Source organism: Paraplanobispora siamensis, assembly GCF_016863175.1.
Classification (GTDB): Bacteria; Actinomycetota; Actinomycetes; order Streptosporangiales; family Streptosporangiaceae; genus Planobispora; species Planobispora siamensis.
Window position 1 is genome coordinate 226,876 of the sequence record NZ_BOOJ01000022.1, and the last position, 42,129, is coordinate 269,004.

37 protein-coding genes (1 of these 37 only partly in view) are annotated in these 42,129 nt (G+C 72.3%); 21 read left to right on the forward strand and 16 right to left on the reverse strand.

The features are described from left to right. Both Psi01_RS11915 and Psi01_RS11920 read right to left on the reverse strand, forming a co-directional pair. Nucleotides 1-891: the 5' portion of a hypothetical protein gene (locus Psi01_RS11915; RefSeq protein ID WP_204064015.1), read on the reverse strand. It extends 276 nt beyond the left edge of the window; 891 of the gene's 1,167 nt are visible here — the first part of the coding sequence; its start codon is at nucleotides 889-891; the stop codon falls past the left edge of the window. Beyond that, entirely contained in the window at nucleotides 892-1,167 is a 276-nt protein-coding gene (locus Psi01_RS11920) for a hypothetical protein (protein ID WP_204064016.1), read from the reverse strand. Nucleotides 1,168-1,195: 28 nt separating this feature from the next. Between Psi01_RS11920 and Psi01_RS11925 the strand changes: the two genes are divergently transcribed. From Psi01_RS11925 to Psi01_RS11935, 3 genes are all read left to right on the forward strand, one after another. Beyond that, complete coding sequence (locus Psi01_RS11925) at nucleotides 1,196-1,639, forward strand: serine hydrolase (protein WP_204064017.1); 444 nt, start codon at nucleotides 1,196-1,198, stop codon at nucleotides 1,637-1,639. Next, complete coding sequence (locus Psi01_RS11930) at nucleotides 1,608-2,315, forward strand: class I SAM-dependent methyltransferase (protein ID WP_204064018.1); 708 nt, start codon at nucleotides 1,608-1,610, stop codon at nucleotides 2,313-2,315. The genes Psi01_RS11925 and Psi01_RS11930 overlap by 32 nt, the downstream gene beginning before the upstream one ends. A 145-nt stretch (nucleotides 2,316-2,460) precedes the next feature. Next, a complete protein-coding gene (locus Psi01_RS11935) occupies nucleotides 2,461-3,429 on the forward strand; it encodes an aldo/keto reductase (RefSeq protein ID WP_204064019.1) in 969 nt (322 codons plus the stop codon). 161 nt (nucleotides 3,430-3,590) lie between these two features. Here Psi01_RS11935 and thpR read toward each other — a convergent pair whose 3' ends face one another. The 5 genes from thpR to Psi01_RS11960 form a co-directional block, all read right to left on the reverse strand. Further along, entirely contained in the window at nucleotides 3,591-4,259 is a 669-nt protein-coding gene (gene thpR, locus Psi01_RS11940; RefSeq protein ID WP_204064020.1) for an RNA 2',3'-cyclic phosphodiesterase, read from the reverse strand. Further along, the gene (locus Psi01_RS11945; protein WP_239127524.1) at nucleotides 4,213-5,592 is read right to left on the reverse strand and encodes an MFS transporter; all 1,380 of its coding nucleotides are present in this window, start codon (nucleotides 5,590-5,592) and stop codon (nucleotides 4,213-4,215) included. Before Psi01_RS11945 ends, thpR begins: the two co-directional genes overlap by 47 nt. 194 nt (nucleotides 5,593-5,786) lie before the next feature. Beyond that, nucleotides 5,787-6,245 (reverse strand): MarR family winged helix-turn-helix transcriptional regulator, encoded by a 459-nt coding sequence (locus tag Psi01_RS11950; RefSeq protein WP_204064021.1) that lies wholly within the window; start codon nucleotides 6,243-6,245, stop codon nucleotides 5,787-5,789. 161 nt (nucleotides 6,246-6,406) lie between these two features. Continuing rightward, complete coding sequence (locus Psi01_RS11955; RefSeq protein WP_204064022.1) at nucleotides 6,407-6,850, reverse strand: hypothetical protein; 444 nt, start codon at nucleotides 6,848-6,850, stop codon at nucleotides 6,407-6,409. Nucleotides 6,851-7,083: 233 nt separating this feature from the next. After that, nucleotides 7,084-10,776: a CHAT domain-containing protein gene (locus tag Psi01_RS11960; RefSeq protein WP_204064023.1), complete on the reverse strand. Its 3,693-nt coding sequence runs from the start codon at nucleotides 10,774-10,776 to the stop codon at nucleotides 7,084-7,086. Nucleotides 10,777-10,964: 188 nt separating this feature from the next. Between Psi01_RS11960 and Psi01_RS11965 the strand changes: the two genes are divergently transcribed. Beyond that, nucleotides 10,965-11,318 (forward strand): YciI family protein, encoded by a 354-nt coding sequence (locus tag Psi01_RS11965; protein ID WP_239127539.1) that lies wholly within the window; start codon nucleotides 10,965-10,967, stop codon nucleotides 11,316-11,318. 86 nt (nucleotides 11,319-11,404) lie between these two features. On the opposite strand, the gene Psi01_RS11970 is transcribed toward Psi01_RS11965, so the two are convergent. Then, complete coding sequence (locus Psi01_RS11970) at nucleotides 11,405-12,844, reverse strand: MFS transporter (RefSeq protein ID WP_204064025.1); 1,440 nt, start codon at nucleotides 12,842-12,844, stop codon at nucleotides 11,405-11,407. Between the two features lie 116 nt (nucleotides 12,845-12,960). On the opposite strand from Psi01_RS11970, the gene Psi01_RS11975 reads away from it, so the two are divergent. From Psi01_RS11975 to Psi01_RS11995, 5 genes are all read left to right on the forward strand, one after another. Then, nucleotides 12,961-14,001, forward strand: a complete 1,041-nt coding sequence (locus tag Psi01_RS11975; RefSeq protein ID WP_204064026.1) for a sigma-70 family RNA polymerase sigma factor — start codon at nucleotides 12,961-12,963, stop codon at nucleotides 13,999-14,001. 163 nt (nucleotides 14,002-14,164) lie between these two features. Further along, nucleotides 14,165-15,292: a serine hydrolase domain-containing protein gene (locus tag Psi01_RS11980; RefSeq protein ID WP_204064027.1), complete on the forward strand. Its 1,128-nt coding sequence runs from the start codon at nucleotides 14,165-14,167 to the stop codon at nucleotides 15,290-15,292. Nucleotides 15,293-15,413: 121 nt separating this feature from the next. Continuing rightward, nucleotides 15,414-16,565: a MalY/PatB family protein gene (locus Psi01_RS11985; RefSeq protein WP_239127526.1), complete on the forward strand. Its 1,152-nt coding sequence runs from the start codon at nucleotides 15,414-15,416 to the stop codon at nucleotides 16,563-16,565. A gap of 322 nt (nucleotides 16,566-16,887) precedes the next feature. After that, nucleotides 16,888-17,532, forward strand: coding sequence for a hypothetical protein (locus Psi01_RS11990; RefSeq protein ID WP_204064028.1), 645 nt, complete (start codon nucleotides 16,888-16,890; stop codon nucleotides 17,530-17,532). Nucleotides 17,533-17,553: 21 nt separating this feature from the next. Beyond that, complete coding sequence (locus tag Psi01_RS11995; protein ID WP_204064029.1) at nucleotides 17,554-18,273, forward strand: hypothetical protein; 720 nt, start codon at nucleotides 17,554-17,556, stop codon at nucleotides 18,271-18,273. 73 nt (nucleotides 18,274-18,346) lie between these two features. On the opposite strand, the gene Psi01_RS12000 is transcribed toward Psi01_RS11995, so the two are convergent. Beyond that, the gene (locus Psi01_RS12000) at nucleotides 18,347-18,592 is read right to left on the reverse strand and encodes a hypothetical protein (protein WP_204064030.1); all 246 of its coding nucleotides are present in this window, start codon (nucleotides 18,590-18,592) and stop codon (nucleotides 18,347-18,349) included. A 263-nt stretch (nucleotides 18,593-18,855) separates the two neighbouring features. Between Psi01_RS12000 and Psi01_RS12005 the strand changes: the two genes are divergently transcribed. Together Psi01_RS12005 and Psi01_RS12010 are read left to right on the forward strand one after the other, a co-directional pair. Next, complete coding sequence (locus tag Psi01_RS12005) at nucleotides 18,856-19,539, forward strand: PH domain-containing protein (RefSeq protein WP_204064031.1); 684 nt, start codon at nucleotides 18,856-18,858, stop codon at nucleotides 19,537-19,539. A 64-nt stretch (nucleotides 19,540-19,603) separates the two neighbouring features. Then, on the forward strand, nucleotides 19,604-19,897 hold the full coding sequence (locus Psi01_RS12010; protein ID WP_204064032.1) for a hypothetical protein: 294 nt from the start codon (nucleotides 19,604-19,606) through the stop codon (nucleotides 19,895-19,897). 46 nt (nucleotides 19,898-19,943) lie between these two features. On the opposite strand, the gene Psi01_RS12015 is transcribed toward Psi01_RS12010, so the two are convergent. Further along, entirely contained in the window at nucleotides 19,944-21,398 is a 1,455-nt protein-coding gene (locus tag Psi01_RS12015; protein WP_204064070.1) for an NCS2 family permease, read from the reverse strand. A 140-nt stretch (nucleotides 21,399-21,538) separates the two neighbouring features. On the opposite strand from Psi01_RS12015, the gene Psi01_RS12020 reads away from it, so the two are divergent. Then, nucleotides 21,539-21,880 carry a DUF2530 domain-containing protein gene (locus tag Psi01_RS12020; protein WP_239127527.1) on the forward strand — a complete coding sequence of 114 codons (342 nt, stop codon included), beginning with the start codon at nucleotides 21,539-21,541 and terminating at the stop codon, nucleotides 21,878-21,880. A 72-nt stretch (nucleotides 21,881-21,952) separates the two neighbouring features. Here Psi01_RS12020 and Psi01_RS12025 read toward each other — a convergent pair whose 3' ends face one another. Continuing rightward, nucleotides 21,953-25,150, reverse strand: coding sequence for a sacsin N-terminal ATP-binding-like domain-containing protein (locus Psi01_RS12025; protein WP_204064033.1), 3,198 nt, complete (start codon nucleotides 25,148-25,150; stop codon nucleotides 21,953-21,955). A gap of 148 nt (nucleotides 25,151-25,298) precedes the next feature. Continuing rightward, nucleotides 25,299-26,114 (reverse strand): DUF3027 domain-containing protein, encoded by an 816-nt coding sequence (locus tag Psi01_RS12030; RefSeq protein ID WP_239127528.1) that lies wholly within the window; start codon nucleotides 26,112-26,114, stop codon nucleotides 25,299-25,301. Between the two features lie 247 nt (nucleotides 26,115-26,361). On the opposite strand from Psi01_RS12030, the gene Psi01_RS12035 reads away from it, so the two are divergent. Beyond that, nucleotides 26,362-27,948 (forward strand): MFS transporter, encoded by a 1,587-nt coding sequence (locus tag Psi01_RS12035; RefSeq protein WP_239127529.1) that lies wholly within the window; start codon nucleotides 26,362-26,364, stop codon nucleotides 27,946-27,948. A 34-nt stretch (nucleotides 27,949-27,982) separates the two neighbouring features. Here Psi01_RS12035 and Psi01_RS12040 read toward each other — a convergent pair whose 3' ends face one another. Beyond that, nucleotides 27,983-28,381 (reverse strand): cold-shock protein, encoded by a 399-nt coding sequence (locus tag Psi01_RS12040; RefSeq protein ID WP_203877209.1) that lies wholly within the window; start codon nucleotides 28,379-28,381, stop codon nucleotides 27,983-27,985. A 111-nt stretch (nucleotides 28,382-28,492) separates the two neighbouring features. Beyond that, nucleotides 28,493-29,110, reverse strand: coding sequence for an HAD family hydrolase (locus Psi01_RS12045; RefSeq protein ID WP_203877210.1), 618 nt, complete (start codon nucleotides 29,108-29,110; stop codon nucleotides 28,493-28,495). A gap of 238 nt (nucleotides 29,111-29,348) precedes the next feature. Between Psi01_RS12045 and Psi01_RS12050 the strand changes: the two genes are divergently transcribed. Beyond that, complete coding sequence (locus Psi01_RS12050) at nucleotides 29,349-29,972, forward strand: TetR/AcrR family transcriptional regulator (RefSeq protein WP_204064035.1); 624 nt, start codon at nucleotides 29,349-29,351, stop codon at nucleotides 29,970-29,972. 39 nt (nucleotides 29,973-30,011) lie between these two features. Here the strand turns inward: Psi01_RS12050 and Psi01_RS12055 are convergent, their stop codons facing one another. Next, complete coding sequence (locus Psi01_RS12055) at nucleotides 30,012-31,388, reverse strand: hypothetical protein (RefSeq protein ID WP_204064036.1); 1,377 nt, start codon at nucleotides 31,386-31,388, stop codon at nucleotides 30,012-30,014. Between the two features lie 114 nt (nucleotides 31,389-31,502). Between Psi01_RS12055 and Psi01_RS12060 the strand changes: the two genes are divergently transcribed. From Psi01_RS12060 to Psi01_RS12075, 4 genes are all read left to right on the forward strand, one after another. Next, nucleotides 31,503-33,923, forward strand: a complete 2,421-nt coding sequence (locus Psi01_RS12060) for a helicase-associated domain-containing protein (RefSeq protein ID WP_204064037.1) — start codon at nucleotides 31,503-31,505, stop codon at nucleotides 33,921-33,923. Between the two features lie 70 nt (nucleotides 33,924-33,993). Beyond that, entirely contained in the window at nucleotides 33,994-35,577 is a 1,584-nt protein-coding gene (locus tag Psi01_RS12065) for a class I adenylate-forming enzyme family protein (RefSeq protein ID WP_204064038.1), read from the forward strand. Between the two features lie 48 nt (nucleotides 35,578-35,625). Beyond that, on the forward strand, nucleotides 35,626-36,228 hold the full coding sequence (locus tag Psi01_RS12070; RefSeq protein WP_204064039.1) for an MgtC/SapB family protein: 603 nt from the start codon (nucleotides 35,626-35,628) through the stop codon (nucleotides 36,226-36,228). A 70-nt stretch (nucleotides 36,229-36,298) separates the two neighbouring features. After that, complete coding sequence (locus Psi01_RS12075; RefSeq protein ID WP_204064040.1) at nucleotides 36,299-37,945, forward strand: DNA repair helicase XPB; 1,647 nt, start codon at nucleotides 36,299-36,301, stop codon at nucleotides 37,943-37,945. A gap of 186 nt (nucleotides 37,946-38,131) precedes the next feature. On the opposite strand, the gene Psi01_RS12080 is transcribed toward Psi01_RS12075, so the two are convergent. Further along, nucleotides 38,132-38,413 carry a hypothetical protein gene (locus Psi01_RS12080; RefSeq protein WP_204064041.1) on the reverse strand — a complete coding sequence of 94 codons (282 nt, stop codon included), beginning with the start codon at nucleotides 38,411-38,413 and terminating at the stop codon, nucleotides 38,132-38,134. A 160-nt stretch (nucleotides 38,414-38,573) separates the two neighbouring features. Between Psi01_RS12080 and Psi01_RS12085 the strand changes: the two genes are divergently transcribed. The 3 genes from Psi01_RS12085 (at nucleotide 38,574) to Psi01_RS12095 (ending at nucleotide 41,971) form a co-directional block, all read left to right on the forward strand. Then, a complete protein-coding gene (locus Psi01_RS12085) occupies nucleotides 38,574-40,640 on the forward strand; it encodes a HelD family protein (RefSeq protein ID WP_373872485.1) in 2,067 nt (688 codons plus the stop codon). A gap of 191 nt (nucleotides 40,641-40,831) precedes the next feature. Beyond that, nucleotides 40,832-41,527, forward strand: coding sequence for a hypothetical protein (locus Psi01_RS12090; protein WP_204064042.1), 696 nt, complete (start codon nucleotides 40,832-40,834; stop codon nucleotides 41,525-41,527). A 24-nt stretch (nucleotides 41,528-41,551) separates the two neighbouring features. Beyond that, entirely contained in the window at nucleotides 41,552-41,971 is a 420-nt protein-coding gene (locus Psi01_RS12095) for a GNAT family N-acetyltransferase (protein ID WP_204064043.1), read from the forward strand. Nucleotides 41,972-42,129 lie beyond the last annotated feature (158 nt).

Genomic DNA, 42,129 nt, shown 5'->3' on the forward strand with positions numbered 1-42,129 from the left:
CGTGCCGTCGGCCGTGTACGCGATCGACTCGGCCTGTTCCAGCTGGGGCATGTCCACCTTGGCGAGCTGCTCGCCGGGCGCGCTGTAGACCGTGGCGGAGAAGTAGGTCCTGACCACGAAGCTCGACCCGTCGGGGGCGTAGGCGGCGTCGGTCGCCATGACCGGCGCGGGGCCGATCCTGCGCAGGATGTTGACCCTGTCGGCGCGCAGCCGCCGCGGCGCCTGGTAGATCGAGCCGGAGAACTCCTTGCTCACGATATGGAGCCGTCCGGTGCGCGGGTGGACCATCAGGCCCTCCGCGTTGTGCCCGCCGTCCTCGTAGCGGAACCGATAGCGTACGGCGGGCAGGGTCGCATCCCGCAGCGAGGCCGGTTCCTGCACCTTGTAGACCGAGATGTCGGGCCAGGCCCCCTCGAAGTTGTCGCCGATGTCGGCGAACCAGAGCACCCCCCGGCCCGTCTTCGGATCCTTGGAGGCGGCCATGGCCTCCCAGTCGCGGGCGTCGGCGCCCCGCAGGGTGAACGTCGCCCGGGTCCGCCCGTCGCCCCCGACGGCGAAGAAGACCGGCCCGGCCGAGCTGTCGTTGTGGGTGTAGTAGACGTCGTCGTGCGAGGGAGAGAGCGCCAGCCCGCTCGACTCGGTGATCCGCTCGTCCGCGAACCGGAAGAGGACACGCTCGCCCTGGTCGGACTCACCGCCCACCGGATTCCCGGACTCACCGCCCACCGGATTCCCGGACTCACCGCCGCCCTGGTCGGACTCGCCGCCCACCGGGTTCCGCGCCCCGGCCTCCCCCCACGCCCCGGTCCCGGCTCCGGGCAGGAGGGTCACCGCGACCACTCCGGCCGCGATGAGCCCACGAATCAGGACATCCCCCGCTCTGCTCCGCATTCAGCCATCATGCCCTGACACCAGCGAATGCAGGCGTCGCAACAGGCGCTCGTCGGCGTCCAGGATCTCGGCGGCGTTGGCGGGCAGCAGGTGGATCCAGGCCGCGGCCAGGGCCGGAGCCGACCGGACGCCGTGCGGCGGCCTGCCCAGCGCGTCGGGCAGCAGGACGTTCAGCTCCGCCCGCCCCTCCTCGGTGATCGCGTAGATCTTCCTGAGCCGGTCGCCGGTCCGCTCCTCGGCCTCGGCGGCGAGCTGGGTGATCTCGTAGCCGTGCACGGGCCAAGTCCTCAAGCAAGGAGAGAAGGTGAACCGGCGTACCGGAGCCCGGATGGACGTGCTGGTGAAGGCGTACGAGCGGCTCGGCCGCTTCAGCGGATCTCGCTTCAGCGAATCCGTGCTCGTCGCCCGGGGCGGGCGGGTGCTGCTGTCGAAGGGGTACGGCCCGGCCGACCACGGGCACGGTGTGCCCGGCGCCCCGCGGACGGCCTTCCGCATCGGGTCCCAGGCCAAGGCCTTCACCGCGATCGCGATCCTGCAGCTCCAGGAGCGCGGACTGCGCGACTGCTCGGCCGGGGCGCTGCACTCCACCGCCGAGGGGGAGAGCCCGATGGTCGAGGCGCACGGCCCGAAGAAGACCGAGCTGCGCCCGATGATCACTGGCACCCGATCACCGATTCCCCTTCGGGAGGCCCGGGTCTGGGATAGCGTGACCCGCCGTGACCGACTTCATCTCCTTTCCCTTCTATGACCTGTTCCACGAGAACGGGCACGTACCGGAGATCCGCAAGAAGCTGCCCGCCCTGCTGACCGGTGTGTCGCGGAGCATCCTGGAGATCGGCGCGGGGACCGGCCTGATCACCACGTCGCTGGCCGACTGGACGCCCGCCGAGGTCTTCGCCCTGGAGCCCTCGGCCGGCATGCGCGCGATACTGCTGTCCCGCCTGACGGGGCGTCCCGAGCTGCTCGACCGGGTGACCGTACTGCCCTGCGACGCCCTGAGCGTGAACCTGGCCGAGCCGGTCGAGGCCATGGTGATGATCAACGTGATGTACGCGCTGGAGCCGGACTACCGCAGGCGGCTCTGGCCGGTGCTGGCCGGGCAGCTGGAGCCCGGCGGCCTGCTGGTGTTCACCTGGCGCCCCGGAGGCGCCCCGGCGCCGCGTCCGCTCCAGGAGGTGGAGTCCCGCCAGGTGGGCCGGCACACCTACTCCGTCTCGGTGGAGATCCTCGAATCGAACGAGGAGGCGTCCAGGGCCCGCTACGTCTACCGGATCACCGAGGGCGGCACGGTGATCTCCGAGGAGGAGATCGACGGCTATGCCCACCGCCCCACGTGGGAGACGATCGAGGCGGAGCTGACCGGGGCGGGTTTCGTCCAGCAGGCCGACGCGCCCGACGGGTTGCTGGCCTGGCGCCTGGGCTGAGGCCCGGGGGCGGGGAGGCCCCCGCCCCGGTGCCCATCTTCTCGCGGGACGACCTGTGGCTGCGAGAAGACGGGCACCGAGATCCCCGGACGCTTCCGGAGCGGGACTCGCCTGGAGTGCGCTCCAGGTCCCTAGGGTGGATCACATGGAATACACGCAGCTTGGCCGTACCGGCCTGAAGGTCAGCCGCCTCTGCCTGGGCACCATGAACTTCGGCCCCGCGACCACGGAGGAAGACTCCTTCGCGATCATGGACCGGGCCCACGAGCTGGGGATCAACTTCTTCGACACGGCCAACGTCTACGGCTGGAAGAAGGGCGAGGGCATCACCGAGAACATCATCGGACGCTGGTTCGCCCAGGGCGGCGGCCGTCGTGAGAAGACGGTCATCGCCACGAAGCTCTACGGCGGGATGGGCGACTGGCCCAACGAGGACCGTCTCTCCGCGCTGAACATCCGCCGCGCCTGCGACGCCTCGCTCAAGCGCATGCAGACCGACTACATCGATCTCTACCAGGCTCACCACATCGACCGGAACACCCCGTTCGAGGAGTTCTGGGAGGCCATGGACATCCTGAAGCAGCAGGGCAAGATCCTGTACGTCGGGTCGTCCAACTTCGCGGGCTGGCACATCGCCAAGGCCCAGGAGGAGGCCCGCCGCCGGAGCACCGTCGGCCTGGTCTCCGAGCAGTCCCACTACAACCTGATCGTCCGGGCCCCCGAGCTGGAGGTCATCCCGGCGTGCGAGGACTACGGGCTCGGCCTGATCCCGTGGAGCCCGCTGGCCGGCGGCCTGCTCGGCGGCATCCTCCGGAAGATCGACAAGGGTCGCTCGGCCTCGGAGAACATGGTCAAGGAGCTGGAGAAGCACCGGAGCAAGATCGAGCAGTACGAGGCGTTCTGCGACGAGCTCGGTGAGGACCCGGCCAACGTCGGCCTGTCCTGGCTGCTGCACCAGCGGGCCGTCACGGCGCCGATCATCGGCCCGCGTACGATCGAGCAGCTCGACGGCACCGTCAGGGCTCTGGAGATCGAGCTCGACGACAAGGCGCTGGCCCGTCTCGACGAGATCTTCCCCGGCTTCAAGACGGCCCCCGAGGAGTACGCCTGGTAGAGGCGTTCAAGACGTCTCAGGACGGCTCAAGACGTCTCAGGACGGCTCAGGACGTCTGCGGGACGGCTCAGGACACGAAAGCGCCGATCACCACGAGGAGCACGAGCAGCGCGAGCACCGTGGGCAGCAGCCAGCGACGGGGACGATCCACGTTCTGGAGCCTAGCCCCGCCCACCGGGTGCCCGCGCCGTCAGGGGCCACTCCGCGACGGTCTCGTAGCGGACCGCTGCTCCCAGATGGCTCCTCACCAGGTGCGCGGTCCCGGCCTCCCACGGAGCCCCGGCGAACGACTCGAAGGCCTCGACCAGGGGACGCACGTCGGCGTCCTCGCGTGACCTGGCCAGGGTGAGGTGCGGCCGGTATCTGCGGCTCTCGTCCACCTGTACGGCTCCCGCCCGCCGCGCCCCGGCGGCCACGGAGCCGGCCAGGCGGACGAGCGGGGACCGGCCGCCCTTGCGCAGGCCGTCCCCATGCAGGCCGTCCCCATGCAGGCCGACCTCATGTGGACCGTCCTCACGCAGGCCGGCCTCATGTGGACCGTCCTCACGCAGGCCGGCCCAGAACACACGCGCCCTGCGGGCCGAGGGGAACGCGCCCGCGCCGGTGAACGCCAGCGTCATCGGCGCGTGGCGCGACACGGCGCGGGCGAGACGCTCGTGCAGCTCGGGCAGGACCTGCTCCGGTACCTCGCCCAGGAACGCCAGCGTCAGATGCCAGTTCGCCTGGTCGATCCAGCGGAGCCGGGGCCAGGCCGCGCGGTGCGGGCCGAGCGCGCGGGCGAGCTCATCGCGCACCGGCTGCGGCGGCAGCAACCCCACGAACAGCCGCATGCGACCTCCTGCCGATCACCTTGGTCAGCATTATCGCCGCGCCGACGCCGAGCAGGGTGACCGCCCCGCCGACCATCACGCCCACGCGCGGGCCGCCGAGATCGGCGATCCAGCCGAGCAGCGGCGCGCCGATCGGGGCGCCGCCGGTGAACACCAGCACGTAGATGCCCATCACCCGGCCGCGCATCTCCGGCGAGGTGGCGAGCTGGACGCTGGAGTTGGCCGAGGTGTTGACGGAGATCAGCGCGACGCCGGTGGGGATGAGCAGGAGCAGATAGACCGGATACCACGGCGCCAGGCCGGTGGCGATCTGGAACAGGCCGAACGAGACCGAGCCGCCGATCAGCAGCCGCCGGCTGGGCTTGGCCCGCCGGGCCGCCATCAGCGCGCCGCCCAGCGCGCCCACCGCGAACATGCTGGAGGCCAGGCCGAAGGAGGCCGCGCCCGAGCCGAAGACCTCGCTGGACATCAGCGCGATCGACATCGAGAACGACTGCGTGCACAGCGAGACGAAGGCCACCAGCAGGATCGGCATGAGCAGTTCCTGCCGCGCCAGCACGTAACGCAGCCCCTCGCGCAGCTGGCCCTTCTCCCGGGGCACCGGCTCGGGGGTGGTCAGCTCCGAGGCCCGCATCATCACCAGGCCGCCGAGCACGGCCAGGAACGAGACCGCGTTGATCAGGAAGATCGGCCCGGTCCCGCCCAGCAGGGCGATCAGCACACCCGCGACGGCGGGGCCGACCACACGGGCCAGGTTGAAGCTGGATGCGTTCAGCGCGATGGCGTTGGGCAGGTCCTTGCGGCCGACCATCTCCACCACGAACGACTGCCGGGTCGGCACCTCGACACAGGCGATGAGGCCGAGAGCGAAGGCCATCACCCATACGTGCCAGACCTGCACGACCCCGGTGACGGTGAGCACGCCCATGGTCAGCGCGAGCAGCCCCAGGAGCGACTGGGCGACGAAGAGCAGCTTCCGCTTGGGATAACGGTCGGCGAGCATGCCGCCCCAGAGCCCGAACAGCAGCATGGGCAGGAACTGCAGCGCCGTGGTCACGCCCAGCGCGGTGGCGCTGCCGCCCGTCAGGCCGCCGCCCGCGGCGCCCGCGGTCAGGTTGAGGACCAGCAGGTCCTGTGCGGTGCGCTGCATCCATCCGCCGACGTTGGAGACGACGCCGCCGATGGCGAAGAGCCGGTAGTTGCGGTTGCCCAGCGAGCGGAACATGCTGCCGCGCGCCTCCGGCACGGCCTGGGCCGTACCGGTCTCCGCGGCCTGCACCTCACGCGCGGCCGCCTCCCGGGCGACCTTCCTGCGCCGCAGCCGCGCCCGCATCCCCAGCTTCCTGCCGGGTACGGCGGGCGTCGGCGTGCCTGCGGAGGCCGCGCTCTCAGGCGCGGAGTCCTCGGATGCGGCGTTCTCGGGCGTGACGCTTCCGGGTGCGGCGTTCTCGGGTACGGCGGGCGCATCGGAGAACCACGCCTCGGCCTCTGCGGGGGCGGCCGAGGCGCCGCGTTCCTCGGGCTCGGCTAGATCCGGCTGAGCTTCTCCAGAATGGGAGCCGCCTGCCGGAGCACCGCCCTCTCCTCCGGGGACAGTTCCTTCAACCGCTGCGTCAGCCACGCCTCCCTGAGGCGGCGTTCCTCCTTCAGCAGCGCCGAGCCCTCGGCGGTCACGCTCACGGTCACCTGCCGGCGGTCGGTCGGGTGCGGCGTGCGCGAGACCAGCCCCCGCTCTTCCAACGCGGCGATCACGCGCGTCATCGAGGGCGGCTGCACCTTCTCGTGCTCGGCCAATTCGCCGGGGGTTATCCCGGAATGCCGTTCCACGGCGACGAGCGTCGCGACCTGGGTGGGGGTCAGCGAGTGGCCCGTGCCCTGCCTGCGCAGCCGCCTGTTCAGGCGCGCCAGGGACACGCGCAGCGCCGATGCCAGACCGGCGTCGCTGCGCAGATTCGCGACGGGGTCCTTCCTGGTTGGGGCGTTCATTAGCGTAAGTCATTACCTTTGCTAACGAAGTCTGACCGCATCTCATTCCCTCCGGTCCGGTTTTATTCCCGCGAGCCGTACAGCGTGCCAGACACAATCCCCATACCCAAGCCGCGGACGGCCGATCCGGGAGTGAAGTCGATCTCAGCCCGCAACCGTCCTCAGGGCGGCGGGTAGAGCCCGATCAGCTTGCTGATGAGCCTGCCGAGCGTGGAGTCGCGCATCGGCCTGTGATGGAGCTTGAAGCTCCACCCCTTCTCGGAGTCGTGCTCCAGCTTGAACTCGGTCCTGATCGCGATCATCACCAGCGCCCCGATCCCGATCAGCGCGGGATCGAACCGCTCACCCCTGTCGGTCGCGGCGATCTCCGCAGCGCGCGAGACCGTGTCCGGGTCGCTCTCGGCCAGATACAGCAACGCGGCCCTGGCCGCCTCCCCCGGCGTGGCCTTCTCATCCGCCCCCGCCTCCGCCCGGATGTCACCCTTGCCCGCCGCCTCCGCCACCCGCGCCTCGTCAGCCCGGAGCTGCGCCGCGTCGAGCGGCGCCCCCTGCTGCTCCAGAACCAGCCAGAGAGCCGCAACGGCCTCCCCGTCCGACAGTGCCATGACCCGATTCCCGACCATGCGTCCCTCCCGCAGATTGGCGTGCTACTGGAAGAACGGCCCGAAGACCCCCGGCGTTTCCCCCGGACGGGCGGAAGACGGTGAACTCGTGGGTGAGGGGTCCGAGCAGTCCGATCTGGCGGACGAGGCCCCGGCCGCTATGTGCTGCGTCCGACGTCGGCGGACTTCGGCATCCCGATAGATCCGCATCAGCGCCGACGTATCCGCGAGAGAGGTCAGGCCGGGGAGGCGGCGGCGGTGGTGATCTGCTGGAGAAGCCGGTCGTAGGTACGGCGGAGGGTGTCGGGGTCGGCGAGGGCCGCCAGCAGGTCGGCCAGGCGGACTCCGGGGACCTCCTCGGCGATCCGGCACAGGGCCGCCACATCGGCGGGGACCTGAGCGGGGCCGGCCGACCGGCGGAGATCGTCTGCGGCCGCCGCCACCGACCCCTCCAGCCCTTCGCCGCCGGTCACCGCACGTACCAGCGCCGCGGCCAGGTGATGCGCCAGTGCCGCCTCCGGCCGCCCGGCGCCCTCGATCAGGCAGTTGCCCAGGTTGTGGTGGCTCACCGCCATCCCGGCCACGTCCCGCGCGGCGTACCTGTAGCGCAGCGCGTCGCTCTCCAGGACCAATGCCCGCTGTCCGTGTCCCCGCTGGTGTTCCAGGTCGGCCAGCGACGACAGCGCCTTGCCCAGCATCTCCACGTTGTGGTGGCGTTCGAACACCTCCCGGCAGTCCACCAGCACCCGCCACGCCTCCTCGACACGGCCCAGCCGCAGCAACGCGGCGGAATCGTTGAACCACGCCCGTGCCATCGCCATCTCGGTCGCCCCGCGCGCCCTCATCGAGGCGACGACCTCGGCGTTGAACTCCAGGAGCTGTTCCCACGCCTCCAGCTGCGCCGCCGCCAGCCCGCCGACGTTCAGCAACACCTCCCGTACGTTCCACACCGCCACCACCTCGTCCTCGCCGGCGCGCGGCGGCAGTGCCGCCATCCGCTCCCGCAGCCCTCCGATCTCCGCCAGGACCTGCCCGGCCCGCCCCATGAACACCAGCACCTGCAACCGCGCCACCTCGTCCGACAGCAGGGTCCAGGGGCCCATCCCCGCCCGCCGCGACAGCTCGACCCGCTGCTCGGCCAGTGCCAGCGCCTCTCCGAGCCGCCCCGACTCCTGGCACAGCCGTACCAGCTCGCTCGCCGCCACCGACATGATCCTGTAGTCCGCACCGGCCTCCGCCCGCGCGACCAGCTCCCGCAGCAGGGTCTCCGCGGCCCCGGCGTCCACCACCGCCAGCGCCCGCGCCAGTACGAACATCGCCGCCGGCTCGTCCTCCCCGCCGCGCACCGCCTCGGCGATCCGCCGCAGCGGCGGCACCATCAGTCCCGCCACCCTGCGCGAACCGTCCCGGTACAGTGCCTGCTCCAGCAGCCCGCACGCCCGCATCCACTCCTCCAGCCGCAGCAGGTACGGCGTCGCCGCCAGCCCCGCCCGCACCACCAGCGCCCCGCGCTCCTGCCCGTCCTCTCCCTTCACCGCGTGCATGAACATCGCATCCCAGAACACGGCCAGCGTCGTGTCCACCGCCGCCCGGAACGCCTCCCCGGCCGCCTCCCGGCCCGCCGCGGCCACCCCCGGATGCACCCCCATCAGTCCGTCCGCGCCCGGCTCGGCCACCAGCCCCCGCGCGGCCGGCGCAGCCAGCGCGGCCGCCGTCTCGGGCGCCTCCCCTTCGCGCCCCAGCTGCCGCCACAGCATCGGCAGAACCGCCTCCAGCACCGGCCCGAGCCGATCCCCCTCCTCCAGGCAGCACACGGCGTGGAACAGGTCCCGCTCCACCCCGGTCAGCCCTTCGGCCGCGACGTCCGTCCACCGCCTCAGGACTCGCAGGTAGTCCTCCCCCCGCACCCCCGACGGCTCCCCGACGGCGAAGAAGTCCTCCGGCAACCCGCCCGCCGTCTCCTTCCAGACCGTACGGCCCGCCTCCAGCAGTCCCCGCAACCGCCCCGCATCCGCCGCCTGCCCGTCGGCCAGCTCCAGCAGCTTCGGATGTCCCTGGGCCAGTCCCACCGCTCGTACGGCCAGCTCGCGGGCGTCTGCCGGCTCCACCCCGGCCGCCTGTCCGTCCATCAGCGCCCGCAGCCCCGGCAGTTCCCGGGCCAGCAGCAGCGCCTCGGCCGCCGGGAGGGTGTCGACCGCGGTCTGCCGGACCCGGGCGTCCAGTACGGCCGGCCGGACCCGGCTCGTCATGACCAGCCGGGAGTACCCGGAGTGCCCGGTCAGAGCACCGAGCAGCAGTCCCCATCTCCCGTCCCGCCACCCGCCGCCCGAGGTCAGCAGGGACTCGGCGTTGTCCAGCACCACCAGCACCCGCTGCGTCCGTGCAAACTCGGTCAGCAGCGGGACCATCGCCCGCAGCCGGTCGGTGTCCTCGATCGCGTCCGTCAGCCGCAGCCCGGGGATCTTCCGCTCCAGGTCCAGCGCGAAGGCGCTCAGCGCGCCGGTGATGTCCGTGCCCTCATCAGGGGCCTTGTGCCAGACCACTACCGGGAAGGACTCGGCGTGGGTGTAGGCCAGCTCCAGCCCACACGCCGTCTTGCCCGCCCCCGGCATGCCGTACAGCAGCACCCCCGAGCACCCGCTGCGGGGCGCCAGGGCCGCGCTCGCCTCCGTCATCACCTTGGTCCGGCCGACGAACCGCGGCGGCTGTGGCGGCAGGCCCGCCAGCTTCAGCGACTCCGGCCTGAACGTCACCGGCTCACCCTCCGGAGCCGTCAGCGACAGGTCCACCGCGCGGGCGCCGAACAGCGCGGGAGTGACCACCGACAGGGCCGGGCAGTCCAGGGTCGGCGGGTCGGTGACCGCCGTGCGCAGGGCCATGCCCAGCGCACGGGGCAGCGGGCGGCCCTTGTCGATGAGCAGGTCGTACAGAGCGGTGCTGAGGTCGATGGCGAAGGAGTCGACGACCGGGTAGCGCATGGCCACGACGGCGCAGCCGAGCCGGTCGGCGAGGTCGGTGGCGAGGGTGTCCATCGCGGGCCCGCGGTTCGGGGGTGCGGGACTCCCGGGCGCGGACCAGCCGACCGGAGGGCTGACGCCCAGGGCTCGGAGCTGGTCGGCGGCCTTCAGCGCGGCGGACCAGCAGGCGGAGACGGTGACGAGCTTGAGCCGGTCGGCGGTCAGCTCCAGCAACTCGACGAAGTCGGCGGCCGGGACCGGGTCCGGCGAGCCGTCCGGGTGCTCCAGCAGGAGCTCCCCCGGGGTGCCGTGGCCGCAGACGTGGACGACGTCCCAGCCCTCGCCGTCCTCCAGGATTCCGGTCAGCCGTTCGCGGGTCACACCGTACTGCAGCACCCGCAGCTCGACCGCCCGGCCGCGCACCGCGCCGATCTCGGAGAACATCGTGGCCAGCGCGTGCCGCTCGCGCCTCAGGTTGAGCACGCCCGCGCCCACCGGCAGGCTGAACAGGCCGAGCACGCGCAGTCTCCCGCCGACCGGCTCCTTGGCCTCGGGCCCGCCTCCGTCTCCGCACATCACCAGCGGGACGTTGTGCAGCGCCAGCGGCGCGCCGTCCACCCTCGCCAGCTCCAGCGGGCGGAAGGCGAGCATCCCGGCCTCGGGCGGCAGGACCACCCGGACCGCCGACGGACGGGCCCCGACGAGCGCCGGGCCGACCGCGCCCAGGACCTCGGCGCCGATCCAGTCGCCCACCTGGGCCAGGAGCTCGGCCTCGGCCTCGATCCGCCGGTCGGGAGCCGCGTTCCAGCGCAGATACCGGTGCAGGTCGGAGAAGGCCGTGAAACGCCAGTCGCCGGTGTCGAGCCGTACCTCGTGATCGGCCAGGAACCTCCCCCGCGCCTCGTGCAGCGTCCACCGCCACCGGTGCGGCCCCTGGAAGTCGTGGACCTGGAGACGCAGCTCTGTGGGCATGGCACCACCTCGGGGAGAAGGTTCACCCGTGATGCTAGGTCCGGGACGATCGGCCGGTTTCCCCGCGTGCGGAACCTCCGCCAAGATTTTTTCCGATCCGACGTCGAGAGACCGCCGCCCGCTCCGACCCCTGCGCGTGAGGCGCCCGCAGGGGGTGCCGGGCCGCGAGGAGCGACACGGTGAAGTACATGCTGATGATCTACATGAACCCCTCGATCTGGGAGACGCTGTCCGAGGATGAGCGCAACGAGGTCTTCCAGGGACACGACGCGCTCATCAAGGAGATCACCGAGTCCGGGGAGCTGGTCGGGTTCGAGGCCCTGGCCGACCCGGCGAACGCCGCCGTCGTCCGGGTCCGCGGCGGGGTCCCGGCCACCACGGACGGGCCGTACGCCGAGGCCAAGGAGTTCTTCTGCGGTTACTACGTGGTCGACTGCGAGAGCAGGGAGCGCGCGGTGGAGCTGGCCGGACGGATCCCGGACGCCCGTTACACCGGCATCGAGGTACGGCCGCTGATGGACCAGGGCGGGGCGGAGGTCTGACGGTCCCCCGGAAGCGCCCGGACGGCTCCGCGGGATCCCGGCCGTGACGCGCCCGGGGTGGAGGCCCGCGAACACCCGCCGCGGGGTCATCCGACGCGGGCCTTCTCCTCCTCCTGCTCGAACCGCTCCGCGACCCGCTCGGCGCTCCTGCGGGCCCCGGCACCGGTGGAGACGATCGCGAAGACGAGCACCAGCGCGCCGTACCCGGCCAGGATCCACCACGCGGCGTGGCTGGCCCGGACGAACCCCGCGCCCAGCGGGCCGCTGAGGGTGGAGGCGACCACCGAGCCGGAGATCGCCACGCCCAGCGCCTGCCCGACCTGGCGGCTGGTGGAGGCGACCGCCGCGGCGACCCCCGCCTGGGCCAGGGGCATGCCGGAGACCGCCGTGTTGGTGACGGGCGCGTTCACCATGCCGAAGCCGAGCCCGAAGACGGCGTAGACCGCCAGGAGTGCCGGGAGCGGCGTGGCGGACGTCACGAAGGTGAGCAGCACGCCGGAGGCCGCCAGCCCGGCGCCGGCGACCACCAGGGAGGGACGGGGCCCGCGCCGCGCGACGAGCCGCCCCGACAACGGGGCGGCCACCAGCGCGGTCAGCGCCATCGGCAGCGTGCACAGGCCCGCCTGCAGGGCGCTCAGGCCCCGTACGTTCTGCAGGTAGAGGGTGTTGAGGAACAGGAACCCGCCCAGACCGGCGAAGGCGCTCAGCGCGATCACCGCGGCGCCCGAGAAGGGCAGGCTGCGGAAGAACCTCAGGTCGATCAGGGGATCCCGCCGGCGCGGTTCGTAGATCAGCAGGCCCGCGAGCGCGACGGCCGCGGCGGCGAAACAGATCAGCGTGGGCGCCGACCCCCAGCCCGCGACAGGCCCCTCGATGATCCCGTAGGTCAGCGTCGCCAGCAGGACGGCGACGAGCAGCTGCCCGACCGGATCGATGCGCCGGGGACGCTCGGCCCTGGACTCGGGCACGAAGCGCGCGGTCAGCAGGATCGCCGCCACGCCGACGGGGACGTTGATCCAGAAGATCGCCCGCCAGCCCACCGGCTCCACCAGCAGCCCTCCGATGAGAGGGCCGAGGGCCATGCTCAGCCCGGCGACCCCCGCCCACACGCCGATGGCCCGGGCGCGTTCCCCGGGCTCGGTGAAGGTGTTGGTGATGATGGACATCGCCACGGGGTTGAGCATCGACCCCCCGACCGCCTGGACCATCCGGAAGATCACCAGCCATTCGAGGCTGGGCGCCACGCTGCACAGCAGCGACCCGGCCGAGAAGATCACCAGGCCGATCCGGAAGGTACGGCGGCGGCCGATCCGGTCGCCGGTCGACCCGGACAGCAGCAGCAGGCTGGCGAGCACGAGCGTGTAGGAGTCGACCGTCCACTGCAGGCCCGACAGCGGGGCGCCCAGGTCGCGCCCGATCGCGGGCAGGGCGACGTTCACGATGGTGTTGTCGACCGCGACGATCAGCAGGCTCATGCAGCAGATCGCCAGGACGAGCAGGCGCCGACGACGACTGATTTCGGACATCCGGCTCCCGTGATCGTGCTTCTCCCCACTCCTATCACGTGGGCACGGTGGCACCTTCCGGGGCCTTCCTCCCGCTTCGTCGCGCGGAACGCCCGGCGGTTGGTTGACTGGACCCCATGAACGAGATCCAGGCGGAGGACAGCACACTGGTGGACGCCGCCCGCGCGGGGGACGAGTCGGCGTTCGGCACGCTGGTCGAGCGCCACCGGCGGGAGCTGCGGGTGCACTGCTACCGGATGCTCGGCTCCTTCGAGGAGGCCGAGGACATGGTGCAGGAGACGTTCCTGCGCGCGTGGCGCGGGCGTGCGGGCTTCGAGGGCCGCTCGACCTTCCGGGCCTGGCTGTACCGCATCGCGACGAACGCCTGCCTGGACTTCCTCGACCGTCACCCGCGCCGGCCGCTCCCCCGGCAGGCGCCCGTCGTGGAGGGCGGTGCCGTACCGCCGCCGCCCGCACCGCCGTCCGGGCACATCTCCTGGCTGCAGCCCTATCCCGACCGGCTGCTGGAGCCGGCCGCGCCGAGCGAGGCCGAGCCGGACGCGGCGGTGGTCGCCAAGGAGACGATCGAGCTGGCCTTCCTGGCCGCCATCCAGCACCTGCCGCCCCGGCAGCGGGCGGTGCTGATCCTGCGGGACGTGGTCGGCCTGCCGGCGCAGGAGACCGCCGCGCTGCTGGAGATGAGCGTGCCCGCGATCAAGAGCGCGCTGCAGCGGGCCCGGCCGGCGCTGCGCGAGCACCTGCCCGAGCGGCGGTCGGAGTGGGCGCCGTCGTCGGACCCGACCCGGGAGGAGCGCGCGGTCCTCCAGCGCTACATCGACGCCGTCGAACAGGCCGATCCCGCCGTCCTGGCCGGGATCCTGCGCGACGACGCGTGGCAGTCGATGCCGCCCCAGCCCATGTGGATCCTGGGCGGGAAGGCGATCGTCGAGGCGTGGCGCCCGGCCATGGTCGGTCCCGAGGCCTGGGGCGACTGGCGCGTCCTGCCGGTTCACGCCAACCGGCAGCCGGCCGCGGCGGCCTATCTGCGGCGCGCGGGCGAGTCCGTCTACCGGCCCTCGTGGCTCGGCGTCCTGCGGGTCGAGGACGGCCTGATCACCCAGATCACGACCTTCGGCGACGAGGTGTTCCCGGCCTTCGGTCTCCCCGCGGAACTGTGACGCACGGCGGCCGCCGGCGGGCCCGTACCCGGGACGACGACCCGCCGGGCGGCCCCGCGGCGGGCCGGTCGGCGGCGCCGTGAAAAATCTTTCCCGGGAGCGATTCCTTTTCCGGCGGGTCGCCGTCTCAACGGTCACATGTCGCATCGCGAAGGGACCGATCATGAACACCGATCTGCAGAAGCAGCTTCAGGAGGCCGCCGACCGGCTGGTGGAGTCCGGTGCGGAGACGGGCCTGCAGGTGGCCGTCTACCGGCACGGCGAGCAGGTGGCCGACGTGGTCGCGGGCGTGGCCGACACCGCCACCGGCCGTCCGATGACCTCCGACACCCCCGTCTACAGCACCTCGACCGGCAAGGGCGTCACCGCCACCGTGGTGCACGTGCTCGTCGAGCGGGGCGCGCTGTCCTACGACACCCCGATCGCCGAGCTGTGGCCGGAGTTCGCCGCCCACGGCAAGGGCTCCGCGACCCTGCGCCACGCCCTGACCCACACCCTCGGGGTGCCGGGGGTGCCTGTCGCGACCACGCCGGAGGACCTGTGCGACTGGGACAAGATGTGCGCCGCGATCGCCGACGCCACGCCGTGGTGGGAGCCGGGGAGCAAGACCGGCTACCACCCCCAGTCGTTTGGTTACATCGTCGGCGAGGTCGTACGGCGGGCCACCGGCAAGCCGATCTCGCAGGTGCTCGAGGAGGAGGTGGCCGGGCCGCTGGGCGTGGCCGACGAGCTGTTCTTCGGCGTCCCCGAGTCCGAGCTGGGCCGCCTGGCCCGGCTGGAGGAGGCGCCGCTTCCGCCGGGGATGCCCGAGGTGTCCCCCGAGATGTTCGCGGACATCCCGTTCTTCAGGGTCGTGGACGGCTACACGGCGGCGCCGATGGCCGCGATGCCCGACGCCGCCTTCGGCAACCGCCCGGACGTCCTGACCTCCGACATCCCGGCGGGCGGCACCATGACGGCCCGCGCGGTGGCCCGGATGTACGCCGCGCTCATGGACGAGGTGGACGGCGTACGGCTGGTCTCCCCCGAACGGCTCCGTGAGGTCACCGCGGTGGCGTTCACCGGCATGGACGAGGTCGCCGGCTTCCCCGCCACCCGGGCCCTGGGGTACGCCCTCGGCGCCAGCGAGCAGCTCAGCAGCCCCACCCTGTTCGGCATGTCCGGCAGCGGCGGGACCGCCGCCTACGCCGACGCCGCCACCCGGACCGCGTTCGCTTTGATCAAGAACCGGGTCTCCTCCGGGGACTACGGCACCTTCGACCACATCGGCCGGATCGTCATGAACGGCTGACCGCTCCGGCCGCCCTCTTCCCCGGGGCCGTGCCCGCCCCGGGCGATGACCTAGGGTCGGTCCTTCGGGTGATGTCGGTGATGTCGGTGACGTCACCGCGCAGACAACGGAGGACCCTCGCATGTTCGACAACCTCGACGTCGAAGAGCTGCGGCGCCGGCCCATGGCGAAGTGGGCCGGCGCCGGACCCGGAGTGCTCCCCGCCTGGGTCGCCGACATGGACTACCCCGTCGCGGCGCCGGTGCGTGCGGCGCTCCTGCGGGAGATCGACACCGGCCTGGGCTACCCGCTCTGGGACGACCGGCCCGAGGCGAACCCGCTCAGGGAGGCCTTCACCGAGCGGATGACGCGCCTGTACGGCTTCCGCCCCGACCCCTCGCACGTCCGGGTGTTCACGGAACTGATCCAGGCGCTGCAGGTGGTGCTGCACGTCGCGACCAGGCCGGGGGACGCCGTGGCGATTCACACGCCCGCCTACCCGCCGTTCCTGAAGACCCTGACGGACATGGACCGCCGGCTGGTCCCCGTCCCGATGACCGACGACGGCGACGGCTGGTCCTTCGACCCGGACCGGCTGGCCGACGACGTGGCCCGCCACGGCTGCCGGGCGCTGGTGCTGGTCAACCCGCACAACCCCACCGGCCGGGTGCTGACCCGCGACGAGCTCGGCGGGATCGCGGAGATCGCCGCCCGCCACGACCTCCTCGTCATCTCCGACGAGATCCACTCCGAACTGGTCCACGAGCCGAACCGGCACATCCCGTTCGCCTCGCTGAACGAGGAGGCCGCCGGCCGTACCGTCACGCTGACCTCCGCCAGCAAGGCCTTCAACCTGGCGGGGCTGCGCTGCTCCGTCGCCCACATCGGGGACGGGCGCGTACGCGAGGCGCTGCGGGCCCAGCCGCCCCTGCTGTTCGGCGAGGTGAGCAACCTCAGCGTGCTGGCCACGCTGGCCGCGTGGCGGGAGGGCGACGCCTGGCTGGCCGAGGCCCGGGAGACCCTCGCCCGCAACCGCGGTCTGGTCGCCGGATCGCTGCCCGCCGGGATCCGCCACCACAGCCCCGAGGGGGGCTACCTGGCCTGGCTGGACTGCCGCGGACTCGGCCTCGGCCCCGACCCGGCGGCGTTCTTCCTCGACGAGGCCGGGGTCATGCTCAGCCACGGCCCCGCCTTCGGCCCGGGAGGAGAGGGATTCGCCCGGCTGAACTTCGCCACCTCGGGACCGATCCTCGAAGAGATCCTGCGCCGCATGCGCAAGGCCGTGGACGGCTGAGGCCGCGTCTCCTCCGGGGGGTCATGGCCGCACCGGACCGCGCCACGCCGTACCGGACCGCACCGGGCCGCGTCGTACCGGGCCGCGTCGTACCGGGCCGCGTCGTACCGGGCCGCGACCGTGCTCCCGGCAACGGTCGCGCGGTCCTCCCGGCGGCGTACGCACTGCCCCTGACGGCGCATCCGCGGCCGCTCCGCCTGCGACCGCGGTAGCGCCTCCCGTCGACCAAAGTCACCGGTCACCGGACTGTTCGGCCGAGGTGCCCGCGGAGGGATGTCACGAAGATCCTCCTATCGACATCCGTCCCCGTCAGGAGCAGCGCGTGACCACCCGTTCCCCGGCCGATTCCATCGTCCGGCAGGAGACCCCCCCGAGGCTGGCCGTCCCCCGCCTCGCCGCCCTGACGCTCGTCCCCGTGGTGCTCGCCGTGGCGGGCCTGTTCCATCCCCACCACCTGACCCAGGACACCGCCGGGCGATGGATCGCCCTGCACCTGCTGCTCCTGCCGCTGTTCCCCCTGCTGGCGGGGTCTCCGCTGCTGCTCCTGCGCGGGCTGACGGGCCGATGGGCGACGACCGCGCGCGTGGGCTGCCTCGTGTACGCGGTCTTCTACACGAGCCTCGACGCGATCGCCGGGGTCGCCTACGGCACGATGGTGGCCACCGCCGACGACCCGGTGGCCCTGAGCCGTACGGGCCCGGCCCTCGACGTCGTCGGCGGAACACTGGGATTCATCGGCGCGGCGGGCTTCCTGCTGGCATCCGTGGCGACGACCAAGGCCCTGGCCGCCCGGTACGGCGGCCGGCGGGTGGCGACCGGCGGCACGATCCTGATCGCCGCCTCCGTCGTGTGGCTGGGCAGTCACATCTACTGGCCCGAAGGCGTGATCACCGTACTCGCCATCGGATCGGGATTCGCACTGCTCTGCATCGCCACCGGCGGCCCCGTGATGGCACGATCGAGATGATCGACGACGGGAGGCGGGGGCGTGGGGCGCTGGAGACCGAAGCCGATACATCTGCTCACGCTCCTGGCGTGCCTCGTCTGCGACCTGGTGGCGCCGCTGTACCTCGTCAGGAATGACGAGGGGTTCCTCGCCCTCCTCATGTTCCTGGCCTGGATGGCCGGCTTGCTGGCGGCGCCGGTCCTGCTGTTCCTGCTGCTCTACGCGGGCGGCCGCAAGAGATGGGCCGTCCCTGTGGCGGCGGCGCAGTTCGTCCTCGGCCTCGTCACTTTCGCCGGCGGGGCCCAGCCTCTGCACGCCGTCTACCTGACCGTCCTGGGCCGGCCGGTCGAGGCCGTCGTCGCGGACTCGGCCCGCGAATGCGGCCACCACGTGACCGGCCAGGCCGCCGAGATCGGTCCCTACGTCTGCACGGCCACCCTGGAGCTCGTACGGCCTGACGGCGAGGCGGTGGCCGGCGGCGGGATGCACGGCAACGAGTTCGCGGACGCCCGGCTGGAGGCCGCCATGACCGACGGGAACCCGGCGGACTCGATCACCGTCCTGGAGGACCCGCTCGGCCTGGTGAGCCCTCGCACCGCCGATCCCGCCACCGGACGGCCCGACATCGGCGACTTCGGGCGCATCCACGCCGTGGTCCTCGTGATCTGCTGGATCGTGTTCGCCGGAAGCCTCGCCGCAGCCCTCGTCACCGGCCGCCGCCGGCCCCGGACGGAGTCCCCCGTCGGCGACGAAACCGCCTGAACCAGCGCCGCGACGCCGGACGGATCACTCACGGGCAACTGGAGCCCTGTTTCTCCGAGGGCCGGGAGGACGCCTACGGCACCGCCGGCACCGTCACGACCTCGATCCACCCGTCGTCGATGCCCGTCACGTAACCGGCGGCCTTCCCCTCCGGCCCCAGGCCGACCTCCGGCTCCGCCTCCGCGTCTACGGCCAGGAGGAACACCGTCGTCTGCTCGCAAGCGGCAGATCGCCAACGGCCGTAGGTCCGGAAGTCGTCCACCTTCGAGTCCTCGATGAACCCGACCAGCCGCCGCCGGTGGTACACGGAAACGTCCATGCCGCCCTTTCCACCCCGGCGGCCTATCCAGATCGATCAAGGCCACCTCGGGTTCCCCGCCCCCTGGATCGAGGGCCGGACAAAACGAAAGGCCGTCGTGGCGACCGGCTTCGGTCGCCACGACGGCCTTCACCGCTCAGGCCAGGCCCAGCAGGACCTTGATGGGGCCGAGGGCGAAGTACAGGACGAACAGCGCCGCGACCACCCACATCAGCGGGTGGACCTCGCGGGCCTTGCCCTTGACCAGCTTGATCAGGACGTAGGTGACGAAGCCCGCGCCGATTCCGTTGGCGATGGAGGCCGCCTACGGCACCCGCCCCGTTGACAGCATTGACTTCGACGGTTCCAGCTCATCCCGCCATCGTGGATCGACTCCCATGATCCGCAGGACAGGTCTCGGCGGCCGGAACTCCCCACCCGTCATGCCCGTTGATCACCTATGTAGATCATCCCGCGACGGGAGGCCCTACGTGGAGGAGACATGGCGGGTGAGCCTTGTGGGAAGGATCGCCGGCGTCTGCGGATTCCTGGTACTGCTCAGCCTGCTCATCCTCGTCACAGTGCTTCTGATCTCCGGTTTCGAGGTGGCCCCGGTCGTCACCGTGCTCGGCCTGGTGGGGATCATCCCGCTGATGGGCGCCCTCGGTGTGCGGTGCCTGTTGCAGAGCGTCCGTCCCTGGATACGGCTGACCGATGGAGCGGTAATCGTCCGCAACCCTCTGTCGACGCACCGGATCCTCCTCACCCAGATCGCGTCGATCTCAGCACGCGACGACGGCATCGCGATCGAGACGGACTCCGGGAGAACCGTCTCAGCCTGGGCCGTACAGAAATCGAACCTGGCGATGTGGCTGGGATGGCACACGCGGGCAGACCGTGTCGTCGACCGGCTCCGGGAGGCGGTGGTCACCACCCGCGGCACGGCAGACATGACGCCGGAGACATGAGAGACCTCGCAATGGGGTCCGCCGCTGGGCACTCATCTGCGGACGACGGCATCGAAGGAGGGGCGTGGTGCGTCGTGTGGGGAAGTTCATCGCGGAGCTCGTCGGAGAGGTCGCTTTCGAGGGCTTCGTCTTCGTCGTGGGGTTGGCCGTGCTCTGGGGAGGCCTGAAGCTTCTCGGAGTACCGTGGCCAATCGACCGGATTATGGCAGCTGACGAATCCATCCCGCTGTTCGGCAGCGTCATCTGGGTCATCGGCTTCGCTGTCGTCGCCGCTCTGGCGATATCCGTCGGATGGCTGCTGCATCTGGCTCGCACGAAGAGGCGGACGCAGGACAGCGAAGCGTCACATGAGTCCTAAGGCCGTCATGGTGACCGGCTGCAGTCACCATGACGGCCTTCAGTGATCAGGCCAGACCCAGCAGGAGCTTGATCGGACCGAGGGCGAAGTACAGGACGAACAGCGCCGCGACCACCCACATCAGCGGGTGGACCTCGCGGGCCTTGCCCTTGACCAGCTTGATCAGGACGTAGGTGACGAAGCCCGCGCCGATTCCGTTGGCGATGGAGTAGCTGAAGGGCATCAGCACGATGGTGAGGAACGCCGGGATGGCGATCTCGTAGTCGGTGAAGTCGATGTCGCGGACCGAGGTCATCATCAGGAAGCCCACGATGACCAGCGCCGGGGCGGCGGCCTCGTAGGGGACGACCGCGACCAGCGGCGAGACGAAGATGGCCAGCAGGAACAGCACGCCGGTGACCACGCTGGCCAGGCCGGTGCGCGCACCCTCGCCGACGCCCGCCGCCGACTCGATGTAGGTCGTGTTGGAGGAGACCGAGCCCGCGCCGCCGGCCGCCGCGCCGATCGAGTCGACGAGCAGGATCTCGCGGGTGCGGGGAAGGGTGCCGTCCTCCTGGACCAGGCCGGCCTGGCGGCCGACGCCGACGACCGTGCCCATGGTGTCGAAGAAGTCGGTGATCAGCAGGGTGAAGACGAGCAGCAGGGCGACGACGGCGGAGACGGAGCCGAACGCGCCGATCGGGTCGAACTCCCGGAACAGCACCAGCGGGTTGGTGAACCCGAAGATGGTGTCGGGCATCTCGGGGGTGACGAGCCGCCAGCCGGCCGGGTTGGGCTTGTCGGGCGTCCCGGAGCCGCCGACCTGGGCCACCGCCTCGACGACGATCGCGAGGATCGTGGTGACGACGATGCCGATCAGGATGGCGCCCTTGGTCCTCCTGGCCACCAGTACGGCGGTCAGCAGCAGGCCGACCACGAACACGAAGATCGGCCAGCTGGTCAGGTTGCCGCCGATGCCGAGCTCCAGCGGCGTGGCCGGGGCCTTGCGGACGAAACCGGCGTCCACGAAGCCGATCAGGGCGATGAACAGGCCGATGCCGACGCTGATCGCGGTCTTGAGCTGGGCCGGGATGGCGTTGAACACCGCCGTGCGGAAGCCGGTCAGCACCAGCAGGGCGATGATGACGCCTTCGAGGAAGACCAGGCCCATGGCCGACTCCCACGACATCTGCGAGGCGATGCCGAAGGTGACGAAGGCGTTCAGGCCCAGCCCCGCCGCCATCGCGAACGGGACCTTGCCGATGACGCCCATCAGGATGCTGAGCACGCCCGCCACGAAGGCGGTCCCGGCGGCCACCAGGGGGACGTTGGGGGCGCTCCCGTCCCCGATGAACTGCCCCTCGACGTCCGGGACGGTCGCGATGATCAGGGGGTTGAGCACCACGATGTAGGCCATCGTGAAGAAGGTCGCGAACCCTCCGCGGACCTCGCGGCCCACCGACGAGTCCCGTTCGGAGATGTGAAAGAAACGGTCAAGAGTGCTTATTTGGTGGGTTTTCATGTCACTCACGCACGCAGAGTGACAGCGAGCCTCCCAACCCGGAAGACCCGGGTCGCGATGGTGATGGGATCGCAACCGATTCGCGCCTTCACACCATCCGTTTTGCGAGCGGTGAGTTTTCGTCGCCTACGCTGGAGCACGTGAACGAGCCACCCCGCCGGGATCTGCAACCGCTGAAGACGAACGACACGGCGACGATCCTCGCCGGCATGGGCCTGTGGGTGGTCGCTCTGGTCGTCCTCCTGGTCCTGCAGCCCGGCCCGGATCACCGCTGGTGGATCTGGACGTGCGTGTCGGGCCTGTGCGGCGGCCTGTTCGGCCTGTGGTACGTCAGGCGGCGCGACCGCAGGAGCCCGTTGCCCGCCGCCGAGGAGCCGGTCGAGCCCGCTACGGCGGTCCCGCCCGCCTCCCACATGCCCACGCCCCCCACGATGGACCACTCCGAGGCGGTCGAGGGTCAGGAGCGGCCTCGCACGGGGTGAGCGGCATGCCAGGACCGCCGCGTGGCGCCAGGCGCGGCGGCCCCGGTAGATCTCCCCCGGCAGGGCCGGACGTCAGGAGGTCGACGCGGTCCAGCTGTCGAGGTCGGCCTCGGCGAGCAGCAGGGGCACCGCGGCCGGGTCGCGCAGCAGCGCGGCCACCGCCAGCCGGTCGCCCCACTGACCGGACGCCCACGCCAGCCCCCTGGCCAGCCCCTCCACCCCCGAGGCGTGCACCGTGCCCTCGGCGAAGCGCCAGGTGACCGGGACGCCGTCCACGAGCAGCTTCTCGTGCTCCACGTAGGTGGCGGGCGCGGTCGGCAGCAGGGACCGTACGGCGGGCGGCACCTCGCGCACCTCCCCGGCCGAGGTCACCTCGGCGGGCGCCTCCTCCCCGGCCAGCGGCAGGTCGAGCAGCTCCGACAGCGCCTCGGCGAGGTCGAAGGGGGCCAGGATCAGCGGCCGGTCGGCCACCAGCGGCAGCAGGTCGGGCGCCTCCACCACGACGGGCTCGCCCGCCGCGGCGGTCTCGGAGTCCGGCGTCCCGGAGGCGGACAGCAGACGTCCCTCCTCGACGTCGGCGACCACGATCTCGCCGTCGAGGATCGCCCTGACCGCGCGCGGGGGCGCGACGCGGGCCGGCTCGACGGCCGCCAGGGCCACCCACAGCGCGCGCAGCTGGGCCCGGTCCACCTCGATCGAGGGATCGGCCAGCAGGTCGAGCAGCTCGTCGGGCCCGCTGTGCGAGGCGAGCAGCTCGGGAAGCGTGGTCCGGACGCCGATCATCGCGAGGGCGGCCTCGTCGGCGGCGGCCGGGGCGTCGCCGTACAGGCCGAACAGCAGCGGGTCACCGGCCGGCAGGCGCAGCTCCGTGGGGAGCTTCCCGCCGAGGACCGGGTGGGTGGACAGCCACCACGCGGTGTAGGACGGCACCTCCACGACCTCGCCCGCGACCAGGACGCGCAGCGGGTGCAGGACCGAGCGCAGCGGCGGGCGGGAGAGCAGGGCCAGGGCGGCGGGCCAGTCGGCGATGTACTCCAGGTCGCGGACGGCGGAGAACTCCCTGGCCACCGGGGGCACATCCAGCTCGGGCAGCAGGTCGAGCACGTGCTCCAGCCACTCGTCCTCGCGGTCCAGGTCGTGGTCGCACTCGTCCGGGTCGATCATGACGTCGGCGTCGTTGACCACGGCGAAGCCGTCCAGCACCCCGGTCGCCGCCAGCACCCGCGAGCCGTACCGCTCCACCAGCTCGGGCGCGGCCGTGCCGAAGTGGGTCTCCTCGTCCAGCAGCCCGGCCAGCACGCCTTCGGCCAGGAGCAGCTCACCCGCCGGATAGAGCTCGCCGTCCGCGCCGCGCAGCGCCAGGTCGGCCAGCCAGGGGGCCTCTCCCGCGGTCAGCCCGGCGGCGTCGACCAGGGCCAGTACGGCCTGGGCCACCGGCTCGGGATCGGAGCTCTCCAGCGACTCGGAGACGGCCGCGCGGGTGAGCGGGTCCTCCAGCACGGTCCGCGGGGTCGCCTCGGCGGCGCCGAGACGCAGCAGCAACGGGTGGGCGGCGTCGGGGTGGACCACGCGGAGCCCGAGCGGGGCGAGCACGGTGAGGTCGAGGGAGCCGCGCTCGGTCAGTACGAGCGTGCCGCGCGGCCCGCGGACCAGCCGGCCGTCGGCCAGCGGGACGGGCAGCGCGCCGAGCGCCTCGGGGTCGTCGGCGGGCAGCACCTCGTACAGCGAGCGCCACCAGGCCGGGTCCCGGTCCCCGCCCCCGCCGCCGGAAAGGTCGCCGGCGAGCATGTCCACGACGTCGGCCAGCTCCACCCGCTTCACGCCGAGCGCGGCGATCGCGGGGTGCCGGGACGGCCATCCGGCGGGCAGCAGGCCGGGGACCATGGGGGCGATCTTCTCCAGCAGCTCGCCCGGGGCCGCCACCACGGACGCCTGCCGTCCCGCGACGACCAGGTCGGCGTCCTCATCGGCGGCGGACTCGGCGGGCTCGGCGTCGGCGGGCGGGGAGAGCACGGGCAGGAGCGGGGCGTCGGGGAGCAGCCGCAGGATCGCCCGGCGGATCGCGGCGTCGAGCTCGCCCCTGCCCATCAGACCGGGGACGAGGTCGAGCAGCTTCGGAGTGCGGGCCAGCCCGGACAGCAGCTCGACGTACAGCTCGGCCGCGCGCTCGACCAGGAAGTCGGTCAGCGGCCCCGTCGCCACGTGCCGCCGGTCGGTGGCCAGCGGGAAGGAGGCGATCAGCAGGGCGGGCAGGTCGAGCGGCTCGTCACTGGGCGTCGGCGCGTGCACGACGGCCGGCACGTTCCCCGGCAACGGCCCGGGCTCGTCGCCCCGCATCCCGCCCTCGGCCCCGGCCTCGGATCCCTCCCGGGCTCCGCCCGGGGGAACGGGCTGAGCGCCGCCGAGAAGACCGGTCTCGCCCGGGGAGACAGGCCGGGCGCCGGAGGGGGCGGAGACGGGGACGGCCCAGCGGATCTGCCAGTGGGGGCGGGCGCGTTCCTCGGTGGGGCGGTCGGCGAACAGGGCGGTGATCTGCTCGGGGGTGAAGCGGCCGGAGGCCGAGACGACGTGCCAGCCGTCGGGGACGATGGTCCTGGTCTCGCCGTCCACGTCGATCTCGATCGACTCCAGGGCGGGCATGCCGATCACCAGCGCGGGGCCGGCCTCGCGGAGCATCGTCCGTACGGCCTGCACCGCGGCCTCGTCGCGGAGCGGGAGCCGTACGAGCGTGTCGAAGCCCTGCGGGATCTCCACCGGTCCGCCCGGGAACGGCAGGCGCAGCAGGGGCACGTGCCCGCCGCGCTCGGCCAGCTCGCCGGCGAGCGCGGGCTCCGCGGCGACCAGGGCGGCGGTCTGCTCGCGGGACCAGCGGACCACCCCGGAGCCGAGCGAGCCGATCACCGGCTCGTCGCAGACCGAGACCACGGCCGCGAAGCCGACCCCGAACCGGCCCGTCGCCGCGGCCTCGTCGCGCTTGGCGGAGGCGCGCAGCGTGGACAGGCTCTCGATCCCGGCGGTGTCGATCGGCGCGCCGGTGTTGGCGGCCGACAGCACGCCCTCGCGCAGCGACAGCCGCAGCCGGCCGGGCACCCCGGCGCGCAGGGCGGCGTCGGCGGCGTTCTGCGCCAGCTCGACGATCAGCCGGTCCCGGTAGCCGCCGAGCGCGAAGTCCTCCTCCGCGTTGGCGTCCTCGCGGAAACGCGCGGGCGAGGCGGTCCAGGCCGCGAGCACGGCGGAGCGCAGCCGATCGGTGCCGAAGGTGTCAGTCACAGCGATGAGTCCAAACGTCGGAATCCGGGGGCGGCAGCGCGCGGCTGCCGATCCAGGGCGTTCTGGCGACGGCCGGCCACGGCCTGGGGAGGGCCGGGACCGCGATCCCGCGGCGCGCCCGGCGCTCACACGCCGGGCGCCCGCGACTTCAGGAGTGGCCCAGCGGCTCGTCCGAGGAGGTCTCGTCCACCGAGCCGGTCAGCTCGGCCTCGGAGGGCTCCTCAAGGTCGTAGACGTGGTCGTCGAGGATCGGGGCGCTCGGCTCGACCTGGTGCGGCACCACGGCGGCCTCGGAGTGCGCGCCGCACCCGTGGTCGGCGGCGACCACACGGCCGTCGTCGGGGGCGTACTCGTTGGCGCAGACGCCGAAGCCGGTGCGCAGCGACCCCGCCAGCGGCCAGTAGAACCCGCAGGTGGAGCACTGGGCCGGGGCGGCGTGCGCGATGGGGGTGTGCGGCCCGGACTCGCCGGCGTGCCAGCGCCGCACGGCGCGGTCGCGGCCGATCGGGGACAGCACGCGGGCCCGGCCGAGGCCGTACTCGAAGATCATCTGACGGTCGACGTCGTCGTCGGTCTCGGTGAAGCCCGGCGCGAGACGGTCGTCGTCCTCGCCGGTGGGCAGCAGGTCGCCCACGCCCAGGTCGCCGGGGCGCAGCCGCTCGCTCCACGGCACCCAGGCGGGCGCCAGGAGAGCGCCGGTGCCGGGCAGCAGCACGACCTCGCTGACCGTCACCTTGCGCGCGCGGGAGGCTCTGGTCACGGTGACGGCCCAGCGCCAGCCGCGGTAGGCGCGATCGAGGCAGGCGAAGTAGTGGGTGACGACCCGGTCGTCCTCGGCCTCCATGCCGAGATGCTCGCCGATCTCGCCCGGCCTGACGCTCTCCTCGACCGCGGAGCGGGCCAGGTCGACCGCGGCCGCACAGGCCTGGTCGATGACTACGGCACGGGATCGGATGCGGGTCACGGTTCCTCCTTCGTCGGCCTCGTAACCCGAGGGGCGTGGTGTCTGACCGCGTGCTCGCCGCGCCCCGCCCGGCCCGCATCGCCGGCCGCGCCGCGGAGCTGCTGTGGCCTGACGGCCCACCGGCTGCGCTCGCTCACTTACCATTCTCGCCCATGCCCGGAGCGATTCGGCACCGGTTGCCGCCCATCTCCGGGCAAGTGAGGGTCATAACGGGCACCGCATGTGTCCTTCGGGTAAGACTGGATGCGTGGCAGGTGGCTGGGAGAGAGCACGCAAGACGGCGGGAGAGGCCTCCCGCCGGATCGGGCGCGCCGCCGCGGGGGCCGGGCGTGCGACCGTGCGTGCGGGGAGAAGCACGGGGCGGGCCACCGTCCGGGTCGGGCGCGGCGCCGCGGGCGCGACGCAGTGGGCCGGCAGGGCCACCCGGAGGCTGACCCACGCCCAGGGCGCGGGCCGCACCGGGCTGGGCCAGCTGATCGAGCTGACCGCCGCGCACAGCGCGGGCGACGCGCTGGTCACCGCGGCCCTGGCCGGGACGTTGTTCAAGCTGCCGGTGAACGAGGCCCGCGGACAGGTCGCGCTCTATCTGCTGATCACGATGATCCCGTTCGTGGTGGTCGCGCCGTTCGTCGGCCCGGTCCTCGACCGGTTCCGCTCGGGCCGCCGCTTCGTCATGGCCGGCACCCTGTTCGGCCGGGGCCTGCTCTGCTTCGCGATGGCCGCGGCGATCGTCCCGGGCGACGTGTTCACCATCTTCCCCGCCGCGCTGGCCGTACTGGTGCTGTCCAAGGCCTACAACGTCTCCCGGGCCGCGATCATGCCGAACGTGCTGCCCGCCGACATCGCGCTCGTCACCGCCAACGCCAGGGTGGCGCTGTTCGCCCTGGTCTCGGCGGGCGTCGCGGTCCCCGTCGGCGCGGGCGTCAGCGCCTGGCTCGGCGCCGAGTGGGTGCTGCGCGGGGCGATGGTGCTGTTCCTGCTCCAGGGCGTGCTGGCCGTACGGCTCCCGCGCCACGTGGACTCCCCCGACCTGGAGGAGGACGAGGAGGAGCGGCCGCTGCGCTGGCGCACCATGCTCAACGTGGGCCCGGTGGTCGCCGAGTCGATGCTGGCCAACGTCGCGATCCGCCTCTACTCCGGGTTCGTGCTCTTCTATCTGCTCTTCCTGGTGCAGGAGAAGAACCTGCCGGGTCTGCCGACGGCGGCCACCATCGCCGTGCTGGCCGTGGCCGCGGGGGCCGGCGGTCTGGCCGGCGCCGGTGTGGCCTCCTGGGTGCGCAACCACTCCCCGCAGGTGATCGTGCTGATCACGCTCGCGCTGACGGGGGTGAGCACCATCGTGGCCTCGATCGTCTTCAACCTGTGGACGGCGGTGGCCGTCGCCCTGATCGCCGCGTTCGCGCAGGGGCTGGGCAAGCTGGCGCTGGACGCGGTCGTGCAGCGTGAGATCGGCGAGGAGGTGCGCTCGTCCACCTTCGGCGTGGTCGAGGCGTTCCTGCAGATCTCCTGGGTGGTCGGCGGTCTGGTCGGGCTGCTGCTGTCGCTGTTCGCCGAGGGGCCCGCCGGGTTCGCGCTGATGGCCGCGGTGCTGGCGGGCTCGCTCGGCTGGCTCGTGGTACGGCGCCGCCGGCGCATCCACGCGAGGGACGCCAGGGTCGCGGCGGCCCGGGCCGCCGCCGCCGAGCACGGACAGGAGCAGGAGCAGACGCAGGGGCCGGGACCGGAGCCCGCGACCCGGCGGAACCGGCCCGAGGGGACCACCACCACCGTGGTGCGGCGTGACGATCCCCCTACCGAGAAGCGCACCAAGCCGCTGACCAACCCCCACGGCTGAGGCGGGGGCGGTCGGCGGCCCGGATCGGGGACGGTCAGGCGTCCAGGTCGTCGGCCACCGCCCGGAGCACGGTGGCGATCTTCTTGGCGTGCACGGCCTCCGGGTGCTTGCCCTTCTGGTAGGACATCGAGACGCTGTCCAGCAGCTTGATCAGGTCCTCCACGATGACGACCATCTCGTCGGGCTTCTTGCGCTTGCCCTTCGGCTTGACGGTCTTGGCGAGGGTGGGGGGCTGGTCGATCACGCGGACCGAGAGCGCCTGCTGGCCACGGCGCCCCTCGGCCACGCCGAACTCGACCTTCTGGCCCGGCTTGAGGGAGTCCACGCCACCGGGCAGCGCGGATGAATGCACGAAGACCTCACCGCCGTCGTCGCGGGTGAGGAAGCCGAAACCCTTGTCGGCGTCGTACCACTTGACCTTGCCACTCGGCACAGGGGTGACCTCGTTCAGACTGTCGTGAAAAGGATGGAAGTAGGTTATGCCCAAGGAAGGCGGAGAGCGACCGTGTAAACGGCCGCCCGTTGCAGCGTTTTCGCGGGGGCTCTACACGAGTGCGGCCGGGGTTCGCCACCCGTCGAACCAGCCGGCGAACTCGGTCAGATCGCCCAGTACGACATCGGCTCCGTGCTCACGCAGTTCTCCTACCGGATAGAGGCCGGTCGCCACCGCCACGCTGACGGCGCCTCCCGCTCGTGCCGCCTCGATGTCGGCGACGTGATCTCCAACATAGGCCGCCGCGCCGAAAGTCGCGAGAGCCGGACCCTTGTCGGCGCCGAAAACCGATCCGACGACCTCGTCCACCTCCAGTTCGAGGAATTCCACCGTGCTGAGGGCGTCGCGGGAGTTCTTTCCGGTGACCACGATGACCCGGCCGCCGGCCTCCCGCACCGCCTCGACGGCCTCGCGCGCGCCGGGCATGAGGGTGGTGGCGGGGACGGCGAGCGACGGGTAGAGGGAGCGGAAGATCACCGCGGCCTCGGGGACCCTGTCCTGGGGCAGCCAGTTGGCCAGCTCCCACTCCAGGGGAGGTCCCAGCCGGGCCACCACCGCGGCACTGTCGATGGTCACTCCGATGCGCAGCGCCAGCTCGTCGTAGACGGCGGCGATGCCCGCACGGGTGTCCGCAAGGGTCATGTCGAGGTCGAAACCCACCGAGTCCATATATGGAGCATGCCAAACGGTCAGATAATGGGGTAATCCGAAATTACGCCACTTATCAGTGACGGACTCCGCAGCGGGTTCATCGGCGATGACGCTGTACGCGGTGACGGCGCTGTGGAACCCTTTCAGAAAGGAACCACTTACCGCGGAAGAACGTGGCCGACGCCACAGGGCGGCCCGCCGGGCCGGGCCGGGACTCCGCACTGGATAGGGTCGTGATGGAGGTGTCGGCAGCGAAATGACCAGATCGACGCGTGAGCGGATCATCGACGAGGCCCTGCGCCTGTTCGCCGAGCGGGGCTACTCGGCGACCTCGGTGGCCGAGATCGAGGCCGCCTCCGGCCTGTCCCCCGGCGCGGGGGGCCTCTACCGGCACTTCAAGTCCAAGTACGAGGTGCTGGCCGCGGCGATGAACGAGCACGCCACCCGCACCCGGGCGCAGATCGCCGACACCCTGGCCGAGATGGACGCCGCCGACGCCTCGCTCGACGTCGAGGCCAGGCTGGCGCACCTGTGCAGGGCCGGGCTGGCCAAGGTCCGCGAGGAGAGCGAGCTGACGCGCGTCTTCTTCCGCGACCTGAGCCAGTTCCCCGAGCTGGTGGCGACCGTGCGCGAGGGGCTGCTGCAGCCCATGTTCGACGCCATCATCACGTGGTTCCGCGCCCAGCCCGAGTACGCCGGCACCGACGCCGACTGGCCCGCGATCGCCGCCGTGCTCGGCGGCGCGGTGGTCCACTACCGCCTGTTCCAGGAGACGGTGGGCGAGCCCCCGGGCCGCGCCGACCGCGACCGCTTCGTGGCGGCGTGGGTACGGCTCGCGCTCGGCCTGCTGCCCCATCCCGCGGTGCAGGCGGTTGGCTGAGCCGGCGCGCCGGACCGGCGGCCTTCCGGATCCGGCGGTCTAGCGGACCCCGCCGCTGAACAGGGCGGGCGGCCTGATCAGGCGGCGGAGCAGCCAGAAGACCCCCGCCGCCGTGCCGAACACGAACACGGGCCCGCTCACCGCGAAGAAGTCGTCCACCATCTTCCCGAAGTCACCACCGGTGCGGATGAGCGCCGCCACCACTCCGCCGATGGAGTAGGCGAGCACCGGGGCGGCGGCGCCGAGCACCTTGTCCCCGACCTCCCAGCCGGAACAGGACAGCACGATCATCGCCCCGGCCGCCCAGACGATGAACGGGACCTGGAAGATCACGACCGGCTCGAACGAGAGGCCCAGGAGCAGGTCTGCCAGGACGAGCAGCCCGGCCAGGAGGAGCATCGTCATCCCGGCCAGCTCGCGCGGGTGCGCGGACAGGCCGGAGGCGTCCCATCCGCCTCTGACGCCCCCGAACCGCTGCGGCCCCCACTGGTTCTCCCCGCCCGCCGGGGCACGGCCGGGCTGCGGCTTCCACCCTCCAGGCAGATCCTGCTCCCCGAGGGTCGCGGCGACGCCGCCGGGGACGCGCGCCCCGCGGCGGCGGCGCCGGCCGGAGCGGGTGCCGGAACGCTCGCCGGCCAGCGTCTTCCTGGCCTCCTCCGTCGACCGGGCCACTCCCGGAGGGACGGGGCGCGAGGACCCGGACCCGCCCGGCAGAGCGCGCGGGGACCGCGGCGCGCCCGGCAGGACGGGAGGTGCGGACGGCCCCGCGCCCGAGGAGGCGGAACCCGGCGGCCGCGCCGTACCAGAGGAGGCGGAACCCGGCGGCCGCGCCGTACCAGAGGAGGCCGAACCGGCGCCCGCGGGCGGGACCCGCACCGGGGGCAGCTCCCGGGTGACGGCCTCGGCGGCGGCGTCCGGGTCCGTGAACCCGTCTGATCCCTGGGAGGCTGCGGTGTCCGCGACGGGACGGACCACCGGCTCGGCGTGGCCCGGCGCTGACGTGACGGGACCGGTGATCGATCCGGAGGCGGACGCGACGGGGCCGGAGGCGGACGTCGCGGATCCGGGCGCGGAGGGGACCGAGCCGGTGACGGGGCGGACCACGGGTTCGGCGGGAACGACCGGGGAGCTGGCGGCGGAGCGGCCCGTCGCCGGCGCCGTGCCCGACCGGGCGGCCTCCCCCTCCAGGCGCCGGACCTCGCGCTCCACCAGCACCACCGGGTCACCGAACACCGCGAGCACCTTCGCCGTGACGGCGGGGCTCTCCGAGTCGCCGCGCTCGGCGTTGATCCGCGCGCGCAACCGGTTGACGAAGTCGATCCGCTGGTCCGGGCGCAGAACGCCGTGGGCGGCGTCGGCCGCCCTGCTGACGTACTCCAGGACGAGCTGGTCGGCACGCTCGATCACTTTCGTCATCCTCCCTCAGCGGCGACCTCCTCGCGACCCCTTCCCCCATTCAGCACCCGCCACGTACCCGGCGACATTCGCCCCGACGGCACAATGTCGGCAGTGCGGCTTACCATTGACGGAATGAGCACGGAGTTCTCAGAGTGGCTGCGCGGCCGCAGTGACGAGCAGTTACGGGAGCTCGTCGTCCTGCGGCCCGAGCTCATCACTCCGGTCCCCGCCCACGTCGAAGGACTGGCCGGGCGCGCCAGCAGCCCGTCGGCGATCGGCCGGGTGCTCGACCGGCTCGACCGCTTCACCTTCGCGGTCCTGGAGACCCTCACCGTCCTGCCCTCGCCGATCGCCTACCGGTCGCTGCGCTCCCAGGTCTCCAAGTCGCTGCAGGGACCGGCCGACCCGGTGTTCGAGGCCCGCTTCAGGCAGACGGTCGACCGGCTGCGGACCCTCGCCCTGGTCTACGGGCCCGACCGGGCCCTGGTCCCGGCCCCCGGGGTGCGGGAGGTGCTCGACTCCCCGGCCGGTCTGGGACCGCCCGCGGTCGAGGTCTTCCGCCACTACCACGCGGAACGGCTGGCCGAGCTGGTCGAGGATCTGGGCGGCTCCCACTCCGGCTCCGATTCCGGCTCCGGCGGCGGCAAGGAGGAGCTCGCCGGGCTGCTGTCCGACCGGCAGATCCTGGCCCGGCTGGTCGAGGAGGTCTCGCCGCAGGCGCGCTCCGCGCTCGACGAGCTGGCCTGGGGACCGGCCGGCGGCCGGGTGCCCAACGCGCGCCGGGAGGTGCGCGTGGCCAACGCCCGCTCGCCGATCGAGCAGCTCCTGGCCCGCGCCCTGCTGGCGGCGACCGGCGAGGAGTCCGTCGTCCTGCCCCGCGAGGTCGGGCTGTTCCTGCGCGACGGCCGGATCCACCGCGACCTGACGCCGCTGCCCCCGCCGCTCGACGGCACCGCGCGTGACCGCGCCCTGGTCGACCGCACCGCCGCCGGGCAGGCCTTCACCTTCACCCGCGCGGTCGAGGAGCTGTGCGAGCGCTGGAGCGCCGACCCTCCCGGCGTGCTCCGCGGCGGCGGCCTGGCCGTACGCGACCTGAAGCGCGCCGCGGCCCTGCTCGACCTGCCCGAGTGGGCGGCCGGCCTGATCGTCGAGGTCGCGCACGCGGCGGGGCTGGTGGCCGCCAGCGGCGCGGTCGACGGCGACTGGATGCCCACCCCGGTCTACGACGCCTGGAAGGTGCGCAGCACCGAGGACCGCTGGGTGACGCTGGCCTCGACCTGGCTCACCATGGACCGCGTGCCGGGCATGATCGGCGAGCGGGACGAGCGCGACCGGCTGCGCAGCGCCCTCCACCCCGACCTGCGGCGCCCGGCCGCGCCCGAGGTCCGCGCCGCCACGCTGGCCATGCTGGCGACCGCGGGCGAGGCGGCCTCCCCGCTGGCCCCGACCCCGGAGGCGGTCCGCGAACGCCTGGCCTGGGAGCAGCCGCGCCGCCGGGTCGCCCAGCGCGACCGGCTGGTGGACTTCACGCTGCGGGAGGCCGAGCAGATCGGGGTCACCGGGCTGGGCGCCCTGTCCGGGCACGGGCGGGCGCTCCTGCCCGCCGACCCCGGCCAGGACGGCGCGAGCCGTACGGCGCCGGCGGCCGAGCTGCTGGCCCCCCTGCTGCCCGAGCCGCTGGACCACGTGCTCCTGCAGGCCGACCTGACCGCCGTGGCCCCGGGCCCGCTCACCGGCGAGCTGAGCCGCTGGCTGGCGCTGGCCGCCGACGTGGAGTCCACCGGCGGCGCGACGGTCTACCGGTTCTGCGAGGGGTCGATCCGGCGGGCGCTGGACGCCGGGCAGGGCGCCGACGAGATGCTGGCCATGCTGACGCGGCACTCGGCCACCCCGGTCCCGCAGCCGCTCAGTTACCTGGTCACCGACGTGGCCCGCCGCCACGGCCGGATGCGGGTCGGCTCGGCCAGCGCCTACGTCCGGTGCGACGACCCCTCGGTGCTCGACGAGGTGATGGCCGACCGGCGGGCGACCCCGCTGCGGCTGCGCCGCCTGGCCCCCACCGTGATCGCGTCCAAGACCTCGCGGGCGACCCTCGTCGACTCGCTGCGCGCGATGGGCTACGCGCCGGTGGCCGAGTCCCTGGACGGCGACGTGATCGTCACCCAGCTCGACGTGCGCCGGACCGAGGGGCCGCCCCAGCTGCGCGTCCCGGCCGCCTTCAACGGCCTGGACGCCGAGGTGGTCGCCGCGGCCGTGCGCGCCGTACGGGCCGGAGACGCCGCCCACCGGTCCCGCCGCAAGCCGGTCGACGCGCCCGACGGCCAGGTGCCCCGTTCTCCGGCGACCGCCACGATCGGCGCCCTGCGCGAGGCCATCCGGCAGGGCACCCAGGTCTGGATCGGCTATCTCGACTCCCAGGGCAACGCCACCAGCCGCATCCTCGAACCCGCCCGCATGGAGGGCGGCTATCTGACGGCCTACGACGAGACGCGCGCCGCGGTGCACCGTTTCGCCCTGCACCGCATCACCGGAGTGGCCGAGGTCCAGGCGTAGCCGCCCGGCCTACGGCGGGCCGAGAGCGTGCGGGCTTGACGGCGCAGCCGCGCCGGACCACGTTTGCCTCATGAGCGCTGAGCACACGCTGGGCCGGTTGGCGGAGGAGTCGTGGACCCGGTTCGGCGATTTCGACTCTCTTTACTACGAGGGGACCTGGCACCGGGCGCGGACGCTCGCCGAGCGGGCACGGCGGTGCTCCGGCGGCTTCGGGGCGTTCGGGATCCGGCCCGGTGACCGGGTGGTGGTCATGATGGTCACCAGCCCCGAGGTGCCGCTCGTCTACCAGGCGCTCTGGGCGGCCGGGGCCGTGGTCACGCCGGTGGTGTTCCTGGTGGGGGCCGAGGAGCTGCGGCACATCCTCGCCGACAGCGCGCCCTCGGCGCTGGTGACCTCCCCCGAGCTGCTGGAGACGGTGCGGGCCGCCGCCGGGGACGTCCCGGTGATCGTCGTGGGCGACGCCCCCGAGGGCACGACGCCCTTCTCCCAGATCGAGGCGGCCGACGAGCGGGGCGCGGTGGCGCGCGAGGCGGACGACCTCGCCGCGCTGATGTACACCGGCGGCACGACCGGCAGGGCCAGGGGCGTCATGCTCACCCACGGCGGGCTCTGGCACGTGGCCAGGGCCGCGCAGGAGACCTTCCACCTGCCCGGGGTCAACCGGTCGATCGTGCCGGTGCCGCTCTCGCACGCCTACGGCCTGATCCTCACGATCGCGGGCATGCACGCCACCGAGCCGCAGCAGTGGGTGCTGATGCGCTGGTTCGACGCCAAGGCCTTCCTGGACCTGGTCGCCGGGCAGCGGGTGCAGTACGGCGCGGTCGTGCCCTCGATGCTCCAGCTGCTGCTGGCCGAGCCGCTGGAGGAGTTCTCCCTGCCCGAGCTGCGCTATCTGACCTGCGGGGCGGCACCGCTGGCCCGCGAGGTGGTCGAGGAGTTCGAACGGCGGGTGCCCGGCGTGCAGATCCTGGAGGGGTACGGCCTGACCGAGACCAGCGCGATCACCACCTTCAACCCGCCCGGCCGGCGCAAGCTCGGCAGCGTCGGCCTGCCGCTGCCCGGCTACACGGTCGTCATCCGCGACAACGACGGCGAGGAGCTGGAGGTCGGCGACGTCGGGGAGATCTGCGTGCGCGGCGAGGCGCTGATGAGCGGATACTGGCCGGACGACGCCGCCGGAGCCGCGGACGCGGCGCCCGGCCCCTCCGGGGAGGCGAACGCCCGGTCGTCGTCCTCGACGGCGCTGGTGGGCGGCGAGCTGCGCACCGGCGACATCGGCTGCCTGGACGACGACGGTTACCTGCACGTCGTGGACAGGAAGAAGGACCTGATCATCCGCGGCGGGTTCAACATCTTCCCGCGTGACGTCGAGGACGCCCTGAACAAGCACCCCGACGTGGTCATGTCCGGCGTGGTCGGCCGCCCCGACCCGGTCCACGGCGAGGAGGTGGTGGCCTTCGTCCAGCTCCGCCCAGGCGCCGAGGTCACGGCGGAGGAGCTCATCGACTGGGCCAGACTCCGGGTCGGGCGGGTGCGCTATCCGCGTGAGATCCGCTTCACCGACTCGATCCCGGTCACCAGCATCCTCAAACTTGACCGCAAGGCCCTGCGTGCCCGTCTTGACGTCCCCGATACCGACCCCTCCGACACGTGATATCTGTTGAGACCGAGACGGTTCAGCAGAGGCGAGACGAGTTTTCCAGTGAGCAGTGGCAACCCCGAAGGCCCCAGCACGAACCCGGACGACTGGAAGAGCCCTTACACCACAGGCCCGGGTCAGTCGCCGGGCTACGACCGGCCCTTCGGCCAGGAGCCGACGCAGCAGAGCTACAACCAGGGCGGGTACGGCAAGCAGGACTACGGCCAGGGCGGCTACGGACAGGACTACGGGCAGAGCGGATACGGCGGACAGAGCGGATACGGCGGACAGAGCGGGTACGGCGGGCAGGGTTACGGCCAGGCCGGGTACGGGCAGGGCGGTTACGGACAGGACTACGGCCAGGCCGGGTACGGCGGGTCCTACGGCTACGGGTCCGCGCCGCACCCCAACGTCGACGGGGTCAGGACCCACGCGATCGTGGCCCTGGTCATCAGCATCGTCCTGGCGCTGAGCTGCTACGTCAGCCTCGGCGGCATCGCCGGAGCCATCCTGTCCGGGATCGCGCTCAGCAGGGTCGAGCAGGAGACCGCGCGGGCGAGGAACCTGCTCAAGTGGACCTGGATCAGCGTCGGCATCAACGTCGGCCTGCTCATCCTGGGCGTCATCGCCTTCATCGTGGCGGGTGTCAACGGCGCCTTCGATTGAGCCGATCCGGGACTGCGCGCGCGGTCTGTCTTGTTGCACATGCGGTAGCCGTACATGAGGGAGAGTTTCTGTGGCTGACGGCCCGTTGATCGTGCAGTCCGACAAGACCCTGCTGCTCGAGGTCGACCATGACAAGGCCGACGAGTGCCGCAAGGCGATCGCGCCGTTCGCGGAACTGGAGCGCGCACCCGAGCACGTCCACACCTACCGGATCACCCCCCTGGCGCTGTGGAACGCGCGGGCCGCGGGACACGACGCCGAGCAGGTGATCGACGCCCTGATCGGCTACAGCCGCTACCCGGTCCCGCACGCGCTGCTGGTGGACATCGCCGAGACCATGGCGCGCTACGGCAGACTCCGCCTGGAGAAGCACCCCATCCACGGGCTGGTGCTGACCAGCACCGACCGGGCCGTGCTGGAGGAGGTGCTGCGCTCGAAGAAGATCCAGCCGCTGCTGGGCGAGCGGCTGGACGGCGACGCGGTGGCGGTCCACCCGAGCGAGCGCGGCAACATCAAGCAGCTGCTGCTGAAGCTGGGCTGGCCCGCCGAGGACCTGGCCGGCTACGTCGACGGCGAGCACCACCCGATCGCGCTGGCCGAGGACGGCTGGGAGCTGCGCACCTACCAGCGCGAGGCGGCCGAGGCCTTCTGGCACGGCGGCTCGGGCGTGGTCGTGCTGCCGTGCGGCGCGGGCAAGACGATCGTGGGCGCGGCGGCGATGGCGCAGGCCAAGGCCACCACGCTGATCCTGGTGACGAACACGGTCTCGGCCCACCAGTGGAAGCAGGAGCTGATCAGGCGCACGTCCCTGACCGAGGACGAGATCGGCGAGTACACCGGGACCAAGAAGGAGATCCGGCCGGTCACCATCGCCACCTACCAGGTGATGACGACCCGCAGGCAGGGCGTCTACCGGCACCTGGAGCTGTTCGACGCGCGCGACTGGGGCCTGATCATCTACGACGAGGTGCACCTGCTGCCCGCGCCGATCTTCCGGATGACCGCCGATCTGCAGGCCAGGCGGCGGGTCGGGCTGACCGCGACGCTGGTGCGCGAGGACGGCCGGGAGGGCGACGTGTTCTCCCTGATCGGGCCCAAGCGCTACGACGCGCCGTGGAAGGAGATGGAGAACCAGGGCTGGATCGCCCCGGCCGACTGCGTCGAGGTGCGGGTGACCCTCACCGACGACGAGCGCCTCGCCTACGCGATGGCCGACTCCGAGGAGCGCTACAGGTTCTGCGCGACCACGCCGTCCAAGACCCGCGTCACCGAGGCGCTGGTCAGGCGGCACCCGGACGAGCAGGTGCTGATCATCGGCCAGTACATCGACCAGCTCGACGAGCTGGGCGAGCACCTGGGCGCACCGGTGATCAAGGGCGAGACCAAGGTCAAGGAGCGCGAGCGGCTGTTCCAGGCCTTCCGCGACAAGGAGATCAAGGTCCTGGTCGTGTCGAAGGTGGCCAACTTCTCCATCGACCTGCCCGAGGCGTCGGTGGCCGTGCAGGTGTCGGGCACCTTCGGCTCCCGCCAGGAGGAGGCCCAGCGGCTCGGCCGGGTGCTACGGCCCAAGTCGGGCGGGGGCGGGGCCCGGTTCTACTCCGTGGTGAGCAGGGACACCGTGGACCAGGAGTTCGCCGCGCACCGGCAGCGCTTCCTGGCCGAGCAGGGGTACGCCTACCAGATCATCGACGCGGACGACGTGCTCGCCGGCGACTAGGGCCGCGAGACGAACACGTCGTCCCCGGGGTCAGATCCACGAGATACCGCGGGTCTTCGACAAAGAAACCACCCCCTCGCTGGGTCGTGACGACCAGTGGCGGCATACCCTATGATCTGCGCAATTCACCGTATTTGCCCGTCTTTTTCGCACTTCCGCAAAGAATGACCGACAGTCACGGAATGCTTACCTTACGATCATTCCGCCGATGAACAATGTGCCCACGGCGATGGCCCAGGCGATCACGGCGGCTCCCGTCAACAGCAGGAAACGCCCCTCGTCGCGGTGGGCCTTCACGGGCAGCCAGGCGGCCGCCGTACAGCAGGCGGCGACGGCCGCGAACAGGCCCGACACCGTGATGACGCCCCCCATCCGCTCCGCGCACGCGGCGTCCGCGCAGAAGGCCTTCGCCCCCCATCCGCCGAAAGCCGACAGGATCCACAGCGCGCCGAGCAGAAGATTGGCCACCGTCGGTATGACGAGGGAGATGCGCACACCTGTCGGAATACCCATAGGGAAGGGAACTCACGCGGGCATTAATCCTTTTGAGCCCTCCGGGGGGCATCGGTAAGCTAGTCGATTCGCTGCCTGATACCACCTCCGTTTATCGAATGGGAGGCGCTTTCGCGTGCCCGCACATCAACTGGTCCCGGACATAGACCCCGCCCCGTCCGATCCCGGCCGCCCCGGCCCCTCCGATCCCGATCTCCCCGCGGCCGAGGTCCTGGCCGCCGAACGCGAGCACCTGGCCGTCTCCAGGGCCGCCCTGCGCGCGATGCGCGAACACGCCCAGTCCCTGTCCGCCGACGCCGCCGGCGACTGGGTCTCCCAGCAGATCCTGCAGGCGCTGCTCGACCAGCGGGTGGCCGCCCTCGCCGACCACTCCGGGACCCCGCTCTTCTTCGGCCGCCTGGACCGCTCGGCCGACGACGAGCTGCCCGGGACCGTCTACGTCGGCCGCCGGCACGTCCACGACGACCACAGCCACCCCCTGGTGATCGACTGGCGGGCCCCGGTCTCCCGGGCGTTCTACCAGGCCAGCCCGTCCGACCCGATGGACGTCTCGCTCCGCCGCCGGTTCGGCTACCACGGCGGCGACCTGACCGCCTTCGAGGACGAGCACCTCGACCGGGGGCAGGCGCTGCGGCACTCGAAGATCCTGACCGAGGAGATCGAGCGCCCCCGGTCCGGCCCGATGCGCGACATCGTCGCGACCATCCAGCCCGACCAGGACGAGATCGTCCGTTCCGACCTGGCCCGCACGGTGTGCGTCCAGGGGGCTCCCGGCACCGGAAAGACCGCCGTCGGCCTGCACCGGGCCGCGTACCTGCTGTTCACCCACCGGGAGCGGCTCGCCAGGTCCGGCGTGATGATCGTCGGCCCCAACCGGGCCTTCCTGTCCTACATCTCCTCGGTGCTCCCCGCCCTGGGCGAGATCAAGGTCGACCAGACCACGGTCGCCGGCATCCTCGGCGAGCACTCCGCCCCAGAGGACCCCGCGGTCTCCACGATCAAGGGCGACGTGAAGATGGTCCCGGTGCTCGAACGCGCCCTGTGGATGCACATCGTCAAGCCGACCGAGGGCCTGCTGTTCACCAAGGGCGTCAACCGCTACAGGGTTCCCGACCACGAGGTGCGCGAGATCGTCGCCTCGCTGCGCGGCACCACCCGGTACGCCCCCGGCCGCGCGGCCCTGGCCCAGCGCCTGGCCCACATGGTGCTCGTCCGCATGGAACAGCGCGGCGAGTCCCCCGACGACCGCGTGCAGGACGCGGTCGCCCGGTCCAAGCCGGTCAGGCAGCTCGTGGACCGGGTGTGGCCCAAGCTCACCCCGCAGCAGGTCCTGCACCGGCTCTTCAGCGACGCCGGGTTCCTCGCCGCGGCCGCCAAGAACGACCTGACCGCCGAGGAGCAGGCCGCCCTGCTGTGGGCCAAGCCGGCCAAGTCCTTCCGCTCGGCGAAGTGGTCGGCCGCCGACTGCGCGCTGATGGACGAGCTGGGCGACATGATCGAGCGCACCCCGGTCTTCGGCCACCTGGTCGTGGACGAGGCGCAGGACCTGTCGGCGATGCAGCTGCGCGCCCTCGGCCGGCGGTGCCGTACCGGCTCGGCGACCGTGCTGGGCGACATCGCCCAGGGCACCACCCCATGGTCGGCCCGCTCCTGGACCGAGGTCCTGGGCCACCTGGGCTTCGCCGACGGCGCGGTCACCGAACTCACCCTCGGCTTCCGCGTCCCCCGCGAGGTCCTCGACTACGCCGCCCGTCTGCTGCCCTCCGTCGCCCCCGACCTGGCCGCCCCCCGGTCGCTGCGCCCCGGCGCGGGCTCACTGTCGATACGGCCGGCCCCCGACCTGCCCGCCTCCCTGGCCGAGGCGGCCGAGCGGGCGCTGTCCGCCGAGGGCTCGATCGGCGTGATCGTCCCCGACGCCTCCGTCACGGCAGTCTCCGCGATGCTCTCCCATCTCGACCACCGCGTGCTGACCCCCGACTCCGTCGAGGAGCACCGCCTGCTGGTCGTCCCCGCCACCCTGGCCAAGGGCCTGGAGTACGACCACGTCATCGTGGTCGAGCCGGCCGACATCGTCTCCGCCGAACCCCGCGGCCTGGCCCGGCTGTACGTCGTCCTCACCCGCGCGGTCACCTCCCTGACGGTCCTGCACTCCAAGCCCCTGCCACCCGAGCTGACCGGCTGATCCACCGGCTCCCCGACGATCCGCTCCCCGCAATCGAAAAGCCCTCCGAACAGAGGTTCGGAGGGCTGACATTTTGCAGTCAGACGAGCACACACGGTCCGCGCCCCGTGAAAGTGCCCAGAAAAAGGCTTACCCCGGGGGCTTGCAAGCAGAGGCGTCCCCGGGGCACACATCACTCACGGTAGCAGACCATGAGCGGCGCGGAAAGGAAACCGGTGAACGGCACACTCTTCCAGAAGGTCTGCGACGCCGTATCGACCGAGCGGCTTCAACCGTTCTTCCGAACATGCGACGGGCGACTGGAACACGCCCTTCGCCTCTACGCATGGAATATAGAGATCTCCAGCGCGTTCCACGGCCCGCTCCACTGCCTCGAGGTCGTTCTGCGGAACGCCCTGAATCGCGAGCTGACCACGCTCCTTCACCGCTCGGACTGGTGGCACGCCCCCGCTCTTGACCTGGATGCGAGTGCCCGACGAAGCGTGCTGCAGGCGTGCGCCACCGTGGCCCAGAACTACACGAGCCCCACGAACGGCCACGTGATAGCCGAGCTCTCCTTCGGTTTCTGGACCAGCCTGCTCGGGACCGGCAACAGATACGACATGCGGCTGTGGCGCCCAGCCCTCCACAGGGCCTTCCCCCATTACCGGGGTCCCCGGCGCGCTCTTCACCAGGACCTCTATCACCTGCGCAAGCCGCGGAACCGGATCGCTCACTACGAACCCGTCCACCAGCGGCATCTGGCCGCCGACCACGCCACGATCCTGCGGGTTCTCGGATACCTCTCTCCGGAGATGGCGCAGTGGGTGCGGGCCAACGACCGGGTGTCGGAGGTGCTGGGGCGGCGGGGGGATGTGTGCGCGGCGGCTGTGCCGACGCGGTTCTGACGGGGGCTGGTAGGTTGCCGGGTCGTGGATGTGATCATTCGGTACGGGCGGATCGAGGACGTCGAGGCGCTGCTGGCCTTCTGGCTGGTCGCCGCGGAGGGGACCGACCGGCACGACGACCCGGCGAAGGTGACGGCGCTCATCGAACGCGATCCCGAGGCCGTGCTCGTCGCCGAGGTCGGCGGGGAGACGGCGGGCACGCTGATCGCGGGCTGGGACGGCTGGCGGGCCCATCTCTACCGGCTGGCGGTGGACCCGGCGCGGCGGCGGCAGGGCGTCGGGAGCGCGCTGATCCGGGCGGCCGAGGAGCGTTTCGCGGCCTTCGGGGCGTTCCGGGCCGACGCGATGGTGCTGCACGACAACGAGCTCGCCCATCACGCCTGGCGCGCCGCCGGTTACGCCCCCCAGCCCGACTGGGCCCGGTGGGTCAAGCCCCTCGGCTGACGGGACCGCCCCGGTCCGATGGCGGGCGCCGTACGGCGGAGCACGGGGACGTACGGCGGAGCCGGGCGGGGAGGAAAAGGGCGGAGAAGAAGAAAGGGCCGGTCCCCGAGGGGACCGGCCTCTTCTCTGTTCGGGTGCTGTGCTCAGGCGATGGACTT

Bases quoted from the DNA above. Each gene is read 5' to 3' on its own strand.
- Psi01_RS11985 (WP_239127526.1), top strand. From the start codon at position 15,414: ATGTTCGACAACCTCGACGTCGAAGAGCTGCGGCGCCGGCCCATGGCG.
- Psi01_RS11935 (WP_204064019.1), top strand. From the start codon at position 2,461: ATGGAATACACGCAGCTTGGCCGTACCGGCCTGAAGGTCAGCCGCCTC.
- Psi01_RS12000 (WP_204064030.1), bottom strand. From the start codon at position 18,592: ATGGACGTTTCCGTGTACCACCGGCGGCGGCTGGTCGGGTTCATCGAG.
- Psi01_RS11970 (WP_204064025.1), bottom strand. From the start codon at position 12,844: ATGTCCGAAATCAGTCGTCGTCGGCGCCTGCTCGTCCTGGCGATCTGC.
- Psi01_RS12055 (WP_204064036.1), bottom strand. From the start codon at position 31,388: ATGACGAAAGTGATCGAGCGTGCCGACCAGCTCGTCCTGGAGTACGTC.
- thpR (WP_204064020.1), bottom strand. From the start codon at position 4,259: ATGCGGCTGTTCGTGGGGTTGCTGCCGCCGCAGCCGGTGCGCGATGAG.
- Psi01_RS12015 (WP_204064070.1), bottom strand. From the start codon at position 21,398: ATGAAAACCCACCAAATAAGCACTCTTGACCGTTTCTTTCACATCTCC.
- Psi01_RS11965 (WP_239127539.1), top strand. From the start codon at position 10,965: ATGCTGATGATCTACATGAACCCCTCGATCTGGGAGACGCTGTCCGAG.
- Psi01_RS11955 (WP_204064022.1), bottom strand. From the start codon at position 6,850: ATGGCACTGTCGGACGGGGAGGCCGTTGCGGCTCTCTGGCTGGTTCTG.
- Psi01_RS11950 (WP_204064021.1), bottom strand. From the start codon at position 6,245: ATGAACGCCCCAACCAGGAAGGACCCCGTCGCGAATCTGCGCAGCGAC.
- Psi01_RS12045 (WP_203877210.1), bottom strand. From the start codon at position 29,110: ATGGACTCGGTGGGTTTCGACCTCGACATGACCCTTGCGGACACCCGT.
- Psi01_RS11945 (WP_239127524.1), bottom strand. From the start codon at position 5,592: ATGCGGGCGCGGCTGCGGCGCAGGAAGGTCGCCCGGGAGGCGGCCGCG.
- Psi01_RS11975 (WP_204064026.1), top strand. From the start codon at position 12,961: ATGAACGAGATCCAGGCGGAGGACAGCACACTGGTGGACGCCGCCCGC.
- Psi01_RS12065 (WP_204064038.1), top strand. From the start codon at position 33,994: ATGAGCGCTGAGCACACGCTGGGCCGGTTGGCGGAGGAGTCGTGGACC.
- Psi01_RS12090 (WP_204064042.1), top strand. From the start codon at position 40,832: ATGAGCGGCGCGGAAAGGAAACCGGTGAACGGCACACTCTTCCAGAAG.
- Psi01_RS11960 (WP_204064023.1), bottom strand. From the start codon at position 10,776: ATGCCCACAGAGCTGCGTCTCCAGGTCCACGACTTCCAGGGGCCGCAC.
- Psi01_RS11980 (WP_204064027.1), top strand. From the start codon at position 14,165: ATGAACACCGATCTGCAGAAGCAGCTTCAGGAGGCCGCCGACCGGCTG.
- Psi01_RS12050 (WP_204064035.1), top strand. From the start codon at position 29,349: ATGACCAGATCGACGCGTGAGCGGATCATCGACGAGGCCCTGCGCCTG.
- Psi01_RS12060 (WP_204064037.1), top strand. From the start codon at position 31,503: ATGAGCACGGAGTTCTCAGAGTGGCTGCGCGGCCGCAGTGACGAGCAG.